At 53.0% G+C, this 56,872-nt stretch carries 55 protein-coding genes and 2 pseudogenes (1 of these 57 cut by a window edge); 30 read left to right on the top strand and 27 right to left on the bottom strand.

Annotated features, from left to right (window positions below):
- The 3 genes from aceB to aceK all read left to right on the top strand — a co-directional run.
- Positions 1–1,311, top strand: the 3' portion of a protein-coding gene (aceB, locus tag ACHHZ7_RS21955) for a malate synthase A (RefSeq protein ID WP_060683073.1). Its footprint begins 291 nt before the window's first position; the window shows 1,311 of its 1,602 coding nt (coding positions 292–1,602); its start codon lies off the left edge, out of view; the stop codon is at positions 1,309–1,311.
- Between the two features lie 31 nt (positions 1,312–1,342).
- Entirely contained in the window at positions 1,343–2,647 is a 1,305-nt protein-coding gene (aceA, locus tag ACHHZ7_RS21950; protein WP_003826506.1) for an isocitrate lyase, read from the top strand.
- Positions 2,648–2,749: 102 nt separating this feature from the next.
- Positions 2,750–4,531, top strand: a complete 1,782-nt coding sequence (gene aceK / locus ACHHZ7_RS21945) for a bifunctional isocitrate dehydrogenase kinase/phosphatase (protein WP_060683074.1) — start codon at positions 2,750–2,752, stop codon at positions 4,529–4,531.
- Positions 4,532–4,617: 86 nt separating this feature from the next.
- Here aceK and iclR read toward each other — a convergent pair whose 3' ends face one another.
- Positions 4,618–5,442: a glyoxylate bypass operon transcriptional repressor IclR gene (gene iclR, locus ACHHZ7_RS21940; RefSeq protein WP_003826510.1), complete on the bottom strand. Its 825-nt coding sequence runs from the start codon at positions 5,440–5,442 to the stop codon at positions 4,618–4,620.
- A 195-nt stretch (positions 5,443–5,637) separates the two neighbouring features.
- Here iclR and metH point away from each other — a divergent pair, with 195 nt between their 5' ends.
- Positions 5,638–9,321, top strand: coding sequence for a methionine synthase (gene metH, locus ACHHZ7_RS21935; protein WP_057068603.1), 3,684 nt, complete (start codon positions 5,638–5,640; stop codon positions 9,319–9,321).
- Positions 9,322–9,541: 220 nt separating this feature from the next.
- Positions 9,542–11,173: a Na/Pi cotransporter family protein gene (locus tag ACHHZ7_RS21930; protein ID WP_003826514.1), complete on the top strand. Its 1,632-nt coding sequence runs from the start codon at positions 9,542–9,544 to the stop codon at positions 11,171–11,173.
- Between the two features lie 115 nt (positions 11,174–11,288).
- On the opposite strand, the gene pepE is transcribed toward ACHHZ7_RS21930, so the two are convergent.
- The 4 genes from pepE to ACHHZ7_RS21910 all read right to left on the bottom strand — a co-directional run bounded on the left by pepE (position 11,289) and on the right by ACHHZ7_RS21910 (position 13,492).
- Entirely contained in the window at positions 11,289–11,978 is a 690-nt protein-coding gene (pepE, locus tag ACHHZ7_RS21925) for a dipeptidase PepE (protein WP_060683075.1), read from the bottom strand.
- A 110-nt stretch (positions 11,979–12,088) separates the two neighbouring features.
- Entirely contained in the window at positions 12,089–12,367 is a 279-nt protein-coding gene (locus ACHHZ7_RS21920; protein WP_032942057.1) for an addiction module antidote protein, read from the bottom strand.
- Complete coding sequence (locus tag ACHHZ7_RS21915) at positions 12,360–12,677, bottom strand: type II toxin-antitoxin system RelE/ParE family toxin (RefSeq protein WP_060683076.1); 318 nt, start codon at positions 12,675–12,677, stop codon at positions 12,360–12,362. Before ACHHZ7_RS21915 ends, ACHHZ7_RS21920 begins: the two co-directional genes overlap by 8 nt.
- A gap of 263 nt (positions 12,678–12,940) precedes the next feature.
- Positions 12,941–13,492, bottom strand: coding sequence for an AAA family ATPase (locus tag ACHHZ7_RS21910; protein ID WP_060683077.1), 552 nt, complete (start codon positions 13,490–13,492; stop codon positions 12,941–12,943).
- 275 nt (positions 13,493–13,767) lie between these two features.
- On the opposite strand from ACHHZ7_RS21910, the gene ACHHZ7_RS21905 reads away from it, so the two are divergent.
- Positions 13,768–13,929, top strand: a complete 162-nt coding sequence (locus ACHHZ7_RS21905) for a hypothetical protein (protein ID WP_225624892.1) — start codon at positions 13,768–13,770, stop codon at positions 13,927–13,929.
- A 49-nt stretch (positions 13,930–13,978) separates the two neighbouring features.
- On the opposite strand, the gene ACHHZ7_RS21900 is transcribed toward ACHHZ7_RS21905, so the two are convergent.
- The 8 genes from ACHHZ7_RS21900 to ACHHZ7_RS21865 all read right to left on the bottom strand — a co-directional run bounded on the left by ACHHZ7_RS21900 (position 13,979) and on the right by ACHHZ7_RS21865 (position 20,524).
- A complete protein-coding gene (locus tag ACHHZ7_RS21900) occupies positions 13,979–14,791 on the bottom strand; it encodes a shikimate 5-dehydrogenase (RefSeq protein ID WP_060683079.1) in 813 nt (270 codons plus the stop codon).
- A gap of 1 nt (position 14,792) precedes the next feature.
- A complete protein-coding gene (gene sorE, locus ACHHZ7_RS21895) occupies positions 14,793–16,016 on the bottom strand; it encodes an L-sorbose 1-phosphate reductase (RefSeq protein WP_060683080.1) in 1,224 nt (407 codons plus the stop codon).
- Positions 16,017–16,084: 68 nt separating this feature from the next.
- On the bottom strand, positions 16,085–16,909 hold the full coding sequence (locus ACHHZ7_RS21890) for a PTS system mannose/fructose/sorbose family transporter subunit IID (protein ID WP_060683081.1): 825 nt from the start codon (positions 16,907–16,909) through the stop codon (positions 16,085–16,087).
- 11 nt (positions 16,910–16,920) lie between these two features.
- Complete coding sequence (locus tag ACHHZ7_RS21885; protein WP_192463990.1) at positions 16,921–17,718, bottom strand: PTS mannose/fructose/sorbose transporter subunit IIC; 798 nt, start codon at positions 17,716–17,718, stop codon at positions 16,921–16,923.
- A 65-nt stretch (positions 17,719–17,783) separates the two neighbouring features.
- A complete protein-coding gene (locus ACHHZ7_RS21880) occupies positions 17,784–18,278 on the bottom strand; it encodes a mannose/fructose/sorbose PTS transporter subunit IIB (protein WP_048236368.1) in 495 nt (164 codons plus the stop codon).
- Positions 18,278–18,685, bottom strand: a complete 408-nt coding sequence (locus tag ACHHZ7_RS21875; RefSeq protein ID WP_003031647.1) for a mannose/fructose/sorbose PTS transporter subunit IIA — start codon at positions 18,683–18,685, stop codon at positions 18,278–18,280. Before ACHHZ7_RS21875 ends, ACHHZ7_RS21880 begins: the two co-directional genes overlap by 1 nt.
- 9 nt (positions 18,686–18,694) lie before the next feature.
- Complete coding sequence (locus ACHHZ7_RS21870) at positions 18,695–19,501, bottom strand: SDR family oxidoreductase (protein WP_032942076.1); 807 nt, start codon at positions 19,499–19,501, stop codon at positions 18,695–18,697.
- 69 nt (positions 19,502–19,570) lie between these two features.
- On the bottom strand, positions 19,571–20,524 hold the full coding sequence (locus ACHHZ7_RS21865) for a sugar-binding transcriptional regulator (protein ID WP_060683082.1): 954 nt from the start codon (positions 20,522–20,524) through the stop codon (positions 19,571–19,573).
- Between the two features lie 469 nt (positions 20,525–20,993).
- Here ACHHZ7_RS21865 and rluF point away from each other — a divergent pair, with 469 nt between their 5' ends.
- A complete protein-coding gene (rluF, locus tag ACHHZ7_RS21860) occupies positions 20,994–21,869 on the top strand; it encodes a 23S rRNA pseudouridine(2604) synthase RluF (RefSeq protein WP_060683083.1) in 876 nt (291 codons plus the stop codon).
- On the opposite strand, the gene ACHHZ7_RS21855 is transcribed toward rluF, so the two are convergent.
- Entirely contained in the window at positions 21,866–22,138 is a 273-nt protein-coding gene (locus ACHHZ7_RS21855) for a DUF3811 domain-containing protein (protein WP_003826541.1), read from the bottom strand. The two genes, rluF and ACHHZ7_RS21855, sit on opposite strands and share 4 nt — an antisense overlap.
- A 191-nt stretch (positions 22,139–22,329) precedes the next feature.
- Here ACHHZ7_RS21855 and ACHHZ7_RS21850 point away from each other — a divergent pair, with 191 nt between their 5' ends.
- Both ACHHZ7_RS21850 and ACHHZ7_RS21845 read left to right on the top strand, forming a co-directional pair.
- A complete protein-coding gene (locus ACHHZ7_RS21850) occupies positions 22,330–22,686 on the top strand; it encodes a type II toxin-antitoxin system RelE/ParE family toxin (RefSeq protein ID WP_008786902.1) in 357 nt (118 codons plus the stop codon).
- Positions 22,683–23,021 carry a helix-turn-helix domain-containing protein gene (locus tag ACHHZ7_RS21845; RefSeq protein ID WP_008786903.1) on the top strand — a complete coding sequence of 113 codons (339 nt, stop codon included), beginning with the start codon at positions 22,683–22,685 and terminating at the stop codon, positions 23,019–23,021. Before ACHHZ7_RS21850 ends, ACHHZ7_RS21845 begins: the two co-directional genes overlap by 4 nt.
- A gap of 13 nt (positions 23,022–23,034) precedes the next feature.
- Here the strand turns inward: ACHHZ7_RS21845 and rtcR are convergent, their stop codons facing one another.
- Positions 23,035–24,621: an RNA repair transcriptional activator RtcR gene (rtcR, locus tag ACHHZ7_RS21840; RefSeq protein ID WP_060683084.1), complete on the bottom strand. Its 1,587-nt coding sequence runs from the start codon at positions 24,619–24,621 to the stop codon at positions 23,035–23,037.
- A gap of 450 nt (positions 24,622–25,071) precedes the next feature.
- On the opposite strand from rtcR, the gene ACHHZ7_RS21835 reads away from it, so the two are divergent.
- Both ACHHZ7_RS21835 and ACHHZ7_RS21830 read left to right on the top strand, forming a co-directional pair.
- Positions 25,072–26,199: a slipin family protein gene (locus ACHHZ7_RS21835; RefSeq protein ID WP_060683085.1), complete on the top strand. Its 1,128-nt coding sequence runs from the start codon at positions 25,072–25,074 to the stop codon at positions 26,197–26,199.
- Positions 26,200–26,204: 5 nt separating this feature from the next.
- Positions 26,205–26,990: a nucleotidyltransferase domain-containing protein gene (locus tag ACHHZ7_RS21830; RefSeq protein ID WP_060683086.1), complete on the top strand. Its 786-nt coding sequence runs from the start codon at positions 26,205–26,207 to the stop codon at positions 26,988–26,990.
- 50 nt (positions 26,991–27,040) lie between these two features.
- On the opposite strand, the gene lysC is transcribed toward ACHHZ7_RS21830, so the two are convergent.
- Entirely contained in the window at positions 27,041–28,390 is a 1,350-nt protein-coding gene (gene lysC, locus ACHHZ7_RS21825) for a lysine-sensitive aspartokinase 3 (RefSeq protein WP_032942084.1), read from the bottom strand.
- Positions 28,391–28,704: 314 nt separating this feature from the next.
- On the opposite strand from lysC, the gene pgi reads away from it, so the two are divergent.
- From pgi to psiE, 6 genes are all read left to right on the top strand, one after another.
- A complete protein-coding gene (pgi, locus tag ACHHZ7_RS21820) occupies positions 28,705–30,354 on the top strand; it encodes a glucose-6-phosphate isomerase (RefSeq protein WP_060683087.1) in 1,650 nt (549 codons plus the stop codon).
- 390 nt (positions 30,355–30,744) lie between these two features.
- Positions 30,745–30,987 carry an exopolysaccharide production protein YjbE gene (gene yjbE, locus ACHHZ7_RS21815; RefSeq protein ID WP_003826562.1) on the top strand — a complete coding sequence of 81 codons (243 nt, stop codon included), beginning with the start codon at positions 30,745–30,747 and terminating at the stop codon, positions 30,985–30,987.
- A gap of 118 nt (positions 30,988–31,105) precedes the next feature.
- A complete protein-coding gene (locus tag ACHHZ7_RS21810; protein ID WP_060683088.1) occupies positions 31,106–31,744 on the top strand; it encodes a YjbF family lipoprotein in 639 nt (212 codons plus the stop codon).
- Positions 31,741–32,478: a capsule biosynthesis GfcC family protein gene (locus ACHHZ7_RS21805; protein ID WP_060683089.1), complete on the top strand. Its 738-nt coding sequence runs from the start codon at positions 31,741–31,743 to the stop codon at positions 32,476–32,478. Before ACHHZ7_RS21810 ends, ACHHZ7_RS21805 begins: the two co-directional genes overlap by 4 nt.
- Positions 32,478–34,574 (top strand): YjbH domain-containing protein, encoded by a 2,097-nt coding sequence (locus tag ACHHZ7_RS21800; protein ID WP_192463994.1) that lies wholly within the window; start codon positions 32,478–32,480, stop codon positions 34,572–34,574. The genes ACHHZ7_RS21805 and ACHHZ7_RS21800 overlap by 1 nt, the downstream gene beginning before the upstream one ends.
- Positions 34,575–34,739: 165 nt before the next feature.
- Positions 34,740–35,150 carry a phosphate-starvation-inducible protein PsiE gene (gene psiE / locus ACHHZ7_RS21795; protein ID WP_003031674.1) on the top strand — a complete coding sequence of 137 codons (411 nt, stop codon included), beginning with the start codon at positions 34,740–34,742 and terminating at the stop codon, positions 35,148–35,150.
- 45 nt (positions 35,151–35,195) lie between these two features.
- Here psiE and xylE read toward each other — a convergent pair whose 3' ends face one another.
- From xylE to malE, 4 genes are all read right to left on the bottom strand, one after another.
- Entirely contained in the window at positions 35,196–36,671 is a 1,476-nt protein-coding gene (xylE, locus tag ACHHZ7_RS21790; protein ID WP_060683090.1) for a D-xylose transporter XylE, read from the bottom strand.
- Between the two features lie 324 nt (positions 36,672–36,995).
- Positions 36,996–37,886: a maltose ABC transporter permease MalG gene (gene malG / locus ACHHZ7_RS21785; protein ID WP_003826575.1), complete on the bottom strand. Its 891-nt coding sequence runs from the start codon at positions 37,884–37,886 to the stop codon at positions 36,996–36,998.
- Between the two features lie 14 nt (positions 37,887–37,900).
- Positions 37,901–39,445 carry a maltose ABC transporter permease MalF gene (gene malF / locus ACHHZ7_RS21780; RefSeq protein WP_048215136.1) on the bottom strand — a complete coding sequence of 515 codons (1,545 nt, stop codon included), beginning with the start codon at positions 39,443–39,445 and terminating at the stop codon, positions 37,901–37,903.
- A gap of 130 nt (positions 39,446–39,575) precedes the next feature.
- Positions 39,576–40,766 carry a maltose/maltodextrin ABC transporter substrate-binding protein MalE gene (gene malE, locus ACHHZ7_RS21775; RefSeq protein ID WP_003031680.1) on the bottom strand — a complete coding sequence of 397 codons (1,191 nt, stop codon included), beginning with the start codon at positions 40,764–40,766 and terminating at the stop codon, positions 39,576–39,578.
- 360 nt (positions 40,767–41,126) lie between these two features.
- Here malE and malK point away from each other — a divergent pair, with 360 nt between their 5' ends.
- The 5 genes from malK (at position 41,127) to ubiA (ending at position 46,293) form a co-directional block, all read left to right on the top strand.
- Entirely contained in the window at positions 41,127–42,236 is a 1,110-nt protein-coding gene (gene malK, locus ACHHZ7_RS21770; RefSeq protein ID WP_008786916.1) for a maltose/maltodextrin ABC transporter ATP-binding protein MalK, read from the top strand.
- 91 nt (positions 42,237–42,327) lie between these two features.
- Positions 42,328–43,668, top strand: coding sequence for a maltoporin (locus tag ACHHZ7_RS21765; RefSeq protein ID WP_020996090.1), 1,341 nt, complete (start codon positions 42,328–42,330; stop codon positions 43,666–43,668).
- Between the two features lie 113 nt (positions 43,669–43,781).
- Positions 43,782–44,729: a maltose operon protein MalM gene (gene malM / locus ACHHZ7_RS21760; protein ID WP_060683091.1), complete on the top strand. Its 948-nt coding sequence runs from the start codon at positions 43,782–43,784 to the stop codon at positions 44,727–44,729.
- A 180-nt stretch (positions 44,730–44,909) separates the two neighbouring features.
- Entirely contained in the window at positions 44,910–45,407 is a 498-nt protein-coding gene (gene ubiC / locus ACHHZ7_RS21755; RefSeq protein ID WP_042313004.1) for a chorismate lyase, read from the top strand.
- 13 nt (positions 45,408–45,420) lie between these two features.
- Entirely contained in the window at positions 45,421–46,293 is an 873-nt protein-coding gene (ubiA, locus tag ACHHZ7_RS21750; protein ID WP_003826589.1) for a 4-hydroxybenzoate octaprenyltransferase, read from the top strand.
- A gap of 55 nt (positions 46,294–46,348) precedes the next feature.
- Here ubiA and plsB read toward each other — a convergent pair whose 3' ends face one another.
- Positions 46,349–48,769 (bottom strand): glycerol-3-phosphate 1-O-acyltransferase PlsB, encoded by a 2,421-nt coding sequence (gene plsB, locus ACHHZ7_RS21745; protein WP_008786919.1) that lies wholly within the window; start codon positions 48,767–48,769, stop codon positions 46,349–46,351.
- A 170-nt stretch (positions 48,770–48,939) separates the two neighbouring features.
- On the opposite strand from plsB, the gene ACHHZ7_RS21740 reads away from it, so the two are divergent.
- The 4 genes from ACHHZ7_RS21740 to ACHHZ7_RS21725 all read left to right on the top strand — a co-directional run bounded on the left by ACHHZ7_RS21740 (position 48,940) and on the right by ACHHZ7_RS21725 (position 51,823).
- Complete coding sequence (locus ACHHZ7_RS21740) at positions 48,940–49,308, top strand: diacylglycerol kinase (protein WP_003826594.1); 369 nt, start codon at positions 48,940–48,942, stop codon at positions 49,306–49,308.
- Between the two features lie 109 nt (positions 49,309–49,417).
- Positions 49,418–50,026, top strand: coding sequence for a transcriptional repressor LexA (gene lexA / locus ACHHZ7_RS21735; protein WP_003826596.1), 609 nt, complete (start codon positions 49,418–49,420; stop codon positions 50,024–50,026).
- Between the two features lie 131 nt (positions 50,027–50,157).
- Positions 50,158–51,477: an MATE family efflux transporter DinF gene (gene dinF, locus ACHHZ7_RS21730; protein WP_060683092.1), complete on the top strand. Its 1,320-nt coding sequence runs from the start codon at positions 50,158–50,160 to the stop codon at positions 51,475–51,477.
- 136 nt (positions 51,478–51,613) lie between these two features.
- The gene (locus ACHHZ7_RS21725; protein WP_003031706.1) at positions 51,614–51,823 is read left to right on the top strand and encodes a CsbD family protein; all 210 of its coding nucleotides are present in this window, start codon (positions 51,614–51,616) and stop codon (positions 51,821–51,823) included.
- A 49-nt stretch (positions 51,824–51,872) separates the two neighbouring features.
- On the opposite strand, the gene zur is transcribed toward ACHHZ7_RS21725, so the two are convergent.
- Positions 51,873–52,391 carry a zinc uptake transcriptional repressor Zur gene (zur, locus tag ACHHZ7_RS21720; RefSeq protein ID WP_003031709.1) on the bottom strand — a complete coding sequence of 173 codons (519 nt, stop codon included), beginning with the start codon at positions 52,389–52,391 and terminating at the stop codon, positions 51,873–51,875.
- Positions 52,392–52,506: 115 nt separating this feature from the next.
- Here zur and ACHHZ7_RS21715 point away from each other — a divergent pair, with 115 nt between their 5' ends.
- From ACHHZ7_RS21715 to ACHHZ7_RS21700, 4 genes and pseudogenes are all read left to right on the top strand, one after another.
- On the top strand, positions 52,507–52,995 hold the full coding sequence (locus tag ACHHZ7_RS21715) for a cupin domain-containing protein (protein ID WP_003031710.1): 489 nt from the start codon (positions 52,507–52,509) through the stop codon (positions 52,993–52,995).
- A 107-nt stretch (positions 52,996–53,102) separates the two neighbouring features.
- A pseudogene (locus tag ACHHZ7_RS21710) lies at positions 53,103–53,177 on the top strand (hypothetical protein); the annotation flags it as partial.
- A 145-nt stretch (positions 53,178–53,322) separates the two neighbouring features.
- On the top strand, positions 53,323–53,856 hold the full coding sequence (locus ACHHZ7_RS21705; protein ID WP_049015405.1) for a hypothetical protein: 534 nt from the start codon (positions 53,323–53,325) through the stop codon (positions 53,854–53,856).
- 195 nt (positions 53,857–54,051) lie between these two features.
- Positions 54,052–54,225, top strand: coding sequence for a hypothetical protein (locus ACHHZ7_RS21700; RefSeq protein ID WP_020838469.1), 174 nt, complete (start codon positions 54,052–54,054; stop codon positions 54,223–54,225).
- A 64-nt stretch (positions 54,226–54,289) separates the two neighbouring features.
- Here the strand turns inward: ACHHZ7_RS21700 and ACHHZ7_RS21695 are convergent, their stop codons facing one another.
- The 5 genes and pseudogenes from ACHHZ7_RS21695 to ACHHZ7_RS21675 form a co-directional block, all read right to left on the bottom strand.
- Positions 54,290–54,562, bottom strand: coding sequence for a pyocin activator PrtN family protein (locus tag ACHHZ7_RS21695; RefSeq protein WP_020838472.1), 273 nt, complete (start codon positions 54,560–54,562; stop codon positions 54,290–54,292).
- A gap of 37 nt (positions 54,563–54,599) precedes the next feature.
- Entirely contained in the window at positions 54,600–55,172 is a 573-nt protein-coding gene (locus ACHHZ7_RS21690) for a 3'-5' exonuclease (RefSeq protein ID WP_395149208.1), read from the bottom strand.
- A 147-nt stretch (positions 55,173–55,319) separates the two neighbouring features.
- A pseudogene (locus tag ACHHZ7_RS21685) lies at positions 55,320–55,611 on the bottom strand (DUF550 domain-containing protein); the annotation flags it as partial.
- A 385-nt stretch (positions 55,612–55,996) separates the two neighbouring features.
- On the bottom strand, positions 55,997–56,530 hold the full coding sequence (locus ACHHZ7_RS21680; protein WP_284242724.1) for a hypothetical protein: 534 nt from the start codon (positions 56,528–56,530) through the stop codon (positions 55,997–55,999).
- A 28-nt stretch (positions 56,531–56,558) separates the two neighbouring features.
- Entirely contained in the window at positions 56,559–56,813 is a 255-nt protein-coding gene (locus tag ACHHZ7_RS21675) for a hypothetical protein (RefSeq protein ID WP_086504770.1), read from the bottom strand.
- Positions 56,814–56,872: the final 59 nt, after the last annotated feature.

Below are 56,872 nucleotides of genomic sequence, written 5' to 3'. Positions count from 1 at the left end.
GTTGAGCGCAAGATGGTCATCAACGCGCTGAACGCGAACGTCAAAGTCTTTATGGCTGACTTCGAAGATTCACTGGCTCCTGAGTGGAGCAAAGTTATCGACGGGCAGATCAACCTGCGCGATGCGGTCAATGGCACCATTAGCTACACCAACGAAGCGGGTAAAATTTATCAGCTCAAGCCTAATCCGGCTCTGTTGGTATGTCGCGTTCGTGGTCTGCATCTGCCGGAAAAACACGTCACCTGGCGTGGAGAATCTATCCCGGGCAGCCTGTTCGACTTTGCCCTCTATTTCTTCCACAACTACAAAACGTTGCTGGCGAAAGGCAGCGGCCCTTATTTCTATCTGCCAAAAACGCAGGCCTGGCAAGAAGCGGCATGGTGGAGCGAAGTGTTCAGCTATGCAGAGGACCGCTTTAACCTGCCGCGCGGCACCATTAAAGCGACCCTGCTGATTGAAACGCTGCCTGCCGTCTTCCAGATGGACGAAATTCTGCACGCCCTGCGTGACCACATTGTGGGTCTGAACTGCGGTCGTTGGGACTACATTTTTAGCTATATCAAAACGCTGAAGAACCACCCGGATCGCGTGCTGCCGGACCGTCAGGTGGTGACGATGGATAAGCCATTCCTCAGCGCCTATTCGCGTCTGCTGATTAAAACCTGTCATAAACGTGGCGCATTCGCTATGGGCGGCATGGCTGCGTTCATTCCCAGCAAAGATGCGGAGCGTAACAACCAGGTTCTGACCAAGGTAAAAGCGGACAAAGCACTGGAAGCGAATAACGGTCATGACGGCACATGGATTGCCCATCCGGGACTGGCAGATACCGCCATGGCGGTGTTCAACGACGTACTCGGTGAAAACAAAAATCAGCTGTTCGTGACCCGTGAAGAAGATGCCCCGATTACCGCAGAGCAACTGCTGGCACCTTGTGAAGGTGAGCGTACTGAAGAAGGCATGCGCGCCAATATCCGTGTCGCGGTGCAGTACATCGAAGCGTGGATCTCCGGTAACGGCTGCGTACCGATTTACGGTCTGATGGAAGACGCGGCCACCGCCGAAATCTCCCGTACCTCCATCTGGCAGTGGATCCACCACGAGAAGACGCTCAGCAACGGCAAGCCGGTTACCAAACCGCTGTTCCGTCAGATGCTGGCCGAAGAGATGCTGGTGATTCAGGACGAGCTGGGCGAACACCGCTACAGCAGCGGGCGTTTTGACGATGCCGCGCGCCTGATGGAGCAAATCACTACCTCTGATGAACTGATCGATTTCTTGACCCTGCCAGGCTACCGCCTGCTGGCGTAATTCACCACATAACAATATGGAGCATCTGCACATGAAAACCCGTACTCAACAAATCGAAGAATTACAGAAAGAATGGACTCAACCGCGCTGGGAAGGCATCACCCGTCCATATAGTGCGGAGGAAGTGGTGAAATTACGTGGCTCGGTCAACCCGGAATGCACGCTGGCGCAGCTTGGCGCGGCGAAAATGTGGCGTCTGCTGCACGGCGAATCGAAGAAAGGTTATATCAACAGCCTCGGCGCGCTGACCGGCGGTCAGGCGCTGCAGCAGGCGAAAGCCGGTATTGAAGCGGTCTACCTTTCAGGCTGGCAGGTGGCGGCAGATGCCAACCTGGCATCCAGCATGTACCCGGACCAATCGCTGTATCCGGCGAACTCCGTCCCGGCGGTGGTTGATCGGATCAACAACACATTCCGTCGTGCCGATCAGATCCAATGGTCAACCGGTATTGAGCCGAACGATCCTCGCTATGTCGATTACTTCCTGCCGATCGTTGCCGATGCGGAAGCAGGGTTTGGCGGCGTACTGAACGCGTTTGAACTGATGAAATCGATGATTGAGGCTGGTGCAGCGGCTGTTCACTTCGAAGATCAGCTCGCATCGGTGAAAAAATGTGGTCACATGGGCGGCAAAGTGCTGGTTCCGACGCAGGAAGCTATCCAGAAACTGGTGGCCGCCCGTCTGGCTGCCGACGTCATGGGTGTGCCGACGCTGGTGATTGCACGTACCGATGCCGACGCAGCCGATCTGATTACGTCTGATTGCGACCCATATGACAGCGAGTTCATCACTGGCGAACGTACCAGCGAAGGGTTCTACCGTACGCATGCGGGTATTGAGCAGGCGATCAGCCGTGGTCTGGCCTACGCACCGTATGCGGATCTGGTGTGGTGTGAAACCTCCACGCCGGACCTTGAGCTGGCGAAGCGCTTTGCCGATGCGATCCACGCGAAATACCCTGGCAAACTGCTGGCTTACAACTGTTCGCCGTCGTTTAACTGGCAGAAAAACCTGGATGACAAAACTATCGCCAGCTTCCAGCAGCAGCTGTCGGATATGGGTTACAAATACCAGTTCATTACCCTGGCGGGTATCCACAGCATGTGGTTCAACATGTTCGACCTCGCGCACTCCTATGCGCAGGGTGAAGGCATGCGCCACTATGTTGAGAAGGTTCAGCAGCCAGAATTTGCGGCAGCTAAAGACGGTTACACCTTCGTCTCCCATCAGCAGGAAGTGGGCACAGGTTACTTCGACAAAGTCACCACCATCATTCAGGGCGGAGCTTCCTCGGTGACCGCGCTGACCGGCTCGACCGAAGAATCGCAGTTTTGATCAATGCCCGGTGGCGCTGCGCTTACCGGGCCTACGAAGGGATGTAGGCCGGATAAGCGAACGCGCCATCCGGCATGACGTTGTGCCGGATGGGAGACATTGATGACGCGTGGCCTGGAATTACTGATTGCTCAGACTATCTTGCAAGGTTTCGACGCCCAGTACGGGCGTTTTCTGGAAGTCACCTCCGGCGCGCAGCAGCGTTTTGAACATGCCGACTGGCATGCGGTTCAGCAGGCGATGAAAAGCCGTATTCACCTTTACGATCATCACGTGGGTCTGGTGGTGGAGCAGTTGCGCTGCATTACTGACGGCAAAAGTACCGACGCGGATTTTTTACTTCGCGTGAAAGAGCATTACACCCGACTACTGCCGGATTACCCGCGCTTCGAGATTGCGGAGAGTTTCTTTAACTCCGTTTACTGTCGGTTATTTGACCACCGCTCGCTGACTCCCGAGCGGCTGTTTATTTTCAGTTCTCAGCCAGAGCGCCGTTTTCGCACGATCCCACGTCCGCTGGCGAAAGACTTTTTTCCGGATACCGGCTGGGAGTGGCTGCTGACGCGTGTCCTTAGCGATCTGCCCCTGCGTCTGCCGTGGCAGAACAAACATCGTGATATCCACTACATCATCGAACACCTGACCGAAACCCTGGGAGCGGATGTGTTGTCGGGTTGCCATTTACAGGTGGCGAACGAACTGTTTTATCGCAACAAGGCCGCCTGGCTGGCCGGTAAGTTGATTACTCCTTCGGGGACGCTACCGTTTTTACTGCCAATTCACCGGACTGATGAAGGCGAATTGTTTGTCGATACCTGTCTGACCACGACGGCGGAGGCGAGCATTGTGTTTGGCTTCGCCCGCTCCTATTTTATGGTTTACGCCCCTTTGCCCGCGGCGCTGGTGGAGTGGCTGCGCGAGATCCTGCCCGGTAAAACCACCGCCGAACTGTACATGGCGATTGGCTGTCAGAAACACGCGAAGACCGAAAGTTACCGCGAATATCTGCTCTATCTTGCCCATTGCGATGAGCAGTTTATTGAAGCGCCGGGGATCCGCGGCATGGTGATGTTGGTGTTTACGTTGCCGGGTTTTGACCGGGTGTTTAAAATCATCAAAGACAAATTTGCCCCGCAAAAAGAGATGTCTGCCGCCCACGTCCGCGCCTGCTATCAACTGGTCAAAGAACACGATCGTGTTGGGCGGATGGCTGACACCCAGGAATTCGAGAATTTTGTGCTGGAGAAACGGCAAATCGATCCGGCGCTGATGGCGCTGTTATTGCAGGAAGCCCCGGAAAAAATTACCGATCTCGGCGATCAGATTGTCATTCGCCATCTGTATATCGAACGACGGATGGTGCCGCTGAATATCTGGCTGGAGCAGGTCGAAGGTCAGCAACTGCGCGATGCCATTGAAGAGTACGGCAACGCCATTCGTCAGCTGGCCGCCGCCAATATTTTCCCCGGTGATATGCTATTTAAGAACTTCGGCGTGACCCGTCACGGGCGTGTGGTGTTCTACGATTACGATGAAATCTGCTACATGACGGAGGTGAATTTCCGCCATATCCCGCCGCCACGCTACCCGGAAGATGAGATGAGCGCTGAGCCGTGGTACAGCGTATCGCCGGGAGATGTCTTCCCGGAAGAATTTCGTCACTGGCTATGTGCCGACCCGCGTATAGGGCCGCTATTTGAAGAGATGCACGCTGACCTGTTCAGCGCTGACTACTGGCGCGGCCTACAGACGCGCATCAAAAACGGTCACGTGGAAGATGTTTACGCCTACCGACGTCGGCAGCGGTTCAGCGTGCGTTATGAAACCGACCGTAGGCCGGATAAGGCACTTGCGCCGCCATCCGGCAATGTGCGCCGTGCCTGATGCGCTACGCTTATCAGGCCTACAAATCTGCCCTAACCCTGGATAGCAGGCCGGGTAAGGCGTAGCCGCCACCCGGCAACCCCATCTTAGCGAAATCCGCCGTACGCCAGCGTTACTTCTTTCGCCGCTTTGATCGCCATGGCGCCAAACTCGGTCACGCGATCGTCGGTAATACGCGAAATGGGTCCGGAAATGGAAATCGCAGCGAACGGCTCGCGGTGCTCGTCATAAATGCACGACGCCACGCAGCGCAGACCCAGCGCATGTTCCTCATCATCAAAGGAATAGCCGCGCTTGCGCGTCTGGGCCAAATCCTCCTTCAGATGCACTGGCGACACCAGCGTGGCGTGTGTATAAGCATGCAGGCCTTTGCGGTGCAGCAGGCCAGTCACTTGTTCTTCGCTCAGTTGGGATAAAAACGCTTTACCCGCACCGGAGGCGTGCATCGGCAGCTTGCCGCCGATAGGCGCGGACATGCGCATCAGTTGGGTGCACTGCACCTGGTCGATAATAATGGCCTGATGATCGCTTTGATCCAGCACGGCCAGGTTTACCGTCTCACCGGAATCTTCCATCAGCTTGCGCAGGATCGGATGGACAATCGCCAGCAGATTACGGCTTTGCAAAAAGCTGCTGCCGACGATGAACGCATGCGCACCTACGGCCCAGTGGCCTAATTCACCCACCTGACGGACAAAACCCTGCTGCTGCATGGTGGTCAGCAAACGGTGAGTCGTGGAGTTTGGCAGGCCAGCCTGCTGCGCCAGCTCGGTCAGCGCCACGCTGCCGTTGGATTCCGCAATCCACTCCAGCAGCTTCAGACCGCGGGTCAGAGACTGAACCTGCCCGGTTGCAGGCGCAGTAGCAGCGGCGGGTTTTCTACCGCGTTTCGCGGGGACAGTGGCTACCATGGCAGACTCCTTTTCTGTATCGTGGAAATTATTTTCGTTTTATTCAATTATAATGCAAGAATTCCTGTACTGATCGGATGAGTGAAGCTGAACATGTCTCATGTTGGCCGTTGTTCTCTTTTCCGCCTCTCAGGTTTGTGCCAGTATGACCTGTTGAGTTTTTTTCGGTCTGGTTGAGCGTTGTCGGGAGCGAGTGTGAGCAGCAAAGTAGAACAATTACGTCAGCAGTTAAATGAACGTATTCTGGTGCTGGACGGCGGTATGGGCACCATGATCCAGGGATATCGTCTGAGCGAAGAGGATTTCCGCGGCGAACGCTTTGCCGACTGGCCGTGCGATCTGAAAGGCAACAACGACCTGTTGGTGCTCAGCAAACCGGAGGTCATCGCCGCCATCCATAACGCCTACTTTGAGGCGGGCGCGGATATCATCGAAACCAACACCTTTAACTCGACGACTATCGCCATGGCGGATTACCAGATGGAATCCCTGTCGGCGGAAATCAACTTTGCGGCAGCCAAACTGGCGCGTGCGGCGGCTGACGAATGGACGGCGCGCACGCCGGAAAAACCGCGCTACGTCGCGGGCGTGCTCGGCCCAACGAACCGTACGGCGTCTATCTCGCCTGATGTTAACGACCCGGCTTACCGCAACATTACCTTTGATCAGCTGGTGGCCGCCTACCGTGAATCCACCAAAGCGCTGGTGGAAGGCGGCAGTGACCTGATCCTGATTGAAACCGTCTTCGATACTCTGAACGCCAAAGCCGCTATTTTCGCGGTTAAAACCGAATTCGAAGCGCTGGGCGTTGAGCTGCCGATTATGCTCTCCGGCACCATCACCGATGCTTCCGGGCGTACGCTCTCCGGCCAGACTACCGAAGCATTCTACAACTCCCTGCGCCACGCCGATGCGCTGACCTTCGGTCTGAACTGCGCGTTAGGCCCGGACGAGCTGCGCCAGTACGTGCAGGAACTGTCGCGCATTGCTGAATGCTACGTCACCGCGCACCCGAACGCCGGTCTGCCGAACGCCTTTGGTGAATACGATCTCGACGCCGACACCATGGCGGCGCAGATTCGCGAGTGGGCTGAGGCCGGTTTCCTGAATATCGTCGGCGGCTGCTGCGGCACCACGCCGGAACATATCGCCGCCATGAGCCGCGCAGTGGATGGCTTACCGCCGCGCCGCTTGCCGGAAATCCCGGTTGCCTGCCGCCTTTCCGGCCTTGAGCCGCTGAACATCGGCGACGACAGCCTGTTTGTGAACGTTGGCGAGCGTACCAACGTCACCGGTTCGGCGAAGTTTAAACGCCTGATCAAAGAAGAGAAATACAGCGAAGCGCTGGACGTCGCCCGTCAGCAGGTGGAAAGCGGCGCGCAGATCATCGATATCAACATGGATGAGGGGATGCTCGACGCCGAAGCGGCAATGGTGCGTTTTCTCAACCTGATCGCCGGTGAGCCGGATATCGCCCGCGTGCCGATTATGATCGACTCCTCGAAATGGGACGTTATCGAGAAAGGGCTGAAGTGCATTCAGGGTAAAGGCATCGTTAACTCCATCTCGATGAAAGAGGGGGTTGAGACCTTTATCCATCACGCGAAGCTGCTGCGTCGCTACGGTGCCGCGGTGGTGGTGATGGCCTTTGACGAGCAAGGGCAGGCCGACACCCGCGCACGTAAAATCGAAATCTGCCGTCGGGCGTACAAAATTCTTACCGAAGAGGTGGGCTTCCCGCCGGAAGATATCATCTTCGACCCGAACATCTTTGCTGTCGCGACCGGTATTGATGAGCACAACAACTACGCGCAGGACTTTATCGGCGCGTGTGAAGATATCAAACGCGAACTGCCGCACGCGCTGATCTCCGGCGGCGTTTCTAACGTTTCATTCTCGTTCCGTGGCAACGACCCGGTACGTGAAGCCATTCACGCGGTATTCCTCTACTACGCCATTCGCAACGGCATGGACATGGGGATCGTCAACGCCGGACAGCTGGCTATTTACGACGACTTGCCCGCCGAGCTGCGCGATGCTGTTGAAGATGTGATCCTCAACCGTCGTGACGATGGCACCGAACGACTGCTGGAGCTGGCAGAGAAATATCGCGGCAGTAAAACCGACGACACGGCGAATGCCCAGATGGCGGAGTGGCGCACCTGGGACGTGAAAAAGCGCCTCGAATACTCGCTGGTGAAAGGCATTACCGAGTTTATTGAGCTGGATACCGAGGAAGCGCGCCAGCAGGCTGCGCGTCCGATCGAAGTTATTGAAGGACCGCTGATGGACGGCATGAACGTCGTTGGCGATCTGTTCGGCGAGGGCAAAATGTTCCTGCCGCAGGTGGTGAAATCCGCCCGCGTGATGAAGCAGGCGGTGGCGTACCTCGAACCGTACATTGAGGCCAGCAAAGAGAAAGGCTCCAGCAACGGCAAAATGGTCATCGCGACCGTGAAGGGCGATGTGCACGATATCGGCAAAAACATTGTCGGCGTGGTGCTGCAATGTAACAACTACGAAATCGTCGATCTTGGCGTGATGGTGCCCGCGGAGAAAATCCTCAGAACGGCGCGTGAAGTGAATGCCGATCTGATTGGCCTTTCCGGGCTGATTACCCCATCGCTGGACGAAATGGTCAACGTGGCGAAAGAGATGGAGCGTCAGGGATTCACTATTCCGCTGCTGATTGGCGGCGCGACCACCTCAAAAGCGCACACGGCGGTGAAAATCGAGCAGAACTACAGCGGCCCGACGGTGTACGTGCAGAACGCCTCGCGTACCGTTGGCGTGGTGGCTGCGCTGCTCTCTGACACCCAGCGTGATGACTTTGTCGCCCGTACGCGTAAAGAGTACGAAACCGTGCGTATCCAGCATGCGCGTAAGAAACCGCGTACCCCGCCAGTAACGTTACAGGCTGCCCGCGACAACGATCTGGCCTTCGACTGGGAAAACTACACCCCGCCGGTGGCGCACCGTCTGGGCGTGCAGGAAGTGGAAGCCAGCATCGAAACTCTGCGCAATTACATCGACTGGACGCCGTTCTTTATGACCTGGTCGCTGGCCGGGAAGTACCCGCGCATTCTCGAAGATGAGGTAGTAGGAGAAGAGGCGAAGCGCCTGTTCAAAGACGCTAACGACATGCTGGATAAACTCAGCACCGAGAAGACCCTGAATCCGCGTGGCGTGGTGGGGTTATTCCCGGCCAACCGCGTGGGTGACGACATCGAGATTTACCGTGACGAGACGCGTACGCACGTCATCAACGTGAGCCATCATCTGCGCCAGCAGACGGAAAAAGTCGGTTTCGCCAACTACTGCCTGTCTGACTTTGTTGCGCCGAAACTGAGCGGCAAAGCGGATTACATCGGTGCTTTCGCGGTGACCGGTGGTCTTGAGGAAGATGCGCTGGCGGATGCCTTCGAAGCCCAGCACGACGACTACAACAAGATCATGGTGAAAGCGATCGCTGACCGTCTGGCGGAAGCATTCGCGGAGTATCTGCATGAGCGCGTGCGTAAAGTTTACTGGGGCTATGCGGCGAATGAGAACCTCAGTAACGAGGAGCTTATCCGCGAAAACTACCAGGGGATTCGCCCGGCGCCGGGCTATCCGGCGTGCCCGGAACACACTGAAAAGGCCACCATCTGGGAACTGCTGGATGTGGAAGCGCACACCGGGATGAAGCTCACCGAATCCTTCGCCATGTGGCCAGGCGCGTCGGTTTCCGGCTGGTATTTCAGTCATCCGGACAGCAAGTACTACGCCGTGGCGCAAATCCAGCGCGATCAGGTTGAAGATTATGCCTTCCGTAAAGGGATGAGCGTGGCGGAAGTGGAGCGCTGGTTAGCGCCGAACCTCGGCTATGACGCCGACTGATTCACAAAACTGTCATCTTTCTTTACAACAAACAGGGCGCTCAATGAGTGCCCTGTCTCTTTATTACGTTTAAACCCTTATACTGAAAGGGGGCCGTTGCCGGATGGCGGCGTAAACGCCTTATCCTGCCTACATAGGGATGATTTGTAGGCCTGATAAGCGCAGCGCCATCAGGCAAATGAGCCTCAAAAAAACATAAAAATAAGGAGAACCTGATTCCGTGTTAACTCTGTTACACCTGCTTTCTGCGGTCGCGATGCTGGTTTGGGGTACGCATATTGTGCGTACCGGCGTGATGCGCGTCTTCGGCGCCCGTTTGCGTACCGTGCTCAGCCGTAGTGTTGAAAAGAAGCCGCTCGCCTTTTGTGCGGGTATCGGCGTAACGGCGCTGGTGCAAAGCAGCAACGCCACCACCATGCTGGTGACCTCGTTTGTTGCACAAGATCTCGTGGCGCTTACCCCTGCGCTGGTCATAGTGCTCGGCGCCGACGTGGGGACCGCGCTGATGGCGCGTATCCTGACCTTCGATCTCTCCTGGCTGTCACCACTGCTGATTTTTATCGGCGTGATCTTCTTTCTCGGGCGTAAGCAGTCCCGCGTGGGGCAACTGGGGCGGGTCGGTATTGGGCTGGGGTTGATTTTGCTGGCGCTGGAGCTGATTGTGCAGGCGGTAACGCCGATCACCCAGGCTAATGGTGTACAGGTTATTTTTGCCTCGCTCACCGGCGATATTATGCTCGATGCGCTGATTGGCGCCATGTTTGCGATTATCAGTTACTCCAGCCTGGCGGCGGTACTGCTGACGGCCACGCTGACCGCGGCAGGCATTATCTCGTTCCCGGTGGCGTTGTGTCTGGTGATTGGTGCCAACCTCGGGTCCGGCCTGCTGGCGATGTTGAATAACAGCGCCGCTAACGCCGCAGCACGCCGTGTGGCGCTCGGTAGCCTGCTATTTAAGCTGGTGGGGAGCCTGATTATCCTGCCGTTTGTTCATCCGCTGGCCAATCTGATGGATGAACTGCCGCTACCGAAATCTGAACTGGTTATCTACTTCCACGTCTTCTACAACCTGGTGCGCTGTGTGGCGATGGTACCGTTCGCCGAACCGATGGCGCGTTTTTGTAAGCGTATCATCCGCGATGAGCCGGAGCTGGATGCACATCTGAAACCCAAACATCTGGACGTCAGCGCGCTGGATACGCCGACGCTCGCGCTGGCCAATGCCGCCCGTGAAGCCCTGCGTATCGGTGACGCGATGGAGCAGATGATGGACGGGCTGAAGAAAGTAATGCACGGCGAACCGCGTGAAGAGAAAGAGCTGCGCAGGATGGCGGATGATATTAACGTGCTGTACACGGCAATTAAGCTCTATCTGGCGCGGATGCCAAAGGATGAGCTGGCGGAAGAGGAATCGCGCCGTTGGGCGGAGATTATCGAAATGTCGCTCAACCTTGAGCAGGCTTCCGATATTGTCGAACGTATGGGCAGCGAGATAGCCGATAAGTCGCTGGCTGCTCGCCGGGCATTCTCTGTCGAAGGGCTGAAAGAACTGGATGCGCTCTACGATCAGTTGCTCAGCAATCTGCAGCTGGCGATGTCGGTGTTCTTCTCAGGAGATGTGACCAGCGCCCGCCGTCTGCGCCGCAGCAAGCACCGCTTCCGTATTCTCAATCGTCGTTATTCGCATGCGCACGTTGACCGTCTGCATCAGCAGAACGTGCAGAGCATCGAAACCAGCTCCTTGCACCTGGCGCTGTTGGGCGATATGCAGCGTCTGAACTCGCTGTTTTGCTCCGTGGCTTACAGCGTGCTGGAACAGCCGGATGAAGACGATGGGCGGGATGATTTTTGAGTGAGGTAAAACAGTAGGCCGGATAAGGCATTTATGCCACCATCCGGCAATGTTGTCGTCGATCTTGTAGGCCGGATAAGGCGAAGCCGCCATCCGGCATCAGACAACAAATCAACTAAAAGCAGTGGCCTGCTTCAACGGCAACCGCCTCTTCACCCGCTTTAAAGATGTACGTGGTGTTCGGGCCGCCGAGCACGGCCTGACCGTTACTTACCTTAATCCAGTTCCCTTCCGGCAGGCCAATCACCGTCAGCTCCGGTGCCACAACCAGCAGCTCGCGGATACGCTGTTCACGCGTTTCGCCTTTGTGGCCTTCCGGCAGCGCGTTGGTGAAATGTGGGTTAATCTGCAGCGGGAACAGACTCAGGGCATCAAAACCTTTTGGATCGACAATCGGCATGTCGTTGGTGGTGCGGATGGTCTGGCAGGCAAGGTTGGAACCCGCGCTCCAGCCGATGTACAGCGCACCGCGTTTGACGACATCCACAATCGGCGCCAGCAGTCCGCGTTCGCGGCTTTCTTTCAGTAACTGGAAGGTATTACCCCCGCCGACAATCACCAGCTCTGCGTTTTCAATAGCGGCAATCGGATCGGCAACGGTATGAATACCCGTAACGTTGACGCCCATTGGCGCAAAGATGGCTGCCGTTTTCGCCGTGTACTCATCCCAGGTTTGCGTCACGCCAGCGAACGGAATAAACACCGCCGTACGGCGACCATTCAGTTGTTCAGCAATCAGCGGCAGCGCATGTTCCATCCAGCCTTTGCCCGGCAGCGTCGAGTTACTCAATAAAAGCAGTTCCATCATTTCTCCATGTAATCAGAAAATTACAAACCGCGCTAATGCTACCACTATCAGCCAAACGCCTTACTGATATGGCTCACGATGTTGGAAGGGGGAGACAGAAGCTGAGGCTATTTTTTAAGTGTCAATTCAATGCCGAGTACCTTCATCACTGCAAGGGTGGTTTTCAGCGTCGGGTTACCTTTCTCACTAAAAGAGCGATAAAGCTGCTCGCGGGATAATCCCGTTTCTGCCGCAATGTTCGCCATTCCCTTAGCGCGAGCTACCACGCCCAGTGCTTTTGCAATGTATGCTGCATCGCCTGTTTCGAGGGCATCGGCCATAAACACGGCAATTTCTTCATCATCAACCAGCGCAGTCGCGGGATCGTAGTGAGTAAGTTTATTCATGGCAGAAGACCTCCTGTGAATCCAGTGTACGGGCGAGCATTTTTGCAAGAGTAATATCGTTGGCTTGTGAGCTTTTATCGCCCCCACATAACAAAATGATGATGCGGCAACCTTGCTGTTTAAAGTAAATCCTGTAGCCAGGACCGTAAGAAATGCGCATTTCGCTGACGCCTTCCCCAACAGGTTTAACATCACCAGCTAAACCATTAGCCAGACGAAAAAGGCGTGTAGCAATGAGCGTTTTAGCTCTCCTGTCCCGTAGGTTGTGCTCCCAACGCTGGAAAACCATTGTCTGAAGAATTTCCATGATGACGTTCCATGTATTTTATAAACTACATTATGAATTGACAAGTTGAGACTAGAGAGTAAAAAAATGGGGAGTAAGGGGAAATGCTTGCTGGAGGAAACAGGAAAGTGTCTCGCAATAATACGTAGTTTATCAGGATGCTGCGGTTGATACGAGAATCGATGATAGGGGATTGGGAGGGCTTTGTGCCAGGGGCGGAAGCTATATGTCCACTAGAATATGACAGATTCATGCATGGTGATTCACCACTACACGTAGTTGCCGTCTTAGCAGGGTTTTATCCTGGAAAGAATAAAATCCACTCGCTCTTCTACAGAAACACATGGTAATTCAATCAACTGATAGTCATACATACGGTATGTTTTTACCATTGCGTGATATGTCGCGATGGCAACATCGAAAGATTGTTTGCGCTCTGTGTCCTGTACATATATTTCACGCCAGGGTGGTGCAATAAATACGATTCGGTTATAGCGAAATTTCTCGATGGCGTTTTCCAGATGCCTCGGTATGGTAAGTTCAGAAAGACATAAATAACCTACAACATCAGGAACACCACGATCAAAGAAGCAGGGTTGTGTATGCCCTTCCGCTTCATGCCACGAACGCATTTCCCAGGATAGCATCAGCTCTGCAAATGCAGTCTGGTTGGCCCACGGTAATGCATCGCCGCCGATGTTAACCTGGTCTTGGATCACACCTCTTCCAGCTTCTTTAGAACACCAAAACCCTCGTTTTATAATCGTATCAATTATCGTGCTTTTGCCTGACCCTGGGCCACCAGTCAGAATGAATCGATGCTGAAACGCTGAAGACATTGAACTCTCCCAAACCTTCTTAGACGCGATGATTTAGCAATTGATGGCGTACTTTTTGCGTATCGTCATATTACCTGCTGATGGCATGACTAACTACGTTTTATCCCCATTTTAATGTCCGCTATTCTCTCATTTCACAGGCCGATCTACTTTATTTCTCACTCGCCGAGGCGTTCCGCCATCTTGATTGTAGCCATCTCACTACTGAAGAAAATCTGGCGCTATCGTTTGGCTGTGAAGAGGCGCTGGCAGGGTTGTACCAGACGCTGAATTTTATGGGCGAAAGCCTGCTGACCATGGGGGGGGAAGGTCAGGAACATTTTGCGTATGAGAGCATATGCCAGTTAGGACACAGTCTGGTCAACATCAGCCAATTGATTCCCGCGCTGGCGCAGTTGGAAGCGAAAGCTGACCAGCAACTGTTCGCTGTTGTATAGTACCTAAAATAGACAGAGCGCCCATCCCTGGCGCTCTGTTCCTGCTTCTTTACCCCGCCCGCGCAAATTCTGCCGCTTCGGCGATTAGCGCGTCATCCGGGCGTACGCCGGTGTACATGGCGAACTGCTCTACGGCCTGTAAGGCAATCACCTCTGCACCGCTGATGGTCTTTTTACCTAATTGCTGTGCCAGTTTGATTACCGGTGTTTCCGGCGGCAGGGCGACGACGTCAAACACCACGCTGGCGGCAGCGACCATTGCTTCGCTGTAGGCCAGCTCATCGCTCTCTTTACCGCCAGCCATGCCGACAGGCGTCACGTTGACCAGAATATCGCAGGTAATCCCTTCCGGCTGCGGTTGCCACTGGAAACCGTACTGTTTTGCCAGCGCCGGACCGCTCTCCCGGTTACGGGCGGCGACGATTACATCGTGAAAACCGGCATCGCGAAATGCAGCAATGACCGCTTTACCCATTCCACCGCTGCCGCGGATCATGACGCGTGCGTGGTTATCAAGCTGGTGGCTGGTAATCAGGCTTTTTACCGCAATGTAGTCGGTGTTAAATCCTGTCAGCGTACCGTTGTCATTGACGATGGTGTTGACGGAATCAATGACTTTTGCGGAAGGATCGATGGCATCCAGAAACGGCATGCAGCTCTCTTTAAACGGCATAGAGACCGCACAGCCGCGAATCCCGAGTGCGCGAACGCCTTTGACTGCGGCCTCAATATCCTGCGTAGTAAAGGCTTTGTAGATAAAATTTAACCCTAATTTTTCATACAGATAGTTATGAAAGCGTGTGCCAAAGTTGCCGGGACGACCGGCAAGCGACATGCACAACTGGGTGTCGCGGTTAATCATGTTAAATTTCCTCGGCGTGAGACAATATGTACTGTTCGGCTTCCTGCGACCAGATCCCCTGATGACGCTCCAGGATAGCGCGCAAGGCCGGATCGTCAATCTGGGTGAGCGCAGTTAACGGCAATGATTTTCCGGTGTAAACCAGTTTTTTACCTCCACCGACCTGCGGCAGTTCCAGCGTTGTTTCACCTGCCGCATTCAATCCCAGAATGTGCGTCACCACTTTTGCCGCCTGAACTTTCTTCTCTTCGATCAGTTTTACCGCCGTGCGCATGTCGTCGGTATTGCCGCCAGATGTCCCAACATAATGGGTGAAGGCATAGTGCACGTCGTAGAAGTTAATCGGTGCGCTAAACTGCTTATCCTGCGGACCGGCAAAGAAGTTCATGCAACCATCGGCAGCCAGCAAAGAAGAGGCCAGCGTAACCAACTGTTCGTTGGGTACAAACACAAAGATGTCATCAAACCCGTGCCCGCCGCTAAGCGCCATCAAGGTGTCATAACCTGCATCCTGGGCGTGGAGATAATGGATCAACGTTTGTGGTTCTGATGGATAGTGCTTGCGGGCGTAGCTCAGCTTGTCGTTATTGGTGTCGGTCACCACCAGCAGCGCCGGGTTAACCGGACCATGCAGCGCGTAGTCGATCGCCAGTAGTCCCATCGGCCCGGTGCCGCCGAGTATCAGTGTACGCCCCTGCGGACGAATGCCCATCTTGTGGTTATACGTGCCTTCCTGTAGGTGATAGTTGGCGTTGAATGCGCCAATCACGCAGGACAGCGGCTCAACCAACGAGCCTTCAAAATAGGTTTCGCCTTCGTAAGCCAACAAGCAGTCCTGCTCCATGACTTCATCAGGAATGATGACGTGCGTGGCTTCACCGCCCACCCACGGGAAGGAGTAGCCGGGGCAGTCCGGGCGATCCGGCAGTTGCAGGTTAGCCTGAATGACATAGCGCTGGCCGGGCTGAAACTTATGCTGCCATTTTTTGCCTACGGCAATGATATCGCCGCAAAACTCGTGACCGATGATGATCGGGTTGGTAGCCACATCGTCCGGCACCTTTTTGTGGTTCTCGCCCTGGTTAGCCTCTTTCCAGGAAGAAAGGCACAGGCTGTCGGTTACGACTGAGGCCAGAATTTCATCGTCCTGCATTTCAGGAAGATCGAAGGTTTCCAGGCGCAGATCGCGTTTACCATAAAGGCGTAAAGCTGTTGTTGTTTGCATTGTTACCACCTCTTCCTCTTTCGAGGACTATTTGTTGAAGTAGCCCCGGCATCGCCGGGGCGAAAAAATCAGGACAGGAAACCCAGCGCGTTACTGATAATCCCCAGCGCAAACAGGGCGAAGATCAGCCATACCGGGTTAATTTTCTTGTTGAGCAGACGCACCATCAGCAGCGTCAGACCCAGCGCCAGCAGGCCGGGGCAGAGTTGGTCGAGAATGTTCTGCACGGTCATGGTGACGGTGGTGCCGTCTGCGCCAGGCGTTTGCGATACCACCAGCTGCACGTTGATGCTGGTCCATTTAGTGACCAACACCCCCATGACAAACAGGCCGAGAATCGATGCGCCTTCGGTCAGTTTCTGCAGCAGGTTGCCGCCCATGTCGCTGACGATATTGACCCCTTTACGAAAGCCAAGCTGTAAGCCGTACCACTTCATGGCAAGACGTACTGCATTGAAAATAAAGAAGAACAATAGTGGGCCGAGAATGTTTCCGGACAGTGCCAGCGATGCGCCGAGCGCGGCGGTAATCGGGCGCAATGTTCCCCAGACCAACGGGTCGCCAACACCGGCCAGCGGGCCCATCAGCCCAACTTTGATGCCGTTGATGGCCCCGTCATCAATTTCCGCACCGTTGGCGCGAGCTTCTTCCATCGCGGCGGTCACGCCAATCACCGGGCCGCAAACGGCAGGCGTAGTGTTGAAAAACACCAGGTGGCGTTTGAGTGCTGCAACCTGGTCCTCTTTCAGCGGATACAGGCGCTTGATGGCAGGGATCATGTCGTAGCAAAAGCCCAGTCCATGAATGCGTTCAAAGTTGAATGACGCCTGTTGCAGGTTGGAGCGAACAAACATGCTAAACAGGTCGGATTTGGTCAGTTTTTTCTGTTCCATGGCTGGCTCCATTAGTCATCAAGCTGATCGAGAGCTTGAGAAGAGGCGGGTTGCGTCTGCGGTTCGGCTTTACGCCACTGTGGGTTCAACTGGATGTAGACCAGCGCGATAATCACACCAACCCCACCGAAAGCCAGCAGGCTCAAATCGAGATAACCCCCAGCGATAAACCCGAGGAAGAAGAAGGGCATCAGGTACTTCACGCCCATCATGCGCAGCACCATGGCGTAGCCGACCACCACGATAAAGCCACCGGCAATCTGCAATCCGCGGGTGACGAATTCCGGAATGGCGTTGAGCATATTGCTGACCATATCGGCGCTGACAAACAGCGAGACGATTAATGCAGGGATGGCAACGCGCAGCGCCTGTACGCCGAGAGCGGAAACGTGCAGCATGTCGATGGTGCGAAAGCGGGCGTCTTCGGCTGCTTTATCCGCCGCGTGCTGGAACACCACGGTGATGGTACGGGCGAATACCGTCAGCACCTGACCTGCCGCCGCCACCGGCAGGGCGATGGCGATACCGGTAGCAATGCTTTGCTGACCGACGATAACCAGAATGGCGGAGATAATACTGGCGAGCGCCGAATCGGGAGACTGCGCTGCGCCGACGTTCATCCAGCCAAGGGCGATTAACTCCAGCGTGCCGCCGAGCATAATCCCGGTTTTTAAATCACCGAGGATCAGGCCGATAACGGTACAAGCAATTAGCGGACGGTGGGTCTGGAACTCATCCAGCACGCTGCCTATTCCGGCAATACAGGAAAATAGGAATATGGCGATAATTTGTAGGGTACTTATTTCCATAATATGTCACCTTGTGAATGTGATCATCCCTGCCTGTTAAAGCATAAGTACACAGGCATTTTTATTTATTCAGCGAACGATTGTTCTTCTATTTTTTCGAGAATATTAATAGATGGATCGGATGCGACAACGCGTAAATCCAGCGTAACACCCAGTTTATCTAACTCACGAAACGCGTGAATATCGTCGTTATCTAAAGAAACGGCTTTGGTTAATTGTTTTTTACCAGGCCGCCAGGCCATGCCACCAATATTTAACGTGGCGATTTTCACGCCTTGCTTGACCATTGCTAATGCATCCTGTGGGCGGGTAAATAGATAAAAAACGGTTTCGTTCTGGTATTGCGGATTATGGTAAACCGCGACCGCCTTTTCGATATTAACGACGTTCACTTTCATTCCCGGTGGGGCAGCCTGACGTAATAATGTGCGACGTACTTCATCGTTATAAACGTCGTCATTACAGATAATAATCCGTTGGGCATTCGCCACCTTCGACCAGACGGTGGTGACCTGACCGTGGATCAGGCGGTCATCAATACGAGCAAGGGTAATGTTCATCAGAAATCCTCTTCGGCCGTTTCCAGATGCTTCCAGACGACACAGGTTTGTTGAGCAATGGTCGTCAGGTGTTCGCACAGTTCATCCACATTCATACTGCTTTGGTTGTCTACCAGTTCCAGCGCCAACGGCAGTGATAACCCGCTAATGACCCGTATCGCCGGATTGTGCATCGCCAGCGTCGCAGCGGCATTCCAGGGACTGCCACATTGCAAATCGACGGCAATCAGCCATTCATCTCCAGTGTGAATACTTACTAACTTTTTTAGCTTTTCCACAATGTCGCTGGCGTTCTCTCCGGGGACAAATGCCACGGCTTCAACGTTGGCATCACCGTAGACCATCTGTACCGATTCCAGCATGGCGCAGGCCAGTTTGCCGTGAGCACAGAAGATTGCATTGACCATAAAACCTCCTTAGCCGCGCGTTTTTCCGCCCGCAATGTTAGTGGTTACTCCGGTAATATAACTGGCGCGCTCAGATAAAAGATAACAAACAAAATCAGCAACTTCGCTTAAGCGCCCTGAACGACCAATCGGGATCGCGTTCTTGGTGTAGCCCTCGCGCAGCTGTTCGACGGTGATGTTGCGGGTCCAGGCCAGCGCTTCTTCATACTCGGGGGTCCGCAGTCCGGTTTTTTCCAGAATGCCAGGTGCAATACCAACCACGCGGATGCCGTGTTTGCCCAACTCTTTCGACCAGGAACGGGTAAAACTATTCAATGCGGCTTTGGTCGCGGCGTAACAGCTTTGACCTTCAGAACCTTCCAGTCCGCTTTCGGAAGAGACATTCACAATCACGCCGTTACGCTGTTTTATCATTTGGCGTGCCGCTGCCTGCGACATTAAGAACACACCTTTCTGGTTGATATTAACCATTTTTTCGAAAGCAGCTTCGTTGAGTTCGTATTGCCCGGCGGGTGCTTTTTCATCGACCAGCAGACGCGGAAAATTAACGCCAGCATTATTTACCAGCCCATCAATACGTCCGTAGCGTTGGATAATTTCAGCGACAGTATGATTAACCTCTTTGGCACTGGAAATATCCGTTGGCCAGAAATGATACCCGTCATGGCTATCGTATTTACCTTCTCCGCCATGAATATCTGCCATTTGTACATTAGCGCCTTGCGCTAATAACTCTTCGACAATCGCCAGACCAATTCCGGATGCGCCACCGGTAACAATAATGACTTTGCCCTGCAAGTTTAACCACGTTTGCATAATAAACTCCCGATTCAGATAAGGGGATCCCACATAAAATTAATTATGGCAGGACCAATTAGAATTTATTTACTTCAACAATAATTCAGCGGTATGACTGTTGGTGACTAAACAGTTAATATAATTCCCACGTAATGCGCCTAATATCCCACTGTATTTTTCTTCACCCATTGCAATGCCAATGGAGTAACGCGCCTGTTTTAATTTATTGGTTTCGATGGAGAGCGTCTTTTCACTCATATTGGTCTCTACGGTTACACCGTTGATATCGTAAAAGCGCGAGCAAATGTCTCCGGCGACCTGGCGGGCATGCAGGTCATCACTCTCTTCACAGCCGTAAAAGGCGTGCCAGTTGGCGCCATCACGTATCGCCGGAGATCCAATCCCGACCAGCGCGATGTCCAGATTATCCCAGTACGCAGAAATCGATTTAAAATGTCGTGACTGCATGATCCCGTTACGGATCAGCGGGTTTTCCAGCAGTGCCGGGAAATCTGCCAGGTGTGATTCCCCTTTGAGCTTTGCCGCAGCGCCGTAGGTCAGCGTATTGACGTGGTAGCGGCTTTCAAGCTTGCCGGATGGTCCGCCGATAATCGGTACGCAGATCAGCTGGCGCGACTGGCTGGCAGGAGATAATCCTTCCACCAGTCCCCGTACCGCGCGGCCCCATGAGAACCCGATAATGTCCCCAGGTTCCAGTAAGCGTTCCAGCAACTGTGCGCCATGTACGCCCATCATATTAAGTTGTTCATCTTCCTGCTCGCTATCGCAGGAAACTACGACCGCCTCTTTCAGGCCAAATTTCTGTTTTAGCTGCTGTTCCAGCCACAGATTTTCGTTGTAGTCGTAATTAATGGCGATGGTGACGATACCCTGCTCGCGTCCACGTTTTAGTAACCGGCTGATCGTGGTGCGATAAATACCCAGCTCGCGGGCTATTTGCGCTTGTGTCATATCCTGTTCGTAATACAGCTGCGCTATTTTTACGATCAGGCGGATATCATCGCTGTTTTCCGTCGCCATTTTTGGACTCCTGCACATTTGTGCAAATCACGAAATTGCCTTCTTGATCTGATATAACCCCATCTGTTCTCCATCTCAAAGCTATTTTCACTTATTTCAGCGCTCTGAAATGACCGATTGTGTTGCACATTTGATGTGGTGATGGCGCGTTGTCGGCACAGATGTGCATACCTCTCTAATGTATTGATTCTGCTTGTTTTCACTCAACAAAATTGCAGGGATGGATCGCTGACACTTTTGTGTCAAAAGGTGTGACGGATCACAAATAGCGCGTGGACAGTCGAACACGATTATTTTTTATCGTCCGCAAGGTAGGGTATATTTCGCTTTTAATACACAAAGTCATTCAAGTTGTATCAAGGCGGCAAGGGAGCGAATCCCCGGGAGCATAGATTGCTATGTGACCTGGGTGAGTGAGGGCAGCCAACGCAGAGACAGCTTGAAGGATGAAGTGTATACAGGAGAAACTATGCTGCCCGACTCATCCATCCGATTAAATAAATACATCAGTGAAAGCGGAATCTGCTCGCGCCGCGAGGCGGATCGCTTTATCGAACAAGGGAATGTCTTCCTGAATGGTAAACGCGCCACCATCGGCGATCAGGTGATGCCTGGCGACGTCGTAAAAGTAAATGGTCGGTTGATTGAGCCGCGTGAAGCGGAAGATCTGGTTTTTATCGCGCTGAATAAGCCGGTAGGGATTGTCAGCACCACCGAAGACAGCGAACGCGACAACATTGTTGATTTCGTGAATCACAGCAAGCGCGTGTTTCCAATTGGTCGTCTTGACAAAGATTCTCAGGGACTTATCTTTCTGACCAACCACGGCGACCTGGTGAATAAAATCCTGCGTGCCGGTAACGATCACGAAAAAGAGTATCTGGTGACGGTCGATAAGCCGGTCACTGATGACTTTATCCGTGGGATGGGGGCCGGTGTGCCTATTCTCGGTACCGTCACCAAAAAATGTAAGGTGAAGAAAGAAGCGCCGTTTGTGTTTCGCATTACGCTGATTCAGGGGCTTAACCGTCAGATCCGTCGTATGTGCGAACACTTTGGCTATGAAGTTACCAAGCTTGAGCGTACGCGTATCATGAACGTTGGTTTGTCTGGTCTGCCGCTTGGTGAATGGCGCGACCTGACAGATGACGAACTGATCGATCTGTTCAAGCTGATTGAGAACTCGTCCTCAGAAGCCAAACCGAAGGCGAAAGCGAAGCCAAAAACCGCAGGCATTAAGCGTCCGGTGGTGAAAATCGAAAAATCAGCGGAGAAAGAGAGATCGCGCCCGGCGGCAAACGGTAAGCGTTTTACTTCGCCGGGACGTAAGAAGAAGGGACGTTAACGTCTGCCGCGCGTCGGCGTATTTGCTGACCAGGAAAACGATGCTTCCGCATCCGGTTTATAGGCCTGCTTTTTCTTCAACTGGCGGGCTTTTTTTGCTTCTGCTTCGCGCAAGGCCATCAGTTTATCGATGTACTCTTTCTTGATGCTGTTGGTCTCTGCGTTGGTCAGCAGGCGACCATGCGCAATGCGCGCGCGGTCGAGCAGCGTTTTCAATTCACGCTGTTCGCGCTCGGTCATCTCTTTTTGGGTAATGCGGGGGAGTGCCATAAGGGTGCCCTCTGTTAGCCGATATCCTCAGTGTACGGTAATTCGTGCAGAATAAAACTAATCCTGAAAGAGCCTCGCAAAATATAGCTTGTTGAAGTGACGGAATTTCTATTCTGATTTAGCGTAATGACAGGAAAACGTGTGGGTTACACATTTTATTGTTTGTATAAAATTTTATACAAGGATGTGTTATGCTTTCAATAAAGCGGGCCTTAAAGCCCATTGTCTGGATTGGCAGTTCATTTGATGATTTACGTAGCTTTCCTGAAGATATACGTAAAACCGCTGGTTTTCAGCTACATCGTCTACAGGCTGGATTAGAAGCTGCTGACTGGAAGCCGATGCCAGAGATAGGTCGAGGTGTTGAGGAGGTAAGGCTCAGGTATGAATCTGGCGCGTACCGAATCATCTACATTGCTCGCTATGCTAACGCGGTCTATGTACTGCATTGCTTCAATAAAAAGACGAAACGTACTTCTGAGCACGATAAACACATTGCTAAAGTTAGGTATCGAACCGCTTTGCAAGAAGACAGGAATCAGAAATGAACAATACCGTTGATAATAAGGTTCGCCATGTAACCTCTCCGGATGTCAATATTTTTGCCGAACTGGGGTTTGCAGAAGCGGAAGCGAAGAGCTTAAAGCATGATGCTGAATGCGAGGTCGAACAACTCATTCGCCTGAAGCAGCAGTTGATGCAAGAAATTTCCGGATGGATTGATGAAAACCATCTGAAACAAGCGGAAGCTGCTGTGAAACTGAATATTTCCCGGCCCCGTGTTTCAGATGTTGTTAATCAGAAAACCAACAAATTTACCCTTGATGCGCTGGTCATGATGCTGGTGAAGTTAGGAAAACCAGTAACAGTTCAGATTGGGTAATGTGAGATAATGTTTATTGTATCTGATCGCTGCGAACGCTTTCCCAGCTCAGCCCGAAGCGGGCGAGATATTTTCGCAAGCGGTCTGCATCGTTAGGATTGGCTTTTTTCTGCCGTGAGACGGCAAACAGTTCGCGTCCGGCTTCCGACAGCGACGCGCTGCGGCGACACACTTCCAGCACCGTTTCTAACTGGCGGCGATCGAAAAGGTCAATGTCCATGTTCAGTTCCGGTTGCGTAGCGGTAATCTGCCAACTCTCTTTTAACAGCGCAATTTCTTCTTCGACAAGGGATAAGGTGATGCGTCCCTGTTCGGCAAGCGTCGCCATTCGCGCGATGGATGAACTTAGCTCGCGAAAATTGCCGCGCCACTGCGCCTGTGGGGAGCAGGCAAATGCCAGATAACAAGCACGTGCCTCTTTGTCGAAACGGATCTGCATCTGTTTACTGCTGGAAAAACGGTGTAGCTCATACTCGACGTTCGGAGCGATATCTTCCCGCCGCTGCGCCAGACCGGGCAGGGCGAAGTTCCACATATTGATACGCGCGTAGAGATCTTCGCGAAAACGGCCCTCGGCGACACATTGCTGCATGTCGCGATGGGTTCCGGCAATCAGCTGAAAATCGCTCTGTACTTCTTTGTCCGAGCCAAACGGGAAAAAGGTTTTTTCTTCAATCGCTTTTAGCAGCATGGCCTGTTCGTCTAACCCCAGTTCGGCTATCTCATCGAGAAACAGCACGCCGCCATCCGCTTCTCGCAGCAGTCCGCTGCGCGCCGTGAGTGCGCCAGTAAACGCCCCTTTCACGTGACCGAACAACGTAGACATCGCGTTGTCGCCACGCAGGGTTGCACAGTTGACGGCGACCAGTTTTCCCGCCACCAGATGCCTCGACTGGCGTAGCTGAAAAATACGTTTCGCCAGAAAGGATTTACCCGCGCCGGTGGGGCCGGTGAGCAGGATCGGGTCGGTCGAACGTAGAGCCACACGCTCAATGCGATCGATCAGTTTATTGAAGGTGGCGTTGCGCGTATCAATCCCGGCCTTCAGAAAAGAGACAGACTGCTGCTGTTCGCGCTGAAAACGACTGGTGAGCGTGGCGTAGCGGCTTAAATCGAGATCGATTACCGAGCAAACGCCGGCGGAAACGGCCTCATCCGATGAACCGGCTGGTGCCGGGCTGGTTTGCAGCAGGCTGGCGGGCAGGTAGCGGGCTTCAGTTAGCAGAAACCAGCAGATCTGCGCGACGTGCGTCCCGGTGGTGATGTGCACCAGATACTCTTCGTTTTCCGTATCAAAGCTGTAGTGGGTGGCGAAGTCGAGAAAGGCGGCGTAGACCTCTTCAAAATCCCAGGGGTCGTTAATAGTCACGGCATGCGGGCGTACTTCGGTGTCAGGTGAGAGCAGCGCGACGTCTTCAATCAACCTTTGCGCCATGCCTTCATCGCGTGGCTGGTGGAGCAGTTCCAGTCTGTCGACAGGGAAATCAGGCTGTTGGCACAATCCAACCGTGGGGCGCCACTTTTTAAACCGATTGGCGCGTTTACCGCGTTTGTCCAGCACCGTACCCAGTACGCCAATTACAACCCGCCGCTTTTTCATGGTTTATCCAAAAAGATAAGTTAAGAGATTAAAAGATAAAAAAATTAACCGAGTGAGACAACTGCCAATATTGGCGACAACAATTAAATTTATATAAATCAATTCATTAAAAATAAATTCTGACGATTTTCATTTCTGGCACGCTTCTGGCAATAACTCTTACGTCAATCACGCTGAAAACGCAGGGGGTTAAACCCCGCCGGCACGTCAGGAACGGCACAGGCTGTTTTCCGGGAGTGTTCCGTCAGCCACTGACACACAGTGGGTTCGATTCCCAATTTCATCCTCCGAATGAAAACTGGTTGTTAATCATAGAAATAAAACGGAGCGATGCGCAGTTAGCACGCTCCAGAACAGGCTGCCGGTAAAGATGCCGTGCGACAGGCAAAAGGGAATTCCCCTGCCGCTTCGCCCCTGCACCCGCGCCTGACTCACAATAAGGAATAAAAAATGAAGAAAAAAATCACTATTCGTAAAGGCCAGCTTGGCCTGTTATCCCGACAGGGTGATTACTATCAGGTACTGGATGCAGGTGAACACCGTTTGCCATGGTTTAACACACCGGATGTTCTGGTGATCAATACCGATGGCAGCGAAATTCCGGAAGCTCTGGCGGAGTATTTACGTCGCTTCCAGCCTGCATGGGTGGAGCAGTACTGTGTGGTGGCCGATTTAACCGATACCGAAGCGGGTGCGCTGTATGTGAACAGCGTCTTGCAGGAAATTTTGTCACCGGGAACGCGCCGTCTGTACTGGCGCGCAGAGGAAGCACTGAAGCTGGTGCGTATGGATACGCGTCAGGTTTCGGTACCGGTTGAGGTGATGAATGCAGTGTTACAGCCACGACGTAACGGTACGGTGAAAGGTCGTGAAGCTATCTTAACGGTACAGGTTCCTGCGTGGCATGTTGGTGTGCTGAAAATTGATGGCGAAACCCAGACGCTGTTGCCGCCAGGGTTGACCGCATACTGGAAGGTAAACCATCTGATTGAAGCCGAAGTTGTTGATACTCGTTTACAGGTACTGGAGGTCGGTGGACAAGAGATCCTGACCAAGGATAAGGTCAACCTGCGTTTAAATCTGGCCGCAAACTGGCGTTATGGCGATGTGTTGCTGGCTTTTGGCCAACTAACCAAACCGCTGGATCACCTTTACCGCGAATTGCAGTTTGCCCTGCGGGAAGCGGTGGGAACGCGCACGCTGGACGAGCTGCTGGAAGATAAGCAGGTGATCGATGAGGTGGTGAGCGCACAGGTGAAAACCCGAATGACGCCGTTTGGTATCGAGGTCGCTTCGCTCGGCGTGAAAGATATTGTCCTGCCGGGTGATATGAAGGCCATCCTGTCCCAACTGGTTGAAGCTGAGAAATCCGCCCAGGCCAACGTGATCCGCCGTCGTGAAGAGACTGCCGCGACGCGATCGCTGTTGAATACCGCGAAAGTGATGGAAAACAACCCGGTGGCGCTGCGCTTAAAAGAGCTGGAAACCCTTGAAAGAGTCGCTGAACGTATCGATAAAATCTCGGTGTTCGGGGGCCTGGACCAGGTGCTGCACGGCCTTGTGAACATAAAAGGATAAGAATAATGAGCTACAACACAGTGGACGGCGCGATGCGTGAAAGGGTATTGCGCCAGCTAAAAGAGGTTGAGCAGCGCTATGGCGTCAGGGTGCTGTATGCCTGTGAATCCGGCAGCCGTGGCTGGGGGTTTGCCTCGCCGGACAGCGACTACGACGTGCGATTTCTCTATGTTCATCCGCCCGAGTGGTATCTGCGGATCGAAGCGCCACGAGATGTTATCGAGTTGCCGATAGATGATGAGCTGGACGTCTGCGGCTGGGAATGGCGCAAGGCGCTAGGATTACTGAAAGGCGCAAACCCTACGCTTATTGAGTGGCTGGATTCGCCAGTGGTCTATCAACAGGATGAAGTGACCGTGTCGGCGCTGAAAGCGTTGGTGCCTAAATGGTTTTCCCCGCTACGTGCCCGCTGGCACTACTACTCGATGGCGCGGAAAAACTTCCGTGGCTATCTGCAAGGTGACGACGTGCGATTGAAAAAGTACTTTTACGTCATTCGCCCGCTGCTGGCTGTGCGTTGGGTGGAGGCGGGGAAAGGCGTGCCACCGATGCGTTTTGCCGAGCTGCTGGCGGGAAGTGAACTGGATGCGCCATTGCGTCAGGAAATTGATGAGCTGCTGGAGCGCAAGCAGTGTGCGGGTGAAGCGGAATACGGCCCGCGCCGTCCACTGTTGCATGCATTTATCCGCGCCGAGCTGGAAAGAGGAGAGATTCCGCCGACGTTACCGGATAGTCGGGAAGGCGATGTCAGGGAGTTGGACAGATTGTTATATGAAACGGTAATGTGGTGAAAATGCCCGATGGTACAAGAGCCATCGGGCGTTGGCATCTACTCACTTACTCACTCAAACAAATTATGGTGCAGCTTCTGTACCACCTGTTCGGCTTCAGTACCGGGCACCAGGAAGCACAGGTTATGGCTGGACGCGCCGTAGCAAATCATGCGGATGTTGAATGGCTCCAGTACGCCGAACACCTCTTTACCCACTCCACAGGCTTTGGACAGGTCGTTGCCAATCAGTGCCACCAGCGCCAGGCCTTCTTCCACTTCAACCCGACACAGGGCAGACAGTTCCATCAGCAGAGACTGTGTTAACAGTGTATCGCCGGTGGAGGTCGAACCGGTGGTATCCAGCGTCAGCGCCACGCTGACTTCGGATGTGGTAATTAAATCGACCGAAATGTTATGGCGTGCGAGGATGCCGAACACTTCCGCCAAAAAGCCGCGAGAGTGCAGCATATTCAGGCTATGCAGCGTTAGCAGCGTTTGCTTACGGCGCAGTGCCAGCGCCCGGAACAGCGGTGGATTCGCGGTTTTATTGCATACCAGCGTACCGCCTGCTTTTGGATCCTTACTCGAGCCAACAAACACCGGGATATCGCTACGCACGGCAGGTAACAACGTTGCCGGGTGCAGCACTTTCGCGCCAAAGGTCGCCATTTCTGCGGCCTCTTCAAAGGCGATTTCATCAATACGCTGCGCCGCCGGAACAACGCGCGGATCGGTCGTGTAAATGCCAGGAACATCGGTCCAGATATCGACGCGCGTGGCGTGCAGCGCTTCGGCCAGCAGGGCAGCCGTATAATCGCTCCCGCCGCGCCCCAACGTGGTGGTGCGGCCTTTACCTTCACTGCCGATAAAGCCCTGAGTAATCACCAGACCTTCGCTCAGACGCGGGGCCAACTGGAGCGTTGCCAGTTCGGCCAGCGCCGCGACGTCAGGTTCTGCGCGGCCAAAACGATCGTTGGTGCGCATCACTTTACGTACGTCAAACCACTGCGCCTGCACGTTGCGCTCACGCAGGATCTCGACGAACAGCAGGGTAGACATCAGTTCGCCGTGGCTGACCAGTTCGTCGGTCAGCGCGGTTGAAGTCGCCAGTGACGCCGCTTCAGCCAGCGTGGTGATGTTTTCCAGCAGACGGTCGATCTCTTCACGTATCACGTTTGGATAACGCAGGCGTTCCAGAATATTGAACTGAATTTGACGAATGGCATCGAGTTTTTCGAAGCGCGCGGTTGGCTCCAGCCCTTCAGCCAGTGCGACCAGCAGGTTGGTGATTCCCGCAGAAGCGGAAAGTACCACTACACGGACGTTAGCATCAGAAAGTACTACATCAGCGCTGCGATTCATGGCATCAAAATCCGCCACGCTGGTACCGCCAAATTTGGAGACAACTACATCAGTCATAACTACCTCGTGTCAGGGAATGAATAGAGCGACCATGGCACATAAGGCAGAACAGAAACCGGTGCAGGCGCAAATGCAAATACCGTATTTATAAATAAAATGTGTAGCTTGCACTGTCAACGCTGGGATTATGCGGATTTTTCATGCTGCAACTGCGTTGAGTAACGGTACTAATAACAACGCTGATAACCGCTATACTTTTTAGCCACGTTTGGCGGATGCCCTGGCAATGGCATTAAAACAATCACACTTTTCTGTGACTGGCGTTACAATCGATCTCAGTCACAATTCTCAAAATCAGAAGAGTATTGCTAATGAAAAACATCAATCCAACGCAGACCTCAGCCTGGCAGGCACTACAAAAACACTTTGAAGAAATGAAAGACGTTACTATCGCGGATCTTTTCGCGAAAGATAGCGATCGTTTCACTAAGTTTTCCGCGACGTTTGACGATTTGATGCTGGTGGATTTCTCCAAAAACCGCATCACTGAAGAGACGCTGGCTAAACTGCAGGATCTGGCGAAAGAAACCGATTTGGCGGGTGCCATCAAGTCCATGTTCTCCGGTGAGAAAATCAACCGCACTGAAGACCGTGCCGTGCTGCACGTGGCGCTACGCAACCGTAGCAATACGCCTATCATCGTTGACGGCAAAGATGTCATGCCGGAAGTGAATGCTGTGCTGGAGAAGATGAAATCCTTCTCTGAAGCGATCATCTCCGGAAGCTGGAAAGGCTATACCGGTAAAGCCATCACTGATGTAGTAAACATCGGTATCGGCGGTTCTGACCTCGGCCCGTTCATGGTGACCGAAGCGCTGCGTCCGTACAAAAATCACCTGAAAATGCACTTTGTGTCTAACGTCGATGGTACGCACATTGCCGAAGTGCTGAAGAAAGTGAACCCGGAAACCACGCTGTTCCTGGTCGCTTCCAAAACCTTCACCACCCAGGAAACCATGACCAACGCCCACAGCGCGCGCGACTGGTTCCTGGCGACCGCAGGCGACAACAAGCACGTTGCCAAACACTTCGCTGCGCTCTCCACTAACGGTAAAGCGGTTGGCGAGTTCGGAATTGATACTGCCAATATGTTCGAGTTCTGGGACTGGGTTGGCGGTCGTTACTCCCTGTGGTCTGCAATCGGTCTGTCCATCATCCTGTCCGTAGGCTTCGACAACTTTGTTGAGCTGCTCTCCGGCGCGCATGCGATGGACAAACACTTCTCCACCACTCCGGCTGAGAAAAACCTGCCGGTGCTGCTGGCGCTGATCGGTATCTGGTACAACAACTTCTTCGGTGCCGAAACCGAAGCAATTCTGCCGTATGACCAGTATATGCACCGTTTCGCGGCTTACTTCCAGCAGGGTAACATGGAATCCAACGGTAAATACGTTGACCGTAACGGCAATGCGGTGGATTACCAGACTGGCCCAATCATCTGGGGTGAGCCGGGTACTAACGGCCAGCATGCGTTCTACCAGCTGATCCACCAGGGCACCAAAATGGTTCCATGCGATTTCATCGCGCCGGCCATCACCCACAACCCGCTGTCGGATCACCATCCGAAACTGCTGTCTAACTTCTTCGCGCAAACCGAAGCGCTGGCATTCGGTAAATCTCGTGAAGTGGTTGAGCAGGAATACCGCGACCAGGGTAAAGACCCGGCAACGTTGGACCACGTTGTGCCGTTCAAAGTGTTCGAAGGTAACCGCCCAACGAACTCCATTCTGCTGCGCGAAATCACGCCGTTCAGCCTGGGTGCGCTGATTGCACTGTACGAACACAAAATCTTCACTCAGGGCGCTATCCTGAACATCTTCACCTTTGACCAGTGGGGCGTTGAGCTGGGCAAACAGCTGGCGAACCGCATTCTGCCAGAGCTGAAAGATGGTTCCGAAGTGAGCAGCCACGACAGTTCTACCAACGGTTTGATTAACCGTTATAAGTCCTGGCGTGCCTGATAGCACACACTTGTAGGCCGGATAAGGCGTTTAGCCGCATCCGGCATTAATGAAATAAAAAGCCGATATTAATATCGGCTTTTTATAAGAATGCTCCAGGATATCTACGTTCTAACTTCATACCTTAATTGAGCTTAATCCTAAAATAATTTTCTTAATGCTATTCAATTTCTGATGTTTTCGGATTTACCGGATATTGCATTTTAATTTTTATATTTTAATTTGTTGATTTAGTTGTCTTTATTGTATTTGTTGATCGTTTTTCCTTTCGTTATCTAATTATCCTAAATTCCCGCTTGGCGTAATTTGCACACTTTGGCTTGTGTATACTCGATCTCGCCCGAAATTCTTTTGGGTAAATCTCCATTCATACAATGAAGGGAATTTGTGATGAAAAAAGTTCTGTATGGCCTGTGGGCTATATCTGCGCTTGCGGCGACTTCTGTCTATGCCGCCCCCGTTCAGGTGGGTGAGGCGGCAGGGTCGGCTGCCGCGTCGGTTTCGGCAGGAAGTTCCTCCGCAACCAGCGTGAGCACCGTAAGTTCTGCAGTGGGGGTCGCCCTGGCGGCGACCGGTGGCGGCGATGGTTCTAATACCGGAACCACAACCACCACAACCACCAGTACCCAGTAATAAAGGTACGTTTAATTCTAACCACACTTCGGTGTGGTTATTTTGAATTGCCAAATGTATGTGGGATTTGTAGGCCGGATAAGCGTCGCGCCACCCGGCAATAATGCGGAGAAACGTCGTGAAGCGACCAGCGCTCATAATGGTTTGCCTGTTACTGCAGGCGTGCTCAGCCACCACCGAAGGGTTGGGGCATTCGCTGTGGGATAGCGTGTTTGGTACTCCCGGCGTACAGATGACGGACGATGAAATCCAAAATATGCCCTACGCCAGCCAGTATATGCAGCTAAATGGCGGTCCCCAGTTGTTTGTGGTACTCGCGTTTGCGGAAAACGGACAGCAGAAATGGGTGACTCAGGATCGGGCTATTCTCGTCATGCAGCATGGGCGCATTGTGAAAACGCATCTCGGCGGGGACAACCTAATTGAGGTGAATAATCTGGCGGCAGACCCACTCATCAAACCCAATCAGATAGTCGATGGCGCAACGTGGACCCGCACAATGGGCTGGACTGAACATCAGCAGGTACGCTATGCCACCGCGCGATCGGTTTTCAAATGGGATGGCGCAGACACCATCAAGGTCGGCAGCGATGACACCCCGGTACGGATCCTCGATGAAGAGATAACGACCGATCAAACGCGCTGGCATAACCGCTACTGGATCGACAGTGAAGGGCAGATTCGCCAGTCGGAACAGTATCTTGGCGCGCATTACTTCCCGGTGAAAACCACGCTGATTAAGGCGGCAAAATCATGATCAAACGAGCCGTTATGGCGCTGCTGTTGGGCCTGAGCGCAGCGTCTGTTTTTGCTGCGGGCAATGTCAAAGTAATGATTGCAGGCAGCGCTGAACCCAAAATATTGACCGGCGCGGAGCATCTGCTCGACCTGGTTGGACAGCCGCGGTTGAGTAATAGCTGGTGGCCAGGCGCGGTTATCAGCGAAGAGCGGGCAACGATGGAGGCGGGACGTCAGCAGCAGGCATTACTGGCTCGCCTGGCGACACTGGGCGCTGAAGAAAGCGGTGACGATGCCGAGGCTATCAACACCTTACGCCAGCAAATTCAGGCGCTGAAGGTGACCGGCAGACAGAAAATTAACCTTGACCCGGATGTGGTGCGCGTCAGCGAGCGAGGCAACCCGCCGTTGCAGGGCAATTACACGCTGTGGGTCGGAGCGCAGCCAACGCATATCACGCTGTTTGGCATGCTAAGCCATCCGGGTAAACAACCGTTTATGCCCGGGCGTGATGTTGCCAGTTATCTCGATGGGCAAAGTCGGCTCAGCGGCGCGGATCGTAGCTTCGCCTGGGTTATCTATCCTGACGGGCGCACGCAAAAAGTACCGGTCGCTTACTGGAACAAACGTCACGTTGAGCCGATGCCCGGCAGCATCATTTATGTCGGACTCTCTGATGCTGTCTGGAGCAGCACCCCGGATGAAATTAATGCCGACATTCTTCGCACCCTGACCCAGCGGATACCCGAATAATGAGAAAAACTTATCTGCTCAGCTTACTGGCGCTGGGCGTAAGCGTTGCCTGCCACGGTGAAACCTGGCCCGCGCCCATTGGACCTTCGCAGTCCGATTTTGGCGGCGTGGGGCTGCTGCAAACCCCAACCGCACGCATGGCACGTGAGGGCGAAATGAGCCTCAATTACCGCGATAACGATCAGTACCGCTACTACTCTGCGTCGGTGCAGCTCTTCCCGTGGTTGGAAACCACGCTGCGCTACACCGATGTGCGTACCAAAAAATACAGTAGCGTGGAGTCGTTTTCTGGCGATCAGACTTACAAGGATAAAGCTTTTGATCTCAAACTACGGCTGTGGGAAGAGAGCTACTGGATGCCGCAGGTGGCGGTTGGCGCGCGAGATATTGGCGGAACTGGCCTGTTCGATGCGGAGTATATTGTGGCGAATAAAGCCTGGGGGCCGTTTGATTTCTCGCTTGGCCTGGGCTGGGGATATCTCGGGACCAGCGGTAACGTCAGCAATCCGTTTTGCTCATACAGTGATAAATTCTGCTATCGCGATAACAGCTACAAGCAGGCCGGTTCTATTGACGGCAGCCAGATGTTCCACGGCCCGGCATCACTGTTTGGCGGCGTCGAGTATCAGACACCCTGGCAGCCGTTGCGTCTGAAACTGGAGTATGAGGGAAACAATTACCAGCAGGATTTTGCGGGCAAGCTGGATCAGAAGAGCAAGTTTAACGTCGGCGCTATTTATCGCGTCACCGATTGGGCCGACGTTAACCTCAGCTATGAGCGCGGGAACACCTTTATGTTTGGGGTCACGCTGCGGACTAACTTCAACGATCTGCGGCCAAACTATAACGACAACGCCCGCCCGAAATATCAGCCACAGCCGCAGGATGCCATCCTGCAGCACTCGGTGGTGGCGAATCAGCTAACGCTGCTGAAATATAACGCCGGACTGGCCGATCCTAAAATTCAGGTGCAGGGCGATACGCTGTATGTGACCGGTGAACAGGTGAAATACCGTGATTCGCGCGAAGGGATCGAACGTGCCAACCGGATCGTGATGAACTATCTTCCCGATGGGATCCGCACGATCCGTATTACGGAAAATCGTCTTAACTTGCCGCAGGTGACGACCGAAACGGAGGTTTCCAGCCTCAAGCGTCATCTGGAAGGCGAACCGTTGGGCCATGAAACCCAGCTGGCGCAAAAACGCGTTGAGCCCGTGGTGCCGAAAACGACCGAGCAGGGCTGGTATATCGATAAGTCACGCTTCGATTTCCACATCGATCCGGTGCTTAACCAGTCGGTGGGCGGCCCGGAAAACTTCTATATGTATCAGTTGGGCGTGATGGGAACGGCGGATTGGTGGGTTACCGATCACCTGCTGACCACCGGGAGTTTGTTCGCCAACCTCGCCAATAACTATGACAAATTTAACTACACCAACCCGCCGCAGGATTCGCATTTGCCACGAGTGCGTACCCATGTGCGCGAGTATGTGCAAAACGATGTCTACGTGAATAACCTACAGGCCAACTACTTCCAGTCACTCGGAAACGGGTTCTACGGACAGGTTTACGCTGGCTATCTGGAAACCATGTACGGCGGAGCGGGGGCAGAAGTGTTGTATCGTCCGTTAGACAGCAACTGGGCGTTTGGTGTTGATGCCAACTACGTGAAACAGCGTGACTGGCGTAGCGCGCAGGACATGATGAAATTCACCGACTACAGCGTGAAGACCGGGCATTTGACGGCGTACTGGAATCCGTCATTCGCTCAGGATGTACTGGTGAAAGCCAGCGTGGGCCAGTATCTGGCGGGAGATAAGGGCGGAACGCTGGAAGTGGCGAAGCGCTTTGACAGCGGCGTTGTGGTAGGCGGCTATGCGACCATTACCGACGCCTCGCCGGATGAGTACGGAGAGGGTGATTTTACCAAAGGGGTGTACGTATCCGTGCCGCTGGATCTGTTCTCGTCAGGTCCGACCCGCAGCCGTGCGGCGATTGGCTGGACGCCGCTAACGCGAGATGGCGGCCAGCAGCTTGGACGTAAGTTTGGTCTGTACGACATGACCAGCGACAGAAGTGAGAACTTCCGTTAATACGCGATCGCCCGGTGCGTAGAGCTTACCGGGCCGTAGGCCGGATAAGGCAAAGCCGCCATCCGGCAAGGATCTTCTGGAGAACAAAAAATAAACAAAAAATGTAGATCTCTGTCACATTTTTGCGTTATACAGGAACCTCGCCACTGAGTAAGAGGTGCTGTTATGACGTCGCTATCTCGTCCGCGCGTGGAGTTTATCTCCACCATCTTACAGACCGTGTTGAATCTGGGACTGCTGAGTCTGGGCCTGATCCTGGTTGTATTCCTCGGGAAAGAAACGCTGCATCTGGCGGATGTGCTGTTCGCGCCGGAACAAACCAGCAAGTATGAGCTGGTGGAAGGGCTGGTGGTTTACTTCCTCTATTTTGAATTTATCGCGCTGATTGTGAAGTACTTTCAGTCGGGGTTTCACTTTCCGTTGCGCTATTTTGTCTATATCGGGATCACCGCGATTGTGCGGTTGATCATTGTCGATCATAAAGCACCGATGGATGTGCTGATCTATTCCGCGGCGATCCTGCTGCTGGTGATCACCCTGTGGCTGTGTAATTCAAAACGGCTGAAGCGAGAGTAACAGACAACACGCCGCAATCGGGCTGCGGCGTGTTGCAGGTCAGGGTTACTGCGCAGAGGCAGGCTGGGTTTTCTCTGCGGCGGGTTCCCACAGTTCTTCAAGTTCTTCCAGCGTTTTGCCTTTGGTTTCCGGTACAAACTTCCACATAAACAGCGCCGCCAGAATACCCATACAACCGTAAATCCAGTAGGAGAAACCGTTGTGGAAATGGGAAACCAGCCACGAATTTTTGTCCATCATCGGGAAGGTCCAGGAGACGAAATAGTTCGCCAGCCATTGTGCGGCCACCGCAATGGCGAGCGCTTTGCCGCGAATCGCATTGGGGAAGATTTCTGCCAGCAGCACCCAGCAAACCGGTCCCCAGGACATGGCGAATGCGGCGACGTAAAAGAGCATCGACAGCAGAGCAACCAGCCCGGAAGCCTGGGTATAAAACGCGGTACCGAGGCTGAACATACCAATGGCCATGCCCAGAGCACCAATAATCTGCAGCGGTTTGCGACCAAATTTATCCACCGTCATGATCGCCAGCACGGTAAAGCTCAGGTTGATCACGCCAACAATGATGGTCTGTAACAGTGCCACATCGGTGCTGGCTCCCAGCGTTTTAAACACCTCTGGGGCGTAGTAGAGCACGACGTTAATACCGACGAATTGCTGGAAGATAGACAGCATTACGCCGATGACGATAACGCCTGCGCCAAACATCAGCAGGCGACCACCGGTTTTACGACCATGTTCCAGAGACTGATTGATCTCCTGCATGGCCTGGGTAGCGAGGGTGCTGCCCATAATTTTGCGCAGAATACCTTCCGCCTGCTCGTGTCTGCCACGCGCCATCAGCCAGCGCGGGCTTTCTGGTACGGTGTACAGCAGCAGTAAAAACAGCAGGGCGGGAATACTTTCGGACGCAAACATATAGCGCCAGCCATCGGTATTCAACCAGTTAGCGTCGCCAGAACGGGCGATAAAATAGTTAACGCAATACACCAACAATTGACCAAAAATAATGGCGAATTGGTTAAATGACACCAGTTTTCCACGAATATGTGCGGGTGCCAGTTCAGCAATATACATTGGTGAGAGCATTGAGGCTAAACCTACGCCAATACCACCAATGATACGATAAATAACAAATTCGGGAACGTATCCGGCCAAATAAACAGGTACGGCGTTATCTGGATTAATCGTCGTAAAACCTAATTCCGGCCAGGCTGAACCAATACCGGAAATAAAGAACAGCAGAGCCGCGATTTTCAGCGAGTCCCGGCGGCCAAACCGGTTACTGCAATAGCCGCCCAGTGCACCGCCGATGATGCAGCCTATCAACGCACTGGCGACGCAAAAGCCCAACAGCGAGTTGGCGGCGGATTCACTTAAATGTTGTGGTGCGACAAACACGGTATTCAGGGATTCTACCGTTCCGGATATGACCGCAGTGTCGTAGCCGAATAATAGCCCTCCTAACGTTGCCACTAATGTAATCGAAAAAATATAACTGGAATTATATTGAGAGTTCATTCAGACCTGCCTTAGAGGATACAGCTCTTTTGATCAGTGCCGTGATGTTGAATTTAACAGGCAGGGAAGACAATTATCATTTTTTACATTGCAATTATGTTTTGTCTTTTCTGTGATCTTAATTCTGTTTGATTTATCTATATTCAGACAGGAAATAGAATTGCAGTGATGGAGAGCACGAAAGGAAATAATCGTAACAGTGATGCAAAATAACATAAAAAAAGGGCGCTCCGTAGAGCGCCGAATAACAGTCACAGGTTGGGATAACATAAGTTGAGGGTTGCAGTGGCATTGCCCGTTGCCGGGCAGATACTTCGGTAAAACTTAACCTTTCACACCACCCGCGGTCAGACCGTTGACTAGCCAGCGCTGTGCCAGCAAGAACACCAGAGTGATCGGAATGGCTGAAAGTACAGCCGCGGCGGCAAAGTCGCCCCACAAATAGTTCTGTGGGTTGAGGTACTGCTGCATACCTACCGCAAGGGTATAGCTGTTCACATCACGCAGCAGCAGTGACGCGACCGGTACTTCGGTAATAGCGGCAATGAAAGACAGAATAAACACGACCGCCAGAATCGGAACGGAAAGCGGCAACAGCACCAGGCGGAATGCCTGCCACGGCGTAGCGCCATCCAGCGCGGCCGCTTCTTCCAGTGAGCCGTCGATAGTTTCGAAATAGCCCTTAATCGTCCATACATGCAGCGCAATACCGCCGAGGTAGGCGAAGATCACGCCGCCGTGCGTGTTCAGGCCGATAAACGGAATGTACTGGCCCAGGCGATCAAACAAAGCATACAACGCGACCAGAGACAGCACCGCCGGGAACATCTGGAAAATCAGCATCCCTTTCAGCAGGGTTGCTTTGCCCGGGAAACGCATACGGGCAAAGGCGTAAGCACAGGTAGTGGAAAGCGTCACGATACCGATCGCGGTAATGCTGGCCACTTTCACCGAGTTCCACAGCCATAACAGTACCGGGAACGGCGGTGGCGTCACACGGCCATCCGCGTGTTCAACGCTAAAGCCCAGCGCCAGTTTCCAGTGTTCCCAGGAGATGTTTTCCGGGATCAGGCTGCCGGTGGCAAAGTTACCTTCGCGCAGCGAGATAGCGATAACCATCAGCAGCGGGAACATGATCGCCGCGATAAAAATCAGCAGCCCTAAGTGCGTTGCGAATAAACGTAACTTTTGTGATTTCGGTTGGACCATAGCCATTGTCGTTATCTCCCTTAATCAAACTTCATACGTGTGGCTTTCAGGTTCACAATCGCCAGCGCACCAACCAGCAGGAAGATCAGCGTGGCAATCGCCGCCGCCAGACCGAAGTCCTGACCACCGCCGCCTTCAAAGGCGATACGGTAGGTGTAGCTCACGAGCAGGTCGGTATAACCGGCTGGTGTGGTGGTACCAAGACGGTCCGGACCACCGTTGGTCAACAGCTGAATCAGCACGAAGTTGTTAAAGTTAAAGGCGAAGCTGGCGATCATCAGCGGCGTCAGCGGCTTAATCAGCAGCGGTAGCGTAATCTTAAAGAAGTTCTGGAACGGACCTGCGCCATCCATCGCCGAGGCTTCATATAGGTCGTCAGGAATCGCTTTCAGCAGACCCATGCACAGGATCATCATGTATGGATAACCGAGCCAGGTGTTGACGATAATAATCATCGAACGCGCGGTGGTTGGGTCGCTGAACCAGGCCGGTTTGATGCCAAACAGCGCGCTCAGCATCATGTTGATTTCACCAAAGCTCTGGTTGAATAAGCCCTTGAAAATCAGAATCGAGATAAACGACGGTACGGCATACGGAAGAATCAGCAGGACGCGGTAAATCGCTTTGCCTTTGAGAGACTCCCACTGTACGAGACAGGCCAGCACCATGCCCACGGCAACGGTCAAAATAACGGTCAGTACCGAGAAGACCACCGTCCAGACGAAGATGGCGAAGAATGGTTTCTGGATGCCTTCGTCGGTAAACACGCGGGTGAAGTTATCCCAGCCGATGGCAACGGTGTAGCCCGGGCTGAGTTTTTCGCTACCCCAGCTACCGTCAGCGTTAATCGCCTGATAATAACCAATATCGTTGTTGGCGCGGTATTTTACGCCGCTCTGGCTGTTGGTGAGTGTGCCGTCTTCAGTGAGCGTATAAAGTGGCTGCGTGCCGGAAAACTGGCGCAGCGAACTCATGGTAACTTTGCTTTCATCCGGCAGGATGGCGGTCAATTGGGTAAGCGCCTGGCGATTCTGCGTGATGATACGCAGCGTTGCACGTTCGCCTGCCGGTAGCGCCTCGGCTTCTTTCAGTTGCAGTTTCTGCTCGCCGCCAAATTTAAAGGCGTCAGAAAGGTAATTCTTGCCGGTTTCACCGTCGGTGAGGGCCAGTTGCCACTCATCACCCGCCGGATACAGGCCAAAGTTGTAGGTTTTCCCAGCCTGGTACGAACGATCCATCAGGACTTCCTGAGCACGCTCAAATGTCAGCTGGTTGGTACTGCTGTAGTTGGTAAAAGCAATGGCGATCGTACAAACCAGCGGAAACAGGACAAACAGCCCCATACCGGCAACGCCCGGGTAAACATAGCGCCAGGCATAGGCTTTACGGTTAGCGAAAATATACAGGCCAGCAGAGCTTAAAATCAGCGTCATGATGGCAAACAGGTACTCCCCCTGAGCGTACATCAAAACAACAAGGTAACCGACCAGCAGCCCAAGCAGACCCATCACTGACCATTTCAGCGTGTCGCTTTGCCACCAGTGTTTCTTTTTAATGACATCCATGGGGTTCAATCCTCAACAACAATGAAAACCTGTTGGTCAGCGTGCCTGATGGCGCTGCGCTTATCAGGCCTACAGGGTATGTAGGCCGGATAAGGCATTTATGCCGCCATCCGGCACGTTCACAACTGCATTACTTGGTGATACGACCCTGCGCGTCCTTCAGTGCGGCATCGACGGTCTGACGGCCGCTGGCTGCGTTGATCACTGCGGTACGAACGGCATACCAGAATGCGGACATCTGTGGGATGTTCGGCATGATTTCGCCTTTCTGGGCGTTATCCATGGTGGCGGCGATACGTGGGTCTTTCGCTAACTGATCCTGGAAGGATTTCAGCGCAACGGCGCCCAGCGGTTTGTCCTTGTTCACTTCATCCAGACCCTGATCGGTCAGCAGGTAGTTTTCGAGGAACTCTTTCGCCAGTTCTTTGTTCGGGCTGGCGGCGTTGATACCGGCGCTCAGAACGCCAACAAACGGTTTAGACGCTTTGCCTTTGAAGGTTGGCAGTAGCGTGACGCCGTAGTTGATTTTGCTCTTATCGATGTTGGACCACGCCCACGGACCGTTGATGGTCATCGCGGTATCGCCTTTGTTAAAGGCCGCTTCGGCGATGGAGTAATCGGTATCCGCGTTCATGTGTTTGTTCTTGATCAGATCAACCAGGAAGGTCAGACCCGCTTTCGCGCCAGCGTTATCCACGCCCACGTCTTTCACATCGTACTTACCGTTCTCAAACTTGAACGCGTAACCACCGTCGGCGGCAATCAGCGGCCAGGTGAAGTACGGTTCTTGCAGGTTAAACATCAGCGCAGATTTACCTTTCGCCTTCAGCTCTTTATCCAGCGCAGGAATTTCTTCCCAGGTTTTCGGTGGATTTGGAACGAGGTCTTTGTTGTAAATCAGCGACAGCGCTTCAACCGCGATCGGGTAGGCAATCAGTTTGCCGTTATAGCGTACGGCATCCCAGGTGAACGGATAGAGCTTGTCCTGGAAAGCTTTGTCAGGCGTGATTTCAGCCAGCAGGCCAGACTGAGCGTAGCCGCCAAAACGGTCATGTGCCCAGAAGATGATGTCCGGGCCGTCGCCGGTTGCGGCAACCTGCGGGAATTTCTCTTCCAGTTTGTCAGGGTGCTCAATAGTGACTTTGATCCCGGTGTCTTTCTCGAATTTTTTGCCCACTTCAGCGAGGCCGTTATAGCCTTTGTCGCCGTTAATCCAGATAACCAGCTTACCTTCTTCAATCTTGGCGAGAGCCGAGGCGGAAAACATCATCGTCGTTAATGCAGACAATGCGAGGATGCGTGCGCCAGTTTTGATTTTCATAGTTCCCATCCTGTTTGGTGATTTTGCAGAGGTGGCTTAACGGTTACTAGTTTCTTTATACGACAACCTCTTTCCATCCTCCTTACCCCTACGCCCCACCCGCTCTTTATGTGATCTGTGTTACATAAATGTGAGTATTGCGTACTGGCGCACATAAAAACCCACCGATTTTTGCAGGCTGCATCACGAAATTCCTCTGAGGCTGGTGGCCCGGGTCTCAGACGCTGCTCTCTCATCCTCCCGCCTCCTCCCCCATAAAAAAGCCGGGGGGTGGAGGATTCACGCAGTCAAGGGATCGCGCATAGTCAGCCCATCATGAATGTTGCTGTCGATGACAGGTTGTAACGAAGGGAGAAGGGCATGGCGAGCGTACAGCTACGAAATGTAACGAAAGCCTGGGGTGACGTGGTGGTATCGAAAGATATCAATCTCGACATTCACGAAGGGGAATTCGTGGTGTTTGTCGGACCGTCAGGCTGCGGTAAGTCGACCTTGCTGCGTATGATCGCCGGACTTGAAACCATCACCAGTGGTGACCTGTTTATCGGGGAGACCCGGATGAACGACATTCCGCCCGCCGAACGCGGTGTGGGCATGGTCTTTCAGTCCTACGCGTTGTATCCCCATTTGTCTGTCGCGGAGAACATGTCGTTCGGCCTCAAACTGGCCGGAGCGAAAAAAGAGGTGATGAACCAGCGCGTGAATCAGGTTGCGGAAGTTCTGCAACTGGCGCACCTGCTGGAGCGTAAACCGAAAGCGCTTTCCGGCGGACAACGTCAGCGTGTGGCGATTGGCCGTACGCTGGTCGCCGAACCGCGCGTATTCCTGCTGGACGAACCATTGTCGAACCTCGACGCCGCTCTGCGCGTGCAGATGCGTATTGAAATCTCCCGCCTGCATAAACGTCTTGGCCGCACGATGATTTACGTCACCCATGATCAGGTCGAAGCGATGACGCTGGCCGACAAAATTGTGGTGCTGGATGCCGGTCGCGTAGCGCAGGTTGGTAAGCCTCTGGAACTGTATCACTACCCGGCTGACCGCTTTGTGGCGGGCTTCATTGGTTCCCCGAAGATGAACTTCCTGCCGGTGAAAGTCACGGCAACGGCGATTGATCAGGTGCAGGTTGAATTACCAAACCGCCAGCAAGTCTGGCTCCCGGTAGACAGCCATGCGGTACAGGTTGGCGCCAACATGTCTTTAGGTATCCGCCCGGAACATCTGCTGCCCAGCGATATCGCCGATGTCACCCTTGAAGGTGAAGTGCAGGTGGTCGAGCAGCTTGGTCACGAAACACAAATTCATATCCAGATCCCCGCCATCCGTCAAAACCTGGTTTACCGCCAGAACGACGTGGTGTTGGTAGAAGAGGGTGCCACATTCGCTATCGGCCTGCCGCCAGAGCGTTGCCATCTGTTCCGTGAGGATGGCACTGCATGTCGTCGGTTGCACCAAGAGCCGGGCGTTTAAGGCCCCCATAAAAAAACGAAACGCAAAACCATTCGCAGTTTTAGAAGGTGGCAGCGTTTAAAGAAAAGCAATGATCTCAGGAGATAGAACGATGATTACTCTGCGCAAACTCCCTCTGGCGGTTGCTGTAGCAGCAGGCATTATGTCTGTTCAGGCAATGGCTGTGGATTTCCATGGTTATGCTCGTTCCGGCATTGGCTGGACAGGTAGCGGCGGTGAACAACAATGTTTCCAGGCAACAGGTGCACAAAGTAAATACCGTCTTGGTAACGAATGTGAAACCTATGCGGAAATTAAATTAGGTCAGGAAGTGTGGAAAGAGGGCGATAAGAGCTTCTACTTCGACACTAACGTTGCCTACTCCGTTGCACAGCAAAATGACTGGGAAGGGACTGACCCGGCCTTCCGTGAAGCCAACGTGCAGGGTAAAAACCTGATTGAATGGCTGCCAGGCTCCACTATCTGGGCCGGTAAGCGCTTCTATCAGCGTCATGACGTCCACATGATCGACTTCTATTACTGGGATATTTCAGGTCCTGGTGCTGGTATTGAAAACATCGATCTGGGCTTCGGTAAACTATCTCTGGCAGCAACCCGTTCTCAGGAAGCGGGCGGTTCATACGCGTTCAGCAGCCAGAATATCTATGACCGTACCAAAGACACCGCGAACGATGTATTTGACGTTCGTTTAGCGCAGATGGCTACTAACCCGGATGGTATGTTGGAGCTGGGCGTCGACTACGGTCGTGCTAACACCACCGACGACTACAGCCTGGCAGACGGCGCATCTAAAGACGGTTGGATGTTCACCGCTGAACATACCCAGAGCATGCTGAAGGGCTACAACAAGTTTGTGGTTCAGTACGCGACAGATTCTATGACCACTCAGGGCAAAGGCCTGTCTCAAGGTTCCTACGGCTCATCTAGCATTACTATTGATGGCGTGAACTATGCCAACAATGTTGTGAATAACAACGGTAGCCTGGTGCGCGTACTTGACCACGGTGCTATCTCTCTGGGCGACAAGTGGGACCTGATGTACGTCGGTATGTATCAGAATATCGATATGGATAACGACCTGGGGACCGAATGGTACACCGTCGGTATTCGTCCGATGTACAAATGGACGCCGATCATGAGCACCCTGATGGAAGTCGGCTACGACAACGTCAAATCTCAACAGACTGGCGATCGCAACAGCCAATACAAAATCACCCTGGCGCAACAGTGGCAGGCAGGCGACAGCATCTGGTCTCGTCCGGCAATCCGCGTCTTTGCAACCTATGCAAAATGGGATGAAGAGTGGGGCTACGTTAAAAATGGTAACAACGTATCTAAATACGCAGCTGCAACAAACTCTGGTATCAGCACCACCAGCCGTGGCGACAGCGATGAGTGGTCCTTCGGTGCTCAGATGGAAATCTGGTGGTAATTCAGCACTAACCTGACGTAAAGACCGAAAGAGGGGCGCAAGCCCCTCTTGATTACGGTTTAGCGCGCTATTGCCTGGCCACCGCTGAACCCATGCTATCTGAGGTGATAACAATGAAAATGAAGAAAAGTCTCGTTGCCCTTTGTTTATCTGCAGGGTTATTTGCCAGCGCGCCTGGCATCAGCCTGGCCGATGTAAATATTGTTCCGCAGAACACCACCGCGGCCCCAACAATCCCAACTGCTGCGCTGCAACAGTTAACCTGGACGCCGGTTGATCAATCTAAAACTCAGTCCACACAGCTTGCCAATGCAGGTCAGCGTTTAGATGTTGCTGGTATTACTGGCCCGGTCGCAGCCTATAGCGTACCGGCGAATATTGGCGAACTGACCCTGACGCTGTCCAGTGAAGTCAACAAACAAACCAGCGTATTTGCGCCAAACGTCTTAATTCTTGACCAAAACATGACGCCATCTGCGTTCTTCCCCAGCAGCTATTTCACCTACCAGGAGCCCGGCGTGATGAGTGCCGATCGTCTGGAAGGCGTAATGCGTCTGACGCCAGCGCTGGGCCAGCAAAAACTGTATGTTCTGGTCTTTACCACAGATAAAGATCTCCAGCAGACCACGACCCTGCTCGACCCGGCGAAAGCTTATGCCAAGGGCGTCGGTAACGCTGTTCCCGATATTCCGGACCCGATCGCGCGTCATACCACCGATGGTCTGCTGAAACTGAAAGTCAAAACCAGCTCCTCCTCCAGCGTGCTGGTCGGGCCGCTGTTCGGTTCTTCCGGCCCTGGCCCTGTCACTGTCGGCAATACCGCAGCGCCTGCAGTGACTTATGCGGCTCCGGCGGCAGCCGTTGCCGCTCCAGCGCCGCAGCCGGTGAAGAAAAGCGAGCCAATGCTGAACGACACGGAAAGCTATTTTAATCAGGCGATTAAGGATGCAGTTGCAAAAGGCGATGTTGATAAAGCGCTGAAGCTGCTTGATGAAGCGGAACGTCTGGGATCCAAATCTGCCCGATCCACCTTTATCAGCAGTGTAAAAGGCAAGGGGTAAACATCTCCCCACATTGTTGATTTTGCAACAACTGGTGCGTCTCCTGGCGCACCTTTTTTTATCCTTCGGTGCGAATTGTTACACTTATGTTGCCCTACCGATCACTTAATCGTGTTTGCTCACCCCGTAATGCCTTTTCTGCGATACAATGCCTTTAGGTTATAAATCGGAGAGTAAGGCATGCCACACCCTGCGTTAACGCAACTGCGTGCGCTGCGTTATTTTGATGCGATCCCGGCGCTGGACCCGCAACTGCTCGACTGGTTGTTACTGGAAGATTCCATGACCAAACGTTTTGAGCAGCAGGGCAAAGAAGTCACCGTCACGTTGATTCGCGAAGCGTTCGTTGGGCAAAATGAGGTGGCTGAAGAACTGACGCTGCTACCTAAAGAGTCCCGCTATTGGTTACGCGAAATCCTGTTATGCGCGGATGGTGAACCCTGGCTTGCCGGGCGTACCGTGGTGCCTGAATCTACCCTGTGTGGCCCTGAACTGGCTTTACAAAACCTGGGGAAAACCCCGCTCGGACGCTACCTGTTTACGTCATCGACATTGACCCGAGATTTTATTGAGATTGGCCAAGATGCAGCGCTGTGGGGGCGTCGTTCCCGCCTGCGGCTGAGCGGTAAGCCGTTGATGCTTACCGAGCTTTTTCTGCCTGCATCGCCGTTGTACTGAGAGGAAGATAAAGATGGAGTGGAGTCTGACGCAGAATAAGCTGCTGGCGTTTCACCGCTTGATGCGTACGGATAAGCCAATCGGCGCCTTACTGCTGCTCTGGCCTACGCTGTGGGCACTGTGGGTGGCGACCCCAGGCATGCCGCAACTGTGGATTCTGGCGGTTTTTGTCGCTGGCGTTTGGTTAATGCGCGCCGCCGGATGCGTGGTGAATGATTATGCCGACAGGAAATTTGACGGGCACGTCAAACGCACCGCGAATCGACCGCTGCCGAGTGGGGCTGTCACCGAGAAAGAAGCCCGAACGCTGTTTGTGGTACTGGTGCTGCTGGCCTTCCTGCTGGTTTTGACCCTCAATACGATGACCATTTTGTTGTCCGTTGCGGCATTAGCATTAGCGTGGGTTTACCCGTTTATGAAGCGCTATACGCATCTGCCGCAGGTGGTGCTGGGGGCGGCGTTTGGCTGGTCGATCCCGATGGCGTTCGCCGCCGTGAGTGAATCCGTACCGCTGAGTTGCTGGCTGATGTTCCTTGCGAATATTCTCTGGGCGGTGGCCTATGATACGCAGTACGCCATGGTTGACCGGGATGATGACCTGAAGATCGGCATTAAATCGACCGCGATCCTGTTCGGTCAGAACGACAAGCTGATTATTGGTATTTTGCAGGTAGGCGTGCTGGTGCTGATGGCGCTGGTGGGCTGGTTAAACGGGTTGGGACTGGGCTATTACTGGTCTCTGTTGGTGGCGGGCGCGCTGTTTGTCTATCAGCAGAAACTGATCGTTAACCGTGAACGTGATGCCTGCTTTAAAGCGTTTATGAACAATAACTACGTCGGCCTGGTGCTGTTCTTAGGCCTGGCAATGAGCTACTGGCATTTTTGATTTTGGCTTAGCCTGCAAAATAAAAAACCGGTCATTCCGACCGGTTTTTTTATGCTTACTCGCCCTGAGTGGCGCTCTCGATGGTCAGACGCACATCTGACGTGACCAGTTCGGCCAGCATCTGATAGATCTTCATCGTTTCTTCCGGTTCGGCATCTCCGGTATCGCTGATGAATCCCTCGTCACGCAGCGTCAGCACCAGAGAGCTGAACACGGCTTTATCGAAGAATTCCGGCGCGTTAATGCCGTGCAGCACTGAGAGGCGTTGCGCCACGGTGCGGCTTTCTTTCTCCAGCGTGCCACGGTTGATGGACGGGTTCGCGCTCAGCAGCCAGAAGGTAATGGCGTAGCGCTGCAACGTCTCGCGAGCACCTGCCGCCAGCAGCTGTAGCGTGCGGGAGCGGGCTGGATTGATATGCAGTTCGTCATCGGTCAGGGTGATGAGTCCCTGGCGCTGCATTTCGCTGGCCAGTTCGTCAATCACCCCGGCAAGCTCATCACGCTCCCAGCGTAAGAACAGCTCCGCTTTTAACATCGGGTACAGCGCATCAATATGCTGCTGCAACGCGGCGCGTGAAATACGACGATGCTGAGTCACAATGGCTGCCATCAACGAAGGCAGAACCAGCATATGCGCAATGTTATTGCGGTAGTAGGTCATCAATACCGCCTGCTCGCGCGGCAGAATAATGATGTCACCGATGGTGTCTTTCTCGACCTCAAACTTGTTCATCTGCAAGGCGTGGTCGATCAGTTCACTGGCGCTCTGTGCTGGCACCGTCGAATCCGCAGCATACGGCACGTTGCGCAGCAGGCTCAGGTAGCAGTCGAGTTGTTCGGTCAGCTGTTCACGGGTCAGAGAGCGCTGGCGGGAGGCCAGTAAAGCAGTACAGCACAGGTTCATGGCGTTGGCCGCGCCTGCGTTGTTAATGCGCACCATCAAATCGGCGGCAATGTTATTCACCGTCGGCGTCAGCCAGGCCGGGCGGATAGACTCGATAGGGTCAATAGATTCACGCCACTCCGGCACATGCTGGTTGAGGTAAGTCATCAATGGCATTGGTTCACCAAAGTTGACGTAGCCCTGACCCAGGTTACGCAGCTTGCTTAAGCCACGCAGCATTTGCGGCAGACTTTCTTTCTCTTTCGTCGCGCCACGCAGCTCTTTTGCGTAGGTGCCCACTTCCATTACGTGCTCATAGCCGATGTAAATAGGAACGAGGGTAATCGGGCGCGTACCGCCGCGCAGCATCGCCTGAATAGTCATCGACAGCGTGCCGGTTTTCGGGTCGAGCAGACGACCGGTACGTGAACGGCCCCCTTCGACAAAGTACTCAACCGAGTAACCACGGCTGAACAGCTCGCCCAGGTATTCGCGGAAGACGGTGGAATAGAGCTTGTTGCCCTTGAAGGTACGACGAATAAAGAACGCGCCCAGACGGCGGAAAATCGGACCCGCGGGCCAGAAGTTCAGGTTGATACCGGCTGCGATGTGCGGCGGCACCAGACCCTGATGGTACAGAACGTACGACAGCAGCATATAGTCCATATGGCTGCGGTGGCACGGAACGTATACGATTTCATGCCCATCGTGCGCCAACTGGCGTACACGTTCAGCATTGTGAACGTTAATCCCCTGATACAGACGGTTCCAGGTAAAGCCCAGAATACGGTCCGTCAGACGAATCATTTCGTAGGAGAAGTTGGCGGCAATCTCTTCCATCAGCGCAATGGCATTTTGCTGCGCTTTTTCGTGGGAGATTTTTTTACTGCGCGCTTCATCTTCTACCGCACGAGCGATCGCTTTTGAAGCTAACAGCTTATTAAACAGATCCTGGCGGGCAGGGAGGCGCGGGCCGACAGCGGCCAGGCGCTGGCGAGCAAAGTGCATACGCGCCACGCGTGCCAGCTTCTGAGCGATGATCTTATCCGTACCGTGTTCATCCGCCATACGGCGCAGAGAGACCGACGGGGAGAAGCGGACAAAACTGTCGCGACCCAGCCAGGACACCGCAAAGAATTTCTGTACGCCGTTTAGCATACGTAACGGCGGATTGACCTCGCCTTTTTCACGCCCTGGCGCACGGCCAAACATCACCGAAACTGGCACCATCTGCACATCCAGATCCGGATTGCTTCGATGCAAGTCGAGATAGTTGTGGAACAGCTTGATGGACTCTTCTTTCGGCGTGTAATAGGTGAATACACGCGGACCGCCGTGAATAAACACGTAGCGCGGTAACAGCGTTCCGTCTATCTCTAGTGGTTCCAGGGGATCGGGGAGGTCGTGCACCAGACATTGGGCACGCAGCGTCAGCAAGTCTGCTTTCGAATTGTACGGTAGGACGTACATAATGGGACGCGAAGTATCGAGTCCCAATTCCGGAGCAGGTTCTGCTGGAATAGACTTGCTTTTTACCAGGACGCTTAATGGTAAATTCAGTAATTTGTAGTAAATTCGTGGCCAGCCGGACATAAACGATGTAAAGCCTCTGGTTAATAATGCAAATGCGCTGCAAGGATATCAGAAAGTTTAGTGAATTTCTGTGGTATCCGGTCATACTTCGCGCTGCTTTGCCACACCCTGAACAAACGGGGTAACGTTACAATGACATTGACGCTAATAATGTAAAAAGGTTCTTTTTGATGGCCAATAATACCACTGGATTCACCCGAATTATCAAAGCTGCAGGTTATTCCTGGAAAGGTTTTCGCGCCGCATGGATTAATGAGGCGGCATTCCGTCAGGAAAGTGTTGCCGTCCTGCTGGGCGTCGCCATCGCCTGCTGGCTGGATGTTGATGCAATTACCCGCGTGTTGTTGATTGGTTCTGTGATGCTGGTGATGATCGTTGAAATCCTCAACAGTGCGATTGAAGCGGTGGTTGATCGTATTGGTTCTGAGTACCACGAACTTTCCGGTCGGGCGAAAGATATGGGGTCGGCTGCGGTATTGCTGTCTATTTTTGTCGCTCTAATCACCTGGGGCATCCTGTTGTGGTCGCATTTGCGATAAGGCTTCCACAACTGCATAAATCTCCTGTTTTTTGTGCAGTTTGCGGTTCCAAAATCGCCTTTAGCTGTATATACTCACAGCATAACTGTATATACACCCAGGGGGCGGAATGAAAGCGTTAACGGCCAGGCAACAAGAGGTGTTTGATCTCATTAGAGATCACATCAGCCAGACAGGTATGCCACCGACGCGTGCGGAGATCGCGCAGCGTTTGGGGTTCCGTTCCCCAAACGCAGCTGAAGAACACCTGAAAGCGCTGGCGCGTAAAGGTGTGCTGGAAATTGTATCCGGCGCATCGCGCGGTATTCGACTGTTGCAGGAAGAAGAAGAAGGGTTACCGCTTGTGGGGCGCGTGGCAGCCGGTGAGCCACTTCTGGCGCAGCAGCACATCGAAGGCCACTATCAAGTCGATCCTTCACTGTTCAAACCGAACGCCGATTTTCTTCTGCGCGTTAGCGGTATGTCGATGAAAGATATCGGGATTATGGACGGTGATTTACTCGCTGTGCATAAAACCCAGGACGTGCGTAACGGCCAGGTTGTTGTTGCCCGTATTGATGATGAAGTCACGGTTAAGCGGCTGAAAAAGCAGGGAAACAAGGTTGAACTCCTGCCAGAAAACAGCGAGTTCAAACCTATCGTTGTCGACCTGCGCGAACAAAACTTTACTATTGAAGGGCTGGCAGTAGGCGTCATCCGTAACGGTGAATGGCTGTAATTTTCTGTTGAATCCCTGTAGGCCGGATAAGACGATGACGTCGCCATCCGGCAACGTGCCCGGTAGCGCTGCGCTTGCCGGGCCTGCATCACATTATCCAGTACGTCTAACTTCTTCTCAGGCCCTCCTGTATGCCTTTCTTTACCTCTTCTGATAAAGCACTCTGGCACCTCGCCTTACCCATGATCTTTTCCAATATCACCGTTCCCCTGCTGGGACTGGTGGATACCGCGGTGATTGGTCATCTGGATAGTCCGGTCTATCTTGGCGGTGTTGCGGTTGGTGCTACGGCAACCAGTTTTCTTTTTATGCTGCTGCTTTTTTTGCGCATGAGCACCACCGGTCTTACCGCCCAGGCATTTGGTGCGAAAAATCCGCAGGCGCTGGCGAGCGCACTGGTGCAGCCGCTCATGCTGGCGCTGGGAGCAGGGTTGCTTATCGCACTTTTTCGTACGCCGATTATCGATCTGGCTCTGCACATTGTTGGCGGAAGTGAAGCGGTACTGGAGCAGGCCCGACGTTTCCTCGAAATTCGCTGGTTAAGCGCACCCGCCTCGCTGGCGAATCTGGTGCTGCTCGGCTGGCTGCTTGGCGTTCAGTATGCGCGTGCGCCGGTTATCTTGTTGATTGTCGGCAATATTCTCAACATTGTGCTTGATATATGGCTGGTGATGGGCCTGCATATGAACGTGCAGGGTGCGGCACTGGCAACGGTGATTGCTGAATATGCCACCTTGCTGATCGGCCTGATGATGGTGCACAAAGTCCTGCATATGCGCGGAATTTCGCTGGCAATGCTGAAGCAGGCGTGGCGTGGCAACTTCCGCCGTTTGCTGGCGCTTAACCGTGACATCATGTTGCGCTCGCTGCTGCTGCAGCTCTGTTTTGGCGCTATCACGGTGCTGGGTGCGCGTCTGGGAGGCGATATCATTGCGGTTAATGCCGTTCTGATGACTCTGCTAACCTTTACCGCCTACGCGCTGGATGGATTTGCCTATGCCGTGGAAGCGCATTCGGGCCAGGCCTATGGGGCGCGAGATGGTAGCCAGTTGCTGGACGTCTGGCGGGCGGCCTGCCGACAGTCCGGTATTGTGGCTATTTTGTTTTCGTTTGTTTATGCCCTGTTTGGCGAGCAGATTGTTGCGCTGCTGACCTCGCTGCCACAGATCCAACAGCTGGCCGATCGCTATCTTTTCTGGCAGGTGGTGTTACCGCTGGTGGGTGTCTGGTGTTATCTGCTCGACGGAATGTTTATTGGCGCGACGCGCGCGGCAGAAATGCGCAACAGTATGGCCGTTGCCGCCACAGGATTCGCATTAACGCTGCTGACTTTGCCGTGGCTGGGAAACCATGGCTTGTGGTTGGCGTTAACCGTTTTCCTGGCGTTGCGCGGGCTTTCACTGGCCTTTATCTGGCGACGTCACTGGCGTAATGGAACCTGGTTTGCCTGAGCGGGATGGTTAAAAATTCCGAATAGTAAATAAAACCCAGAATCACTGACTACACTTATTCTCACGTCCAGCAAAAACAGCATGTGTCTGGACATGGCACTCTCGCTATTCACAACCTAACGATGAGGACTTGATGATGAATAAAGACGAAGTCGGCGGCAACTGGAAGCAGTTTAAAGGTAAAGTGAAAGAGCAATGGGGCAAACTGACCGATGATGATATGACGGTCATTGAAGGTAAACGTGACCAACTGGTCGGTAAAGTCCAGGAGCGTTACGGTTACGCGAAAGATCAGGCGGAGAAAGAAGTTAACGATTGGGAAAAACGTAATGATTACCGCTGGTAATTAACCCTTCCCTCCTGAGAGTACAAGGATGTACGCTCTTCCCGCTTACCTAGCGCCCAACTTTCTTCTTCACCTGAATCGTATGGTCATGCTGGCACTCGCCAGGATGGCGACATGACTCAACTTCCACACAGGCCGGACACAGCCCGTGGGCTTCAATAACGTTATGCCGCAGTGCAAAGCCCATTTTTGCTGCTAGTGTATGCATGATGTCTTCCACGCCTTCCGCACACTCTTCTTTTACCACGCCACAGCGGTCGCAAATGAACATTGCTGAACTGTGGGTTGGCTGATCGAACAGATGACAAAGCACATAGCTGTTGGTGGATTCCACCTTGTGCACGAAACCTTGTTCCAGCAGAAAATCGAGCGCACGATATACGGTAGGTGGCTTAGCCTGCGGCTCAGTTTCCCGCAACAGGTCGAGCAGGTCATAGGCGCTGATCGCACCTTCCTGCAGGCTCATCAGGCGCAGTACTTCGAGGCGTTGTGGCGTAAGCCGCACGTTGCGTTGCGCGCAGAGTTTTTCAGCTTGAGCCAATAACTCTTGCGTAGTGGTTTTGTCCATTTGGCGCCTCGATTTGCGTGGAAGGTTAATCCCTTACTTTAACATGTTCTGCTTAAAACACCGAGATCCACCGTGGTGTGCTATACCTGACGCATCGCAATACTGGAAAAAAACCATGAAAAGACCCGATTGTATTCGCCACTGGCGTGAGGTTGAGGGGGCTGATGACTCCACTTATCCTGACAGCGATGAGCTATTTGCTATTGGCGCGCCGCTTGCCCGCAAGTTGGGGTTAGGACGACTCGGCATTCATCATGAACGCCTGCCGCCGGGTCGGCGTACCTCGTACCCGCACGCCGAAAGCGATGAGGAAGAATTTATCTACGTGCTGGAAGGTTATCCTGAGGCCTGGATTAACGGGTATTTATGGAAGCTGGAACCGGGCGACAGCGTCGGTTTCCCGGCAGGTACAGGCGTGTGCCATACCTTTATCAATAACACCAGTGAAGAGGTGCGCCTGTTAGTCGTGGGTGAGGCGAACAAAAAATACAACCGCATTTATTATCCACTTAACCCGGTCTATGCCGCTACACGTGAGGATCGCTGGGTCGACCATCCGCCGCAGTTTTTTGGATCTCACGACGGAAAACCGGGGCGTAAATAGCTTTTGTTTAGGGTCAGGGGGAGTGAGCCGCGAGGATGTGGCTCACTATCGTAACGGTCTATGCTATAGTAGCGCCCCTTTTTTAACCGGATGCTTGAATATTCGCCATGCTGCCTGAATCTCAGTCTACCGCTTTTCCCGCTCATCGTTTTTCTATCGCGCCGATGCTCGATGGGACGGATTATACAGAGAAATAGCGGTGTCGTGTGTTTTGTGGGGTCCTATTGGGAACCCGATGTTTTTAATTTAATACATAACTCTTACAAAGCATTGCATGGCGGGAATAGGTATAATGGGGTCTTTCGCCGTTCCGCTTGAGAGGCTCTAATGCTCACTTTAGACGAGATAGGTCAATCTGTTCGTAACAACATTCAGTTAGTTATTGACCATGTGGGGTTGCCTCTCGCAGTTGGCCCGATCAGTGATGAGGATTATAAGATCCTCTGTGGTGGTTATGGCGAGCTTGAGTGGGATTATATGCTCAGTGCCTATGGTAATTCTGATGATAAGTATGAATTCTGCATCAAACTTGTTCAGCAAGGAGTAGTGCAGGGTATTCCATCAGGGGCAGCAATTTGTGTTTATGGGGTTGAAGATAAAATCTTTCGGATCCATATTGTTGAAAGGTTCTCAAGGGAAGATGAATCACACCCACTAAAAGGGCGAATGGTTTTGCTCACACTAATGAGTGCCTTTGTTTTTTGTAAGGCTGTCGAGTGTGAGGTCGTTCAGATTATTGAACCCGTTCCAGAGTTGCAGCCATTTTATGAGTCGTTCGGTTTTTGCATGGAAAAGTGTGGCTACGTGATGTCTACAGCCACAGATAATCTACAAGAGACATTTCTGAAATTCGCACAATAGGTGTAGACGCCGAGTGTCTACAGATTGTAGGATATCCATCCGGATTACCTTAAAGGTACATCTGGGACAGTCGTTATGTATTCTCACTACCAAAAACGATGTCACCAATCGGAGGAACCGATTGGCACAAGTTGGCTGGACAAGCTAGCTTTAACTAAGAGGTTAGAGGCGCCCTTATCGTCTCGGGAGTTTTCTATGAAAGATCAAAAAGCAACCAAGCCACAGGTTAAGTTCGACACAATGAAAGCATTCGCAGGTATGGGTGCTGCTGTTGAAGTTCTGATGAAGGCTGCTCCTAACGCGTTCACGCACGCTATTGTCTCTGGTAAAGAGCAACAGGGTAAGCTTCGTCGTCGCAAGGCAGCATGATCATAGCTGGTGCTTTTTGAAAACCCGCCAGATGGCGGGTTTTTCTTTTTTATCAGTGCGGAACTCAACTATTTTTCTGTTTGTTCGTTCTAACCCTTTCCCATTCAATTCTGCCTTCTTCCCGTCGCTGGTCTATATACTCAGCAAGATCCTGAATGTTGATGCAGCGCTTTGCTTTCTGCGATGTTCCTACACGATAAGTCGGGATAGGCAACTGGCAGGCATTTGCTTTCGCTTCTGCTGTGTTAGGGCTCATACCGAAATACTTTTGGCATACAGCTGATAGCTCGATGTTAGGCGTGTTGAACTCAGCCATAAGTAAAAACAAAGTATTCATAGACGTTCTCCATACAACCTGGCTGCACCCAGGGGAATTACAGATCGCTGCTGGTGGCCGGAATCAACTTCTTCCAGATCGCGGACACGTATTTTGCCTGATGGCGCGCATCGGCCAGTGCGTTATGTGCCACCCCATCGAATGGCATGTCTCGCTTAGGATCGAAACCCACAACTCTGCCTAATGTGACGATGGTTCTGACGTCGTGATCGTTCCAAAATTGCCACGGGCAAACCTGGCCGGCGCGCTCATATGCGCCGCGCAATATAACGTTGTCGAAAGTAGCTCCATTGCCCCAAACTTTTAAATATTTTGGGTTATCAGAATGCCGATTAATGAAATGGCTCAGTTCAGATAGGGCAGACGATATCGGCATCGCATCATCAACACAGATTGCTGATCGTGCTTCTGAGCTTTGTCTTAACCACCACAGAATAGTGTCACCATCCGGCACCGCTCCCTGCTCTATAGCACTTTCAAGGTTAACGGCGGTGTAAAACTCCTGACCCAGTTCACCGCTTTGCGGATCGAAGAACACGGCACCAATGGAGACGATAGGGGCATTTGGTTTTTTGCCCATGGACTCAAGGTCGATCATTAAATTGTTCACGTTATACATTCTCCTGCTGAGGTGCTGCTGGCAAATTGCATCCCATACATGGACACGGGAAAGTATTTGCTGACTTTTTCCAACGGAAATAACCTGTACCGCCGCAGTATTTGCAGGCTGTCCCCTCCGGAGTCACAAGCGAGTTGTCGGATTCCTTGATATGTAGCCTTGGCTTACCGTCTTTCGGCTCAGGCCATTCGCGCTGTTTGTTAATCACCAGCTTTTCTACCATCGCTTGGGTAATCTGCTCGTCACTGATACCGGCACGACGTTGCGCATCCCATAACAGGAACTGCATGTCAGCCCATTCGCTAAGGTCGCCTGGTTCCGCAGCGGCCTCGAGCGCTTCTTTGGAAAGGTGCTTCAGCGGACCAACTGGGCCGACATCCCCGAAAGTAGCCAGTGACCATGCTGCATGTTCACGGCGTACTTGTTCGCGGGCCATCGACTCCAGAACCCCATTAAACACTTTCACAGCATCAGCCATTGCGTAGCCGAGATTGCCGCCGTCGCTTTGTGCTGCTGCTTTGCTGAGTATTTCGCTTATCTGGTGCAGGCGATCGAGTGATACAGGACCGTGCGCCGGGTGGTTGTTAGTTGTCATGCGTTAGTCCTCACGGTTCTAAACAAGACTGATTGCTGAAAGCCGGTAAGAAACCATAGCCCATCGACTCGCTGGCTCATCTCATACCAGTCTTCCGGGTTAAGGTCGGACACGAGGTTGTCACCACAAATACAAGTATCTGGTCCGCGCTTCTCGGAATCATAAATATCACCAGGTGAGAACCACTCAGGATTAGTGGAATGAACACACTCCATTTTGGTTACGCCAGCCATCTATTCATCCCCCTCACACCGGAATCCTGCCAAGCGAATCTGCCGTCTGGCGGCGTAATAGCCTCTTCATATGCTTTTTCTTGCTCATTCCAGTAGCCGTTTGTTTTTGGCAGCAAAACGGGATTAGCTAACTTTTCCTCCAGTTCTGCTACGCGCTGCCGAGCAGACTGATAAGCATCGATAACCACGTCCAACAATTGCCCGTCACACAGCAGTTTGCTAAGTTCAGGCTTCCACGCTACGCAGTCATCATTCGGGTCCTGCATGTTGTAGACGTAAGTATCAAAGGCTCCCATAAAGCGCCCGAATCCACCTTTGTCGTCTACAAGCACTTGCCAGGCGCGGAGAAGAAACAGTTTTTGGTTACGATCTAAATCCGTTCGGGATAGCTCATCAGCGATAATGCTGATTTCACTACCGTGCCAGCGAGCGTCATTGCGTTGTGCCGCATGAAACAACTTCCAGAAATACTCGGTTTCTTTCTGGTCAGGACGGCATTGCTTAATTGTATGCACTGTCATGCTGCACGCTCCTGTTTGTTAAGTGCGGTCATTGGGCTGCTCCCTGTCTGGCGCTATTCAATAGCTGGTTAAACATCATGGTTAGGCTGTTACTGCACCCAAACGGCATATCGTTAACACGGTATGTTGGTATGCCCTTGCGAACACCAGACTTCACGATCCGGCCGGTGCCATAGAGTTGCGATAATGCGCCAGCGACCGCGGGTGTCTTTTTATTCATACCTTTGGCGATTTCACCGCTGGTGGTATTCGGATGAGCCTGTAGATATTCAAATACAGTCATGGCGTTTTACCTTTACGTTCCTGTTCCAGTTGCACCAGAGACTCTTTTAATGCTGCGAA

The organism is Citrobacter freundii complex sp. 2024EL-00216 (assembly GCF_043945515.1).
GTDB classification, from domain to species: domain Bacteria; phylum Pseudomonadota; class Gammaproteobacteria; order Enterobacterales; family Enterobacteriaceae; genus Citrobacter; species Citrobacter portucalensis.
The sequence above is the reverse complement of the archived record's forward strand: the minus strand, read 5'-3'. Positions and strand labels throughout refer to the sequence as shown.

Bases quoted from the DNA above. Each gene is read 5' to 3' on its own strand.
- aceA (WP_003826506.1), top strand. From the start codon at position 1,343: ATGAAAACCCGTACTCAACAAATCGAAGAATTACAGAAAGAATGGACT.
- aceK (WP_060683074.1), top strand. From the start codon at position 2,750: ATGACGCGTGGCCTGGAATTACTGATTGCTCAGACTATCTTGCAAGGT.
- iclR (WP_003826510.1), bottom strand. From the start codon at position 5,442: ATGGTAGCCACTGTCCCCGCGAAACGCGGTAGAAAACCCGCCGCTGCT.
- pepE (WP_060683075.1), bottom strand. From the start codon at position 11,978: ATGGAACTGCTTTTATTGAGTAACTCGACGCTGCCGGGCAAAGGCTGG.
- ACHHZ7_RS21920 (WP_032942057.1), bottom strand. From the start codon at position 12,367: ATGAATAAACTTACTCACTACGATCCCGCGACTGCGCTGGTTGATGAT.
- ACHHZ7_RS21910 (WP_060683077.1), bottom strand. From the start codon at position 13,492: ATGTCTTCAGCGTTTCAGCATCGATTCATTCTGACTGGTGGCCCAGGG.
- ACHHZ7_RS21905 (WP_225624892.1), top strand. From the start codon at position 13,768: ATGGGCGAAAGCCTGCTGACCATGGGGGGGGAAGGTCAGGAACATTTT.
- ACHHZ7_RS21900 (WP_060683079.1), bottom strand. From the start codon at position 14,791: ATGATTAACCGCGACACCCAGTTGTGCATGTCGCTTGCCGGTCGTCCC.
- sorE (WP_060683080.1), bottom strand. From the start codon at position 16,016: ATGCAAACAACAACAGCTTTACGCCTTTATGGTAAACGCGATCTGCGC.
- ACHHZ7_RS21890 (WP_060683081.1), bottom strand. From the start codon at position 16,909: ATGGAACAGAAAAAACTGACCAAATCCGACCTGTTTAGCATGTTTGTT.
- ACHHZ7_RS21885 (WP_192463990.1), bottom strand. From the start codon at position 17,718: ATGGAAATAAGTACCCTACAAATTATCGCCATATTCCTATTTTCCTGT.
- ACHHZ7_RS21880 (WP_048236368.1), bottom strand. From the start codon at position 18,278: ATGAACATTACCCTTGCTCGTATTGATGACCGCCTGATCCACGGTCAG.
- ACHHZ7_RS21875 (WP_003031647.1), bottom strand. From the start codon at position 18,685: ATGGTCAATGCAATCTTCTGTGCTCACGGCAAACTGGCCTGCGCCATG.
- ACHHZ7_RS21870 (WP_032942076.1), bottom strand. From the start codon at position 19,501: ATGCAAACGTGGTTAAACTTGCAGGGCAAAGTCATTATTGTTACCGGT.
- ACHHZ7_RS21865 (WP_060683082.1), bottom strand. From the start codon at position 20,524: ATGGCGACGGAAAACAGCGATGATATCCGCCTGATCGTAAAAATAGCG.
- rluF (WP_060683083.1), top strand. From the start codon at position 20,994: ATGCTGCCCGACTCATCCATCCGATTAAATAAATACATCAGTGAAAGC.
- ACHHZ7_RS21855 (WP_003826541.1), bottom strand. From the start codon at position 22,138: ATGGCACTCCCCCGCATTACCCAAAAAGAGATGACCGAGCGCGAACAG.
- ACHHZ7_RS21850 (WP_008786902.1), top strand. From the start codon at position 22,330: ATGCTTTCAATAAAGCGGGCCTTAAAGCCCATTGTCTGGATTGGCAGT.
- ACHHZ7_RS21845 (WP_008786903.1), top strand. From the start codon at position 22,683: ATGAACAATACCGTTGATAATAAGGTTCGCCATGTAACCTCTCCGGAT.
- rtcR (WP_060683084.1), bottom strand. From the start codon at position 24,621: ATGAAAAAGCGGCGGGTTGTAATTGGCGTACTGGGTACGGTGCTGGAC.
- ACHHZ7_RS21835 (WP_060683085.1), top strand. From the start codon at position 25,072: ATGAAGAAAAAAATCACTATTCGTAAAGGCCAGCTTGGCCTGTTATCC.
- ACHHZ7_RS21830 (WP_060683086.1), top strand. From the start codon at position 26,205: ATGAGCTACAACACAGTGGACGGCGCGATGCGTGAAAGGGTATTGCGC.
- lysC (WP_032942084.1), bottom strand. From the start codon at position 28,390: ATGACTGATGTAGTTGTCTCCAAATTTGGCGGTACCAGCGTGGCGGAT.
- pgi (WP_060683087.1), top strand. From the start codon at position 28,705: ATGAAAAACATCAATCCAACGCAGACCTCAGCCTGGCAGGCACTACAA.
- yjbE (WP_003826562.1), top strand. From the start codon at position 30,745: ATGAAAAAAGTTCTGTATGGCCTGTGGGCTATATCTGCGCTTGCGGCG.
- ACHHZ7_RS21805 (WP_060683089.1), top strand. From the start codon at position 31,741: ATGATCAAACGAGCCGTTATGGCGCTGCTGTTGGGCCTGAGCGCAGCG.
- ACHHZ7_RS21800 (WP_192463994.1), top strand. From the start codon at position 32,478: ATGAGAAAAACTTATCTGCTCAGCTTACTGGCGCTGGGCGTAAGCGTT.
- psiE (WP_003031674.1), top strand. From the start codon at position 34,740: ATGACGTCGCTATCTCGTCCGCGCGTGGAGTTTATCTCCACCATCTTA.
- xylE (WP_060683090.1), bottom strand. From the start codon at position 36,671: ATGAACTCTCAATATAATTCCAGTTATATTTTTTCGATTACATTAGTG.
- malG (WP_003826575.1), bottom strand. From the start codon at position 37,886: ATGGCTATGGTCCAACCGAAATCACAAAAGTTACGTTTATTCGCAACG.
- malF (WP_048215136.1), bottom strand. From the start codon at position 39,445: ATGGATGTCATTAAAAAGAAACACTGGTGGCAAAGCGACACGCTGAAA.
- malE (WP_003031680.1), bottom strand. From the start codon at position 40,766: ATGAAAATCAAAACTGGCGCACGCATCCTCGCATTGTCTGCATTAACG.
- malK (WP_008786916.1), top strand. From the start codon at position 41,127: ATGGCGAGCGTACAGCTACGAAATGTAACGAAAGCCTGGGGTGACGTG.
- ACHHZ7_RS21765 (WP_020996090.1), top strand. From the start codon at position 42,328: ATGATTACTCTGCGCAAACTCCCTCTGGCGGTTGCTGTAGCAGCAGGC.
- malM (WP_060683091.1), top strand. From the start codon at position 43,782: ATGAAAATGAAGAAAAGTCTCGTTGCCCTTTGTTTATCTGCAGGGTTA.
- ubiC (WP_042313004.1), top strand. From the start codon at position 44,910: ATGCCACACCCTGCGTTAACGCAACTGCGTGCGCTGCGTTATTTTGAT.
- ubiA (WP_003826589.1), top strand. From the start codon at position 45,421: ATGGAGTGGAGTCTGACGCAGAATAAGCTGCTGGCGTTTCACCGCTTG.
- plsB (WP_008786919.1), bottom strand. From the start codon at position 48,769: ATGTCCGGCTGGCCACGAATTTACTACAAATTACTGAATTTACCATTA.
- ACHHZ7_RS21740 (WP_003826594.1), top strand. From the start codon at position 48,940: ATGGCCAATAATACCACTGGATTCACCCGAATTATCAAAGCTGCAGGT.
- lexA (WP_003826596.1), top strand. From the start codon at position 49,418: ATGAAAGCGTTAACGGCCAGGCAACAAGAGGTGTTTGATCTCATTAGA.
- dinF (WP_060683092.1), top strand. From the start codon at position 50,158: ATGCCTTTCTTTACCTCTTCTGATAAAGCACTCTGGCACCTCGCCTTA.
- ACHHZ7_RS21725 (WP_003031706.1), top strand. From the start codon at position 51,614: ATGAATAAAGACGAAGTCGGCGGCAACTGGAAGCAGTTTAAAGGTAAA.
- zur (WP_003031709.1), bottom strand. From the start codon at position 52,391: ATGGACAAAACCACTACGCAAGAGTTATTGGCTCAAGCTGAAAAACTC.
- ACHHZ7_RS21715 (WP_003031710.1), top strand. From the start codon at position 52,507: ATGAAAAGACCCGATTGTATTCGCCACTGGCGTGAGGTTGAGGGGGCT.
- ACHHZ7_RS21705 (WP_049015405.1), top strand. From the start codon at position 53,323: ATGCTCACTTTAGACGAGATAGGTCAATCTGTTCGTAACAACATTCAG.
- ACHHZ7_RS21700 (WP_020838469.1), top strand. From the start codon at position 54,052: ATGAAAGATCAAAAAGCAACCAAGCCACAGGTTAAGTTCGACACAATG.
- ACHHZ7_RS21695 (WP_020838472.1), bottom strand. From the start codon at position 54,562: ATGAATACTTTGTTTTTACTTATGGCTGAGTTCAACACGCCTAACATC.
- ACHHZ7_RS21680 (WP_284242724.1), bottom strand. From the start codon at position 56,530: ATGACAGTGCATACAATTAAGCAATGCCGTCCTGACCAGAAAGAAACC.
- ACHHZ7_RS21675 (WP_086504770.1), bottom strand. From the start codon at position 56,813: ATGACTGTATTTGAATATCTACAGGCTCATCCGAATACCACCAGCGGT.